General features: G+C 33.5%; 51 protein-coding genes (1 of these 51 running past the window's edge). 22 read left to right on the forward strand and 29 right to left on the reverse strand.

Annotated features, from left to right (window positions below; translation table 11 throughout):
- On the forward strand, positions 1 to 401 hold a 401-nt coding region (locus FC80_RS00515; protein WP_157055561.1), incomplete at its 5' end, for a LysM peptidoglycan-binding domain-containing protein.
- A gap of 178 nt (positions 402 to 579) precedes the next feature.
- On the opposite strand, the gene FC80_RS00520 is transcribed toward FC80_RS00515, so the two are convergent.
- Together FC80_RS00520 and glpK are read right to left on the reverse strand one after the other, a co-directional pair.
- The gene (locus FC80_RS00520; protein ID WP_057828198.1) at positions 580 to 2259 is read right to left on the reverse strand and encodes a glycerol-3-phosphate dehydrogenase/oxidase; all 1680 of its coding nucleotides are present in this window, start codon (positions 2257 to 2259) and stop codon (positions 580 to 582) included.
- 20 nt (positions 2260 to 2279) lie between these two features.
- On the reverse strand, positions 2280 to 3785 hold the full coding sequence (gene glpK / locus FC80_RS00525) for a glycerol kinase GlpK (RefSeq protein WP_057828199.1): 1506 nt from the start codon (positions 3783 to 3785) through the stop codon (positions 2280 to 2282).
- Between the two features lie 281 nt (positions 3786 to 4066).
- Here glpK and FC80_RS00530 point away from each other — a divergent pair, with 281 nt between their 5' ends.
- Positions 4067 to 4759 carry an aspartate/glutamate racemase family protein gene (locus FC80_RS00530; protein ID WP_057828200.1) on the forward strand — a complete coding sequence of 231 codons (693 nt, stop codon included), beginning with the start codon at positions 4067 to 4069 and terminating at the stop codon, positions 4757 to 4759.
- Between the two features lies 1 nt (position 4760).
- Here the strand turns inward: FC80_RS00530 and FC80_RS00535 are convergent, their stop codons facing one another.
- Positions 4761 to 5321 carry a TetR/AcrR family transcriptional regulator gene (locus tag FC80_RS00535; RefSeq protein ID WP_057828201.1) on the reverse strand — a complete coding sequence of 187 codons (561 nt, stop codon included), beginning with the start codon at positions 5319 to 5321 and terminating at the stop codon, positions 4761 to 4763.
- A 174-nt stretch (positions 5322 to 5495) separates the two neighbouring features.
- On the opposite strand from FC80_RS00535, the gene FC80_RS00540 reads away from it, so the two are divergent.
- Entirely contained in the window at positions 5496 to 6263 is a 768-nt protein-coding gene (locus FC80_RS00540) for a tyrosine-protein phosphatase (protein WP_235807212.1), read from the forward strand.
- A 90-nt stretch (positions 6264 to 6353) separates the two neighbouring features.
- Here the strand turns inward: FC80_RS00540 and FC80_RS00545 are convergent, their stop codons facing one another.
- On the reverse strand, positions 6354 to 6959 hold the full coding sequence (locus tag FC80_RS00545) for a nitroreductase family protein (protein ID WP_057828203.1): 606 nt from the start codon (positions 6957 to 6959) through the stop codon (positions 6354 to 6356).
- A gap of 176 nt (positions 6960 to 7135) precedes the next feature.
- On the opposite strand from FC80_RS00545, the gene FC80_RS00550 reads away from it, so the two are divergent.
- Positions 7136 to 7627: a PH domain-containing protein gene (locus FC80_RS00550; protein ID WP_057828204.1), complete on the forward strand. Its 492-nt coding sequence runs from the start codon at positions 7136 to 7138 to the stop codon at positions 7625 to 7627.
- Positions 7620 to 9113, forward strand: a complete 1494-nt coding sequence (locus tag FC80_RS00555; protein ID WP_057828205.1) for a PH domain-containing protein — start codon at positions 7620 to 7622, stop codon at positions 9111 to 9113. The genes FC80_RS00550 and FC80_RS00555 overlap by 8 nt, the downstream gene beginning before the upstream one ends.
- 26 nt (positions 9114 to 9139) lie before the next feature.
- Here FC80_RS00555 and FC80_RS00560 read toward each other — a convergent pair whose 3' ends face one another.
- The 3 genes from FC80_RS00560 to FC80_RS00570 form a co-directional block, all read right to left on the reverse strand.
- Entirely contained in the window at positions 9140 to 9826 is a 687-nt protein-coding gene (locus FC80_RS00560; RefSeq protein WP_057828206.1) for an NADPH-dependent F420 reductase, read from the reverse strand.
- 2 nt (positions 9827 to 9828) lie between these two features.
- A complete protein-coding gene (locus FC80_RS00565) occupies positions 9829 to 10872 on the reverse strand; it encodes an LLM class flavin-dependent oxidoreductase (RefSeq protein ID WP_057828207.1) in 1044 nt (347 codons plus the stop codon).
- A 310-nt stretch (positions 10873 to 11182) separates the two neighbouring features.
- Entirely contained in the window at positions 11183 to 12292 is a 1110-nt protein-coding gene (locus FC80_RS00570; RefSeq protein WP_057828208.1) for an SLC13 family permease, read from the reverse strand.
- A gap of 221 nt (positions 12293 to 12513) precedes the next feature.
- On the opposite strand from FC80_RS00570, the gene FC80_RS00575 reads away from it, so the two are divergent.
- From FC80_RS00575 to FC80_RS00605, 7 genes are all read left to right on the forward strand, one after another.
- Positions 12514 to 13068, forward strand: coding sequence for an NADPH-dependent FMN reductase (locus FC80_RS00575; RefSeq protein ID WP_057828209.1), 555 nt, complete (start codon positions 12514 to 12516; stop codon positions 13066 to 13068).
- Positions 13069 to 13305: 237 nt separating this feature from the next.
- Positions 13306 to 13782, forward strand: coding sequence for a Dps family protein (locus FC80_RS00580; RefSeq protein WP_057828210.1), 477 nt, complete (start codon positions 13306 to 13308; stop codon positions 13780 to 13782).
- Between the two features lie 261 nt (positions 13783 to 14043).
- A complete protein-coding gene (locus FC80_RS00585) occupies positions 14044 to 14811 on the forward strand; it encodes a (Fe-S)-binding protein (RefSeq protein ID WP_057828211.1) in 768 nt (255 codons plus the stop codon).
- A 13-nt stretch (positions 14812 to 14824) separates the two neighbouring features.
- Positions 14825 to 16303, forward strand: a complete 1479-nt coding sequence (locus tag FC80_RS00590; protein ID WP_057828212.1) for a LutB/LldF family L-lactate oxidation iron-sulfur protein — start codon at positions 14825 to 14827, stop codon at positions 16301 to 16303.
- On the forward strand, positions 16296 to 17000 hold the full coding sequence (locus tag FC80_RS00595; protein ID WP_057828213.1) for a LutC/YkgG family protein: 705 nt from the start codon (positions 16296 to 16298) through the stop codon (positions 16998 to 17000). The genes FC80_RS00590 and FC80_RS00595 overlap by 8 nt, the downstream gene beginning before the upstream one ends.
- Before the next feature lie 234 nt (positions 17001 to 17234).
- Complete coding sequence (locus FC80_RS00600) at positions 17235 to 18383, forward strand: cation:proton antiporter (RefSeq protein WP_057828214.1); 1149 nt, start codon at positions 17235 to 17237, stop codon at positions 18381 to 18383.
- A 267-nt stretch (positions 18384 to 18650) separates the two neighbouring features.
- Complete coding sequence (locus FC80_RS00605) at positions 18651 to 20057, forward strand: NAD-dependent succinate-semialdehyde dehydrogenase (protein WP_057828215.1); 1407 nt, start codon at positions 18651 to 18653, stop codon at positions 20055 to 20057.
- Positions 20058 to 20245: 188 nt separating this feature from the next.
- Here the strand turns inward: FC80_RS00605 and FC80_RS00610 are convergent, their stop codons facing one another.
- Positions 20246 to 22357 carry a putative ornithine decarboxylase gene (locus FC80_RS00610; RefSeq protein WP_057828216.1) on the reverse strand — a complete coding sequence of 704 codons (2112 nt, stop codon included), beginning with the start codon at positions 22355 to 22357 and terminating at the stop codon, positions 20246 to 20248.
- A gap of 190 nt (positions 22358 to 22547) precedes the next feature.
- Between FC80_RS00610 and FC80_RS00615 the strand changes: the two genes are divergently transcribed.
- The 7 genes from FC80_RS00615 to FC80_RS00645 all read left to right on the forward strand — a co-directional run bounded on the left by FC80_RS00615 (position 22548) and on the right by FC80_RS00645 (position 30698).
- Entirely contained in the window at positions 22548 to 23768 is a 1221-nt protein-coding gene (locus tag FC80_RS00615; protein ID WP_235807213.1) for an MFS transporter, read from the forward strand.
- Between the two features lie 99 nt (positions 23769 to 23867).
- The gene (locus FC80_RS00620; protein WP_057828218.1) at positions 23868 to 25175 is read left to right on the forward strand and encodes an isochorismate synthase; all 1308 of its coding nucleotides are present in this window, start codon (positions 23868 to 23870) and stop codon (positions 25173 to 25175) included.
- The gene (gene menD, locus FC80_RS00625) at positions 25165 to 26862 is read left to right on the forward strand and encodes a 2-succinyl-5-enolpyruvyl-6-hydroxy-3-cyclohexene-1-carboxylic-acid synthase (RefSeq protein ID WP_057828219.1); all 1698 of its coding nucleotides are present in this window, start codon (positions 25165 to 25167) and stop codon (positions 26860 to 26862) included. The genes FC80_RS00620 and menD overlap by 11 nt, the downstream gene beginning before the upstream one ends.
- Before the next feature lies 1 nt (position 26863).
- The gene (gene menH / locus FC80_RS00630) at positions 26864 to 27664 is read left to right on the forward strand and encodes a 2-succinyl-6-hydroxy-2,4-cyclohexadiene-1-carboxylate synthase (RefSeq protein ID WP_057828220.1); all 801 of its coding nucleotides are present in this window, start codon (positions 26864 to 26866) and stop codon (positions 27662 to 27664) included.
- 5 nt (positions 27665 to 27669) lie between these two features.
- Positions 27670 to 28788 (forward strand): o-succinylbenzoate synthase, encoded by a 1119-nt coding sequence (gene menC / locus FC80_RS00635; protein ID WP_057828221.1) that lies wholly within the window; start codon positions 27670 to 27672, stop codon positions 28786 to 28788.
- A gap of 368 nt (positions 28789 to 29156) precedes the next feature.
- A complete protein-coding gene (locus tag FC80_RS00640) occupies positions 29157 to 30011 on the forward strand; it encodes a DegV family protein (protein ID WP_057828222.1) in 855 nt (284 codons plus the stop codon).
- Between the two features lie 186 nt (positions 30012 to 30197).
- Positions 30198 to 30698, forward strand: coding sequence for a DoxX family membrane protein (locus FC80_RS00645; RefSeq protein WP_057828223.1), 501 nt, complete (start codon positions 30198 to 30200; stop codon positions 30696 to 30698).
- Between the two features lie 15 nt (positions 30699 to 30713).
- Here FC80_RS00645 and FC80_RS00650 read toward each other — a convergent pair whose 3' ends face one another.
- The 13 genes from FC80_RS00650 to FC80_RS00705 all read right to left on the reverse strand — a co-directional run bounded on the left by FC80_RS00650 (position 30714) and on the right by FC80_RS00705 (position 45931).
- Positions 30714 to 31208 (reverse strand): shikimate kinase, encoded by a 495-nt coding sequence (locus FC80_RS00650; protein WP_057828224.1) that lies wholly within the window; start codon positions 31206 to 31208, stop codon positions 30714 to 30716.
- Between the two features lie 134 nt (positions 31209 to 31342).
- Entirely contained in the window at positions 31343 to 32650 is a 1308-nt protein-coding gene (gene aroA / locus FC80_RS00655) for a 3-phosphoshikimate 1-carboxyvinyltransferase (protein WP_057828225.1), read from the reverse strand.
- Positions 32651 to 32730: 80 nt separating this feature from the next.
- A complete protein-coding gene (gene aroC, locus FC80_RS00660) occupies positions 32731 to 33897 on the reverse strand; it encodes a chorismate synthase (RefSeq protein ID WP_057828226.1) in 1167 nt (388 codons plus the stop codon).
- A gap of 65 nt (positions 33898 to 33962) precedes the next feature.
- Positions 33963 to 34073 carry a hypothetical protein gene (locus FC80_RS09720; RefSeq protein ID WP_162260500.1) on the reverse strand — a complete coding sequence of 37 codons (111 nt, stop codon included), beginning with the start codon at positions 34071 to 34073 and terminating at the stop codon, positions 33963 to 33965.
- A gap of 67 nt (positions 34074 to 34140) precedes the next feature.
- Complete coding sequence (locus tag FC80_RS00665) at positions 34141 to 35313, reverse strand: MFS transporter (protein ID WP_083486889.1); 1173 nt, start codon at positions 35311 to 35313, stop codon at positions 34141 to 34143.
- A gap of 295 nt (positions 35314 to 35608) precedes the next feature.
- The gene (locus FC80_RS00670; RefSeq protein ID WP_057828227.1) at positions 35609 to 37615 is read right to left on the reverse strand and encodes a KUP/HAK/KT family potassium transporter; all 2007 of its coding nucleotides are present in this window, start codon (positions 37613 to 37615) and stop codon (positions 35609 to 35611) included.
- Between the two features lie 344 nt (positions 37616 to 37959).
- Positions 37960 to 39135, reverse strand: coding sequence for a DUF2075 domain-containing protein (locus tag FC80_RS00675; protein WP_202813104.1), 1176 nt, complete (start codon positions 39133 to 39135; stop codon positions 37960 to 37962).
- 433 nt (positions 39136 to 39568) lie between these two features.
- Positions 39569 to 40756 carry a hypothetical protein gene (locus FC80_RS00680; RefSeq protein WP_057828229.1) on the reverse strand — a complete coding sequence of 396 codons (1188 nt, stop codon included), beginning with the start codon at positions 40754 to 40756 and terminating at the stop codon, positions 39569 to 39571.
- Between the two features lie 73 nt (positions 40757 to 40829).
- A complete protein-coding gene (glf, locus tag FC80_RS00685) occupies positions 40830 to 41945 on the reverse strand; it encodes a UDP-galactopyranose mutase (protein WP_057828230.1) in 1116 nt (371 codons plus the stop codon).
- A gap of 18 nt (positions 41946 to 41963) precedes the next feature.
- A complete protein-coding gene (locus tag FC80_RS00690) occupies positions 41964 to 42746 on the reverse strand; it encodes a DUF4422 domain-containing protein (RefSeq protein ID WP_057828231.1) in 783 nt (260 codons plus the stop codon).
- A 91-nt stretch (positions 42747 to 42837) separates the two neighbouring features.
- Positions 42838 to 43497 (reverse strand): sugar transferase, encoded by a 660-nt coding sequence (locus FC80_RS00695; RefSeq protein WP_157055562.1) that lies wholly within the window; start codon positions 43495 to 43497, stop codon positions 42838 to 42840.
- Between the two features lie 263 nt (positions 43498 to 43760).
- The gene (thrB, locus tag FC80_RS00700; protein WP_057828232.1) at positions 43761 to 44621 is read right to left on the reverse strand and encodes a homoserine kinase; all 861 of its coding nucleotides are present in this window, start codon (positions 44619 to 44621) and stop codon (positions 43761 to 43763) included.
- A 26-nt stretch (positions 44622 to 44647) separates the two neighbouring features.
- Positions 44648 to 45931, reverse strand: coding sequence for a homoserine dehydrogenase (locus tag FC80_RS00705; protein ID WP_057828233.1), 1284 nt, complete (start codon positions 45929 to 45931; stop codon positions 44648 to 44650).
- A gap of 210 nt (positions 45932 to 46141) precedes the next feature.
- Here FC80_RS00705 and thrC point away from each other — a divergent pair, with 210 nt between their 5' ends.
- Both thrC and FC80_RS00715 read left to right on the forward strand, forming a co-directional pair.
- Entirely contained in the window at positions 46142 to 47635 is a 1494-nt protein-coding gene (thrC, locus tag FC80_RS00710; protein WP_057828234.1) for a threonine synthase, read from the forward strand.
- 145 nt (positions 47636 to 47780) lie between these two features.
- A complete protein-coding gene (locus tag FC80_RS00715) occupies positions 47781 to 48233 on the forward strand; it encodes an Lrp/AsnC family transcriptional regulator (RefSeq protein WP_057828235.1) in 453 nt (150 codons plus the stop codon).
- Positions 48234 to 48300: 67 nt separating this feature from the next.
- Here FC80_RS00715 and FC80_RS00720 read toward each other — a convergent pair whose 3' ends face one another.
- The 5 genes from FC80_RS00720 to FC80_RS00740 form a co-directional block, all read right to left on the reverse strand.
- A complete protein-coding gene (locus FC80_RS00720; RefSeq protein WP_057828236.1) occupies positions 48301 to 50244 on the reverse strand; it encodes a PTS fructose transporter subunit IIABC in 1944 nt (647 codons plus the stop codon).
- A 17-nt stretch (positions 50245 to 50261) separates the two neighbouring features.
- Positions 50262 to 51179 carry a 1-phosphofructokinase gene (pfkB, locus tag FC80_RS00725; protein WP_057828237.1) on the reverse strand — a complete coding sequence of 306 codons (918 nt, stop codon included), beginning with the start codon at positions 51177 to 51179 and terminating at the stop codon, positions 50262 to 50264.
- Positions 51180 to 51181: 2 nt separating this feature from the next.
- A complete protein-coding gene (locus tag FC80_RS00730) occupies positions 51182 to 51931 on the reverse strand; it encodes a DeoR/GlpR family DNA-binding transcription regulator (RefSeq protein WP_057828238.1) in 750 nt (249 codons plus the stop codon).
- A gap of 220 nt (positions 51932 to 52151) precedes the next feature.
- Entirely contained in the window at positions 52152 to 53495 is a 1344-nt protein-coding gene (locus FC80_RS00735; protein WP_057828239.1) for a PFL family protein, read from the reverse strand.
- Between the two features lie 25 nt (positions 53496 to 53520).
- Complete coding sequence (locus tag FC80_RS00740) at positions 53521 to 53790, reverse strand: ACT domain-containing protein (protein WP_057828240.1); 270 nt, start codon at positions 53788 to 53790, stop codon at positions 53521 to 53523.
- A gap of 311 nt (positions 53791 to 54101) precedes the next feature.
- Here FC80_RS00740 and FC80_RS00745 point away from each other — a divergent pair, with 311 nt between their 5' ends.
- Positions 54102 to 55469 carry a DHA2 family efflux MFS transporter permease subunit gene (locus tag FC80_RS00745; RefSeq protein WP_057828241.1) on the forward strand — a complete coding sequence of 456 codons (1368 nt, stop codon included), beginning with the start codon at positions 54102 to 54104 and terminating at the stop codon, positions 55467 to 55469.
- On the opposite strand, the gene FC80_RS00750 is transcribed toward FC80_RS00745, so the two are convergent.
- The 3 genes from FC80_RS00750 to FC80_RS00760 all read right to left on the reverse strand — a co-directional run.
- Positions 55453 to 56433 (reverse strand): 2-hydroxyacid dehydrogenase, encoded by a 981-nt coding sequence (locus tag FC80_RS00750; protein ID WP_057828242.1) that lies wholly within the window; start codon positions 56431 to 56433, stop codon positions 55453 to 55455. The genes FC80_RS00745 and FC80_RS00750 overlap by 17 nt on opposite strands.
- A 183-nt stretch (positions 56434 to 56616) precedes the next feature.
- On the reverse strand, positions 56617 to 57381 hold the full coding sequence (locus FC80_RS00755) for an epoxyqueuosine reductase QueH (protein ID WP_057828243.1): 765 nt from the start codon (positions 57379 to 57381) through the stop codon (positions 56617 to 56619).
- Between the two features lie 96 nt (positions 57382 to 57477).
- Positions 57478 to 57671, reverse strand: the end of a protein-coding gene (locus FC80_RS00760) for an SGNH/GDSL hydrolase family protein (RefSeq protein ID WP_057828244.1). Its footprint extends 943 nt past the window's final position; 194 of the gene's 1137 nt are visible here — the last part of the coding sequence; its start codon lies off the right edge, out of view; its stop codon occupies positions 57478 to 57480.

Consider the following 57671-nt stretch of genomic DNA (forward strand, 5'->3'; position numbering starts at 1 on the left):
GTTCTAATAACAGTAGTTCTAGTTCTAATAACTCTTCTTCAACTAGTTCTAGTTCAGCTAGCAACACTTCTTCTAGCTATACTGTTAAATCCGGCGATTCTTTGTGGGTAATTGCTAATAAATATAACTTAACTATAACCAAACTTAAAGAATTAAATTCTTTAAATACGAACACAATTTATATCGGTCAAGTACTTAAAGTTTCCTCACAGTCTACTACTTCCAATAATGATACATCCAGCTCGATTAGTAGCTCTTCTGCAACCGTTTATACTGTTAAATCTGGCGATTCTTTGTGGAAATTAGCTGTGAAATATGGTACTACTGTTACGCAAATTAAATCTACAAATAATTTAACATCTGATATTATTTATGTTGGACAGTCCTTAACAATAAAGTAGTAAAAGATTTAGTAATCAATAACCTTTTGCTATACTATTAGAAACATATCATGTGTATTCATTATATGTTATGCGCAACTCATACTAAGCAAAATAATAAGGGACCAAGTCAAAATTTTTATTTTTTGATTTGGTCCCTTTTATTTATCAATTTTTTACTTATACTATATTAAAATATTTAACTCATAACTTCGTCCTTCTTGAAGGATTGTCTAATTTCGATTTGTCTTTTTACTTCGGTTAACATCTTTGCCTTTGTCTCATCTGTCCAATCAAAATAATTAGCCATTTCATCAACTATTTTTCCGTATACTTCGTCCATATGGTTAAAGTTAAATAACATTTGACTACTTCTACGTAATAAATAATCAATAGGATGAATTACCATTTCGTCTTCCAGCCCATAATGTAGTTGCGCATAATCAATTGCTTCCAATTCTGTATCTGCTTCCTTGGATTCTTCTAAGAATTTGTAAACTTCATCGACATTCAGACCATAACGATGTACCAATGCCTCTGCTTCATTTTCATCCAACCCGTAATCAATTCCGCGTTTAACTGCTTCTGGCAAAAATTCCTTAAAACCTTGACTTCCCCTATCATCAGCTCCTGACAACGCTAATTTTTCGGTCTGTGTATCCACATAATGATAGTCTCCATATTCCTGTGCAAAGTCCTTAGCCAACTCATTAATAATTTTTTCTGCCATTTTACGATATCCAGTTAATTTACCACCAGCAATAGAATAAAGCCCTGAATCCGAATGGAATATCTCATCTTTGCGTGAAATTTCTGAAGGGCTTTTTCCTTCTTCCTGAATCAATGGTCTAACCCCCGACCATGCCGACTCTACATCTGCGAAAGTAAGTGGTTCGATTGCAAACATCTGGTTAACAGCACTTAAAATATAGTGAACATCTTTACTTGTAATTGACGGTTCTTTTGCATCTTTATCCCAACTAGTATCTGTTGTCCCAAAATAAGTTTTACCTTCTCGAGGAATAACGAACATCATTCTTTTGTCATTGAAAGGAGTATCAAAAAATATCGCATTTTTTACAGGAAATTTCGCACTATCAACAACCAAATGTACCCCTTTTGTTAAATGTAAATGTTTACCTATATCTGATCCGTCCATTTGTCGGATTGTGTCTACCCATGGGCCTGCAGCATTAACAACACGTTTCGCATAAATTGTTCCTGTTTTTTGCGTAATTTGATCAATATATTTTACCCCATTAACCTTACCTTGCCCATTGTAAACTAGATCTGTAACTTTAACATAGTTTGCCAATAATGCTCCTTTTTCATTTGCTTTTTTTGCAACCTCTAGCACAAGTCGAGCATCATCTGTGCGGTATTCAACATAAACCCCTGTTCCCTTTAATCCATCGGCTTTTAAATACGGCTCTCTTTTCAGTGAATCCTCGGGATCTAGCATAAACTTTCTTTCACTTTTTTTAACTTTAGCTAATCTATCATAGACATCTAATGCGATTGCCGTTGTGAATTTTCCAAAAGTCCCACCAGCATAAAACGGAAGCATCATTTTCAAAGGTGTCGTTACATGTGGTGCATTTTCATATACAATTGCACGCTCGGAACCAACTTCTGCAACTTCATGAATTGCTAACTGCTTTAGATACCTCAAGCCTCCATGCACTAATTTGGTTGAACGACTTGACGTGCCAGAAGCAAAATCACGCATTTCAATCAATCCTGTATTTAGCCCTCTCGTCTGTGCGTCAAGAGCAATCCCAACTCCTGTAATTCCTCCTCCAATAACCAATACATCTAGCTCAGTATCTTGCATCTTTTGTAAATTATCCATACGTGTTTGTGAACTAAAAGCCATCATCAATATCTCCTCCAAACCTATTAATTTTTATTATATTTAAATTCCATCGTTGCTTTTACTGCATGTTGCCATCCTGTATACAAATCATTTCTTTTCTTCTCATCCATGTTAGGCTCAAATTTTTTGCCCACCGCGAAAATTTCCTTTAAATCATCCACGCTATCCCAAAAGCCAACTGCCAATCCTGCTAAAAATGCTGCCCCCATAGCTGTTGTCTCCACATTTTCCGCCCGTTCAACGGGTACATCCAAAATATCAGATTGAAATTGCATTAAATAATTATTATTTGACGCACCCCCGTCGACTCTCAACACTGGTATTTTAATTTTTGTATCTTCAAACATTGTGTCAACAACATCTTTTGATTGATATGCAAGTGATTGTAACACCGCTTTAATAAAATCTTTTCTAGTTGTCCCTCGAGTAATTCCAAAAACTGCACCTCGTGCATCTGAGTCCCAATATGGTGCACCCAATCCTGTAAATGCTGGAACAACATAAACTTCATCTTGACTTTGAGATTCCAGTGCAGCTTTTTCTGAATCTGGAGCACTATCCACCAACTGCATTGAGTCTCTTAACCATTGAATTGCTGAACCTGAAACAAACACAGAACCCTCCAACGCATAGTTAACCTTTCCGTCAATTCCGTACGCAATTGTTGTCAACAAATTATTGGCTGACATTATTGGCTTAGTTCCAGTATTCATTACAATAAATGAACCTGTTCCATACGTATTTTTCACCATTCCAGATTCTAAAGCTAATTGTCCAAACAATGCACTTTGTTGATCCCCAGCCATTCCTGCAATCGGAACAGCACTGCCATAAAAGTGATATTTAGCAGTCGTCCCATATATCTCTGAATTACTTTTGACTTCTGGTAACATAACTTCTGGAATATTCAATAATTTTAAAATGTCTTTATCCCACTCAAGCTTATGGATATTAAATAACATTGTACGACTTGCATTGCTATAATCCGTAACATGAATTTCACCACCTGATAATTTCCAAGCAATCCATGTATCAATGGTCCCAAAGAGAAGTTCTCCCTTTTTTGCTCGTTCTTGGGCACCCTCCACATGATCTAATATCCATCTTACTTTTGTCGCAGAAAAATAAGGATCAATCACCAAGCCAGTTTTATCATGTATCATCTTGGAATGATTTTTTTTCTTAAGATCTTGGGCAATATCATTGGTCTGCCTTGACTGCCAAACAATAGCATTATAGATAGGCAACCCTGTCTCCTTATCCCAAACAACAGTTGTCTCACGCTGATTAGTGATTCCTACTGCCTTAATTTGCTTTGGTTGAATACCTGAATTAATGAAGGCATTCGCAATTGTTGAAAGCACGGCGTTCCAAATTTCATTTGCATTATGCTCAACCCAACCTGGATGAGGAAAATATTGTGGAAATTCTCTTTGAGCATCAGCAATAATTTTTCCATCATGATCTATAATTAGTGCCCTTGTACTAGTAGTGCCTTCATCAATTGTTAAAATATAATTTGCTGTCATTATAAAATCATCCCCTATATAATTGTTAGCGCTTTCTTTGAATATAATGATAGACCATTTTGTTCATATTGCAAGAATTTTAGCCTTTGTTTATTAAAAAAATTGTTTTATCCTTACGGCTCCGACTATTCAAAAATGTCGTGTGAAATATCTTATTACTAAATTCACAAGGATTTATGCTATACCAATATTAATTCACCTCAAAAATTAATCAACACTATCAGTCAAAATAAATGTATAATGTAATATAATTACTAAACTAAATCAAAGGAAGTTTGTATATGAAAAAAATAGGTTTAGTTGGGGGTATGGGTCCTGTTTCCACTGTAGATTACTACCAACAATTGATTGTAGGAGTTCAAAAAATAAAACCTAATTCGTGCCCCGCAATAGTTATAGACAGCTTAGATGTTTTTGAGCTTCTGTCTCTGGAAGAAACCAGACAAAAAGAAAAACTTTTACAAATATTGTTGCATAGCATCACTAATCTTAAAAATGCTGGCGCTGAATTTGCAGTACTAACCGCAAATACTCCTCATATGATTTTTGATGACCTAAAACAGCTTTCTCCCTTACCATTAATAAGTATAGTTACAGCAACTTTGAATGCTATTCAAAAAAACAACCATACAAACATCGGTTTACTTGGCACAAAAATGACAATGGAACTTGACTTTTATCAAAAACAGGCACAACTTTTTGGTATAAATGTAGTAACACCTTCTTCACAACAGATTGATGTTATTCATAAAATAATATCCACTGAACTAGAACTGGGAATTGTTACTCAAAAAAGCAAACAACAACTACTCTCAATAATTGAAAAAATGAGCAAAAAAAATAACCTAGATGGTGTCATCCTAGGCTGTACTGAATTACCACTAATCTTGAATCAAAATGATACAACTCTAGCGGTCTATGATACTGTTTCAATTCATGTCGCCGAAATTTTAAAAATGGCTTTTGTTAACTAACTTAATACCCTATTCCAAATAAAATAAGTTTAAATAAGGACATAATTGTCTGCTTAAAATTTAAATTATTCTCTTCAAGAAAACTCTCTCCCAATAGTTGAGTGAGTGTCTGTTGTAATATCATTTGCAATATTTTTTTTTCAGTATCTGTCAATACACGCACATTTTCATTTTCAATAAAGGCTTCATAAATTAATTGACTTAATTCATCTAAGTTCTGCTGTATCCTAGCCCATTGTTTGGGATAGCCCGCACGTATTTGTATTGTAAACTTGATTAATTTGTCAATATCGTATGTAGTAGGGAAACTCTTTCCTTGCCCCTTTAATAACTCAGAAGGAGTAATCGTAGCCTCTAACTCTGCTTTTTTCCAATTATTTTTAAAATCATTAAAAACAAAGTCAATAGTCTCATTAATAATGGCATCTTTACTTGGAAACATATCGTATAATGTTCGCTTACTAATTCTCAATTCAGATGCCAATTCAGATGTGGTAAATCTATCTCCTTTTTGTTCAATAACATGGATGATAATTTCATATATTTTTTTATTCTTATTCATTCTATACCTCTATAACCAAAAGTTTCCATTAGCATATAATTAATCAATTTTTCACAATTATAACAGATTGTAAACAAATATGCTTTTTTATGTAATCATTATTTATAGTATCTATTTTTTATAACTTTCTTAGTATACAATAATAGCTAAACTGTAGTTTAATACAACATTGGAGTGATTAATTTGTCTATCAACTATGCTAAAGAAACATCAATTATAAATATTAGAGATATTGGCGATATTTCCACTGACCATGGACACTTTAAGAAAAACATTTTTTTTCGAAGTGGAGAATTATATGACCTTTCCTCTCAAGACATTTCCTTTCTTGAAAACAAATTGAAAATTAAAAAGATTTATGATTTCAGAAGACCTGAGGAAATTGAAAATCGTCCAGATTCGCAGATAAAAAATGCTGAATATAAAAATATTAATTTAATGTCTACAGCAGGCCAAGCTAATCCTAGTCTTAAAAATATGACGATATCAGATGACATTGAGTCACACATGTTCGATGCCTACACAGAATTGGTTTTAGGTGACTCTGCTCAAAAGGGCTATCATACTTTTTTTATGGCTCTATTATCCGCTTCTGATCCCATACTATTCCATTGTTTTGCTGGAAAAGATCGGACCGGTTTTGCTGCAGCGCTTATTTTAAAAATTGCTGGTGTAAGTGATGAAGAAATCTATAAAGATTATCTACAAACCAATATAGATCGTCAAGTTGCAAATAAGAAAATTTTACAAGCCTTTAAAAACAAGCTATCTCCTGACAAATTAGCTGGACTAGAAGTGTCATTGAATGTAAAAAAAGAATATCTTGATCATGCTTTTTCTTTAATAAACCAAAACTTTGAAAATTTTGAAAATTATCTTAGTGTTGGGCTTGATCTTCCTACCAACTATATTTCAACTTTCCGTAATCTTTATGTTGTATAAAATTTACTGAAATACAAAAAGGACTAAGCCAAAATAAATTTTGGCTTAGTCCTTTTCCACTTTATATACACATACTAATAACCCTTAAAATTAATCTTCTATGACAAGAACACGCTCTTCATCATTCATATATGCTTTTTCTTCTCGTGTTGCTTCAATTGAACCAAATGGCATTTCAGCACGTAAAACCCAGCCTTCAGGAATGTTGAACGCATCTTTAAACATATCATCTACGATTGGGTTGTAATGTTGCAAACTAGCTCCTATACCGTTTTCAGTAAATGCAGCCCATACACTTTGTTGAGCCCCACCTAAGCCTTGTTCTGACCAATCTTGAAAGTTATCTGCATATAGTGCAAATTGAGCTTTGTTATCATCAATTGTTGGTTGATGAGTAAAGAATAAAACTGTTCCAAAACCAGCTTTAAAGGAATTGATTTTTTCTTTAGTTTTTGCGTATGCTTCTTCTGTTGGTACTTCAGACTTCAATCTTTCAGCTACCAAATCCCAAGCCTTATCTGATGCATTTCCAAAAAGTACGATTGCACGTGTTGATTGATTATTGAAAGCTGTAGGTGACTCCCTAATTGCTTTTTTCACCAAACTAACAATCTCTTCTTTTGATTCTGTAACATTTTTACCAAGTGCATAAATTGAACGTCTCTTTGCTAATAATTCAACAAGTTTTTGATTCATTGAAAACTCTCCCGACATGAATAATATTTGTTATCTTTTCTATAACAGTTCTAATTTTATTGAATACTTTCCAGACTGTCAATACTTACTTTTTAAAAGTCTATATTATTGTATTTGCATGTTTCATCATTATTTGATACATTTAAAAAATAATACTTTGAAAGTTGGAAATATTAATGAGCAAATATAGTTTATTGAAAAATAAAATGCCTTCTGCAATCAAAAAAGCCTGGATAATATCAGACTTATTAACTTTTTTTATATTAATTATCATTGTTTCGTTAGCCCGATTTTTCACTAATATTTTCATAACGTCTTCTTGGATTAATAAATCTGCAATAATTTTTTTTATTGTTGCAGTATTGGCAACAATAGCTTCACTTCTTTTGATTCCTTACAGATACTACTTTCATCGTTACAAAATCAACCAAACAGAAGTTGCCATTCAAACGGGATTCTTCTTCCGTAAAACAACATATATACCTCTAATTAGAATACAACACATAGAAACCTCCCAGGGACCAATTCTTCGCTTTGTACATCTGACTGAACTATCAATCCATACTGCTGCAAATGTTCATTTGTTAAGTGGCTTGGATATTAAAACAGCAGCTAATCTAAGAACACAAATACTTGATTTAGTCGAGGTAATTCGTGAAGATGTATAATTACAAGAGGCTCCATCCCTTTGTAATATTAAAAAGGAGTACCTCTTGGGTATTTTCTTTTTCACTCTTAATAGCGTTCGATGTTTTTCGTAATATCGAAAGCAAATCTAGTTGGTTTTATAGCATTGCTATTTTGGGTTCTTTATTTTTTTTAGCATTTATATTCAATTTATATCGCTGGTTTACATTTAAATATGCTATTACCTCTACAAACTTATCAATTAAATCTGGTATTTTCTTCAAACGTGAAAAAACTATCCCTTTTTCTAGAATCCAGTCAATTCATCAAAAAACCTGGTTTTTATTTCGTCCATTTAACCTTGTTAGTATTACTATTGAAACTGCTAGTTCAAGTAGTAAGATTGAAGATATTGTATTAGAAGTTGTAACTAGATCTACATATAATCTCCTTGAAAATTTACGGCTTGGAAAGGAAAATACTATTGATTCAGGTAAAACACAAATTTATATGCCCCAATATTCTGTTTCTTTAAATAATATTATTATTTTTTCACTAATCGATCTTGATGTTATTTCTGTTATTCTAGGATTAATCACGATAGTTTACCCGTTCAGTCATTTTGCTTACAAATATTTGAATTCATTTTTAAGTAAACTATTTACTAGTGGGATACTTATTCTAACTTTCGTCCTAATCACTGTTGTTACACTTACAATTTTGGGGACTATTATTAAAAATATTTTTAAATACTATAAGTTCACAGTTTATCGAGAATTAAATCATATAATTATCAAACGCGGATTTTTTACACGAACGACTTTAAGTATTCCAATTGAAAGAATTCAGGCCATTCGAATAAATAGTTCCTTATTACAAATGCTCTTAAATATCAAAACAGTTGAATTATTGTTAGCATCAGGTACAACAAGTGAAGCTAAAGAAGATGCTAGTGACACTAACTTCTTTCTTTTCCCAATAATAAACGGACACTTATTAACCAAAAAGCTCATGCAAATTCTACCTGAGTTCACTAATACGAAAATTATTCAAAAAAAACCACATACTGTTTCATGCCCCCCACATTATTTCTTATCTAGTAGGTTTAGATTTCTAAATTTACTATTACTAGTTCCACTATTTTTTTGGAGTGGCAACTGGTATATCCTTTTTAGTGTTATAATTTTATTTTTTACCTTATTATCTTTTATTAATTCTATTTGGCAAACAAAAAGTCAAGCTGTCACTTATTACGAAAAAGAATTACTCATGATTAGAACTGTTCTCTTTTTTACACGTACTGAGTATCTCTGCCCTTTAAATAAAATTCAAACAATTTCAATATCTACCACGCCTTTTCTCTACTATCAAAAACTTGGACACATATCTTTCGTTTTTAAAACAGGAGAATCTGCCTCAACAATAAAATTAAAATATTTATCATGGAAGACTTGTGAGACTATTAGATTTCACTGTGCTCCTAGAATCAAAAATTATACTTTAATAAAAAAAGAAGTTCAGCCTTAAGTTTCACTTTTGACCGAACCTCTTTTTTATTTCATAGCTTGATTACCTGCTTTTATTGCTGCAACTCCACGTTTTGTTGTCTCAAAAGAAGCTAATGCCCTTTTCAGATCATGATATTTCAAATTCGCTCCAAAAACCGGACTCCCTGGTTCCATTCGAATACCCTGACTTAAAGAACCATAAACAAGTGGATCAAACCCAAAATCATCAACCACTTGAGCCACTTGAGCTACTGCTTCACTAGCATCGCCCACAACTGCAATTGCCTTGCGTCCTTCATGCCCTTTTTCCTTTGCTTCATCATATAAATCATGATATCCCATATGATTAAAAGCTTTGACTACCTTACTATTTTTTAAATAATTTTGTACTAACACACTAGAAGACGAACTAACATCTGTTAATTCAGGATTCTCCCCATCAACTTCCCACCAATAATTCATTGCATCAATTATTACTTTATTTGATAATTCTTCAATTGATAACGATTTATACTTTCCAAGTGGTAGTGCCAGAATAATTAAATTTGTTTTTTTAGCCACTTCCTTTGCCGTAAGTACTTTTGCCCCAGGCAACAACACTTCGACTGTCAGGGCAATTTTACTAGGATTACCTGAACCACCAATATACACTTCATACCCAGCTTTTAAAGCTAGTTGTCCCAACACCGTTCCTAGTTTCCCTGCTCCCAAAATTCCAATTTTTTTACCCATTTTTAGGCCTCACTTAATAATTCTCGTACTCTTGGAATAACTTTTGTAGCATACAATTCAATCATATGTTCCCGCGCACTGGCTGATAATCCACCCGCACCATATACTAATTCAAATCTTCCAATTCCTAATGTTTTAATCATTCTTGCTAACCTTTTAGCAACGGTCTCAGGAGATCCAACATAAAACGAACCATTTTGTACTTCACTTTCGAATTGTTCACGTGACATAGGTGCCCAACCTCGATCATTTCCTATTTTCACAAAACTCTTTCTAATATGGTTCCACGCAAGTTCAATAGCCTCTTCATCCGTGTCTGCAATCATCCCATGAGAATGCACAGCAATTGGAAATGCAGGGTTTTCAAACTTGTCAGCTGCTCTTTTATATAACTCAATATATGGCTTAAATCGTTCTGGAGATCCTCCAATAATCGCTAGTGTCAATGGAAAGCCATACCTTGCTGTCCTGACAACCGATTCAGGTGACCCACCCACTGCTATTCTCGTGGCTATATTGCCATTTTCAGTCTTTGGAAAAACATTTGCATCTTTTAAAGAGGCTCTTGTTTTTCCTTCCCATGTTACTGGCTTTTCTTCTAATAACTTAGAATATAAGTTAAGCTTCTCCTCAAAAAGAAGGTCATAATCTTGTAAATCATATCCAAATAATGGGAAAGACTCCGTAAATGATCCTCTACCTAATACAGCTTCAGCACGTCCATTAGATATCGCTTCAAGTGTCGCAAAACGTTCATAAACTCTAACAGGATCGTCGGAACTTAAAACTGTCACACCTGTAGCCAACTTTATTTTTTTAGTAATTGTTGCAATTGCTGCTAAGACCATATCTGGACTAGATATTGCATATTCTTCACGGTGGTGCTCACCTAGTGCAATAACGTCAATTCCAAGATCATCTGCCAGTTTTGCTTCTCTTATCACCTGTCGAATTGCATGCGCCTGTGTATAAACATTACCCTCATCATCTGTAGGAATATCTCCAAAAGAATCAAGTCCGAATATCATTTTTTTTGTATTTATCATTTTTTTCATCCTTTAAAATTATATTCTTATTTTTCGTAAGTATATTAATATGATAGTGTTTCTTCATTATACTGTCAAGAAATATAGATAATCGTACAATATTGTACTTCTTCTTAAAACTAGCTTAACAAAAATCACTATTATTCATTAACTATTATTCATAGTTTTTTCAAAATTTGAATCTATACTATAACCATAGTCTTGATAAAAAACATCCCGCTTCCCCAAAACGGAGATGATGCAGGCTACTAAAATTCGTTTTTTCTCTACTCCCTTTCTCCGTGGTTAACCCCAAGACCACGGAGTTTTTTTATGTTACTAAAACAAATAAATAGCCCACTGTTCCCAAAACCAAAAGTAATATAACATTAACTTTTGTGAACGTATTAAAAAAATAAGTACGTTTTTCTGGATAGTACAATACAAATTGCTTGAATGCTAGAAGATTTGCTAATGAAGCAATCATCGTCCCTAGTCCTCCAATATTCACTCCTATAAAAACAGCACTTGCTAACCCAGTAAATTTTGCTAATAAAATTGATGCTGGAACATTGCTAATAATTTGACTAGTTACTATAGCTGATAAATAAACCATTAATTTAGATGTCAACATGCTCTCAAAAAAAATACTTATTAAATGACCACGACTGAGAGTTCCTACTATGATAAAGAAGCATATAAAAATTAGCAAAAGGTTATAATCAATTTTTTTCAAAATATTTTTCTGTAGAAACAAGCAGCCAATAATTGTGAGAACTAACGAGATATAACTTGGAATCAATCCAAAAACACTGCATAGTACGGAGAAAAACAATACCAAACCAATAATCAACTTAAACTTAGCAATTTTCTCCTCAAAGACTTCTTTTGAAACAGTAAGTTCCTTTTTCTTAAACTTCACATGAGTAATCAGGTACAAAACTAGCAAATTAGTAATGGTAAGTAAAATTGAGATTTCAAAAAAATATGATAATGATAAATTATAGTAACTAACCAAAAAAATATTCTGCGGATTTCCAAAAGGTGTAGAAATACTTCCAAGATTAGCAGCCACAGTTATCAGAATGCTTGGCAAAATCACTGGTAAATTTTGTGCTTTTGCAATTTTAAAATATATTGGTAACAAAGTAATAATTGCCACATCATTCGTTAAAAGCATCGCCCCAAAAAATCCTAAAAAAACAACAGTTTGCATTAACCCCTGTTCATTTTTAGCTTTTCTCACAAGGATGTTGCTACAATAGGTTAAAAATTTAACTTCATTTAGTATCTGAATGCAAATCATCAATGATGCAAGTATAAAAATTGTTTTCCAATCAATATCTTCTACATGTGGTAACCCCTTTAAAAAACTTAACAATGTGAACATCAAGGTTACCATAAGCATTCGATCATTCCACATTTTTTTCAAAAATCCCATAAAAGTTTCTCTCCCTACATTTTCTCTCCCTATTATATACTTTTAAATATTGTTTATTATCACAAAGTATCTTGTTACAGATTAATTAACGAAAAAATTTATTAACTCATATAAAAAAGAATAATACGACATTATTTTTAATAAAATTGTTGCTTTTTTTGTTACAAGTTGATATAGTTGAGTTGTTAAATAATACTTACAAAAAATAAGGAGTGCTTTTAATGACTAAAACAATCGGATTACTTGTTGGTAGCTTAAGAAAAGGTTCATTTACACGTGCTGTTGCTGAACAAATGGCTTCACAATTGCCTGCAGGATTTGAAGTAAAGAATATTGATATTAGCAAATTAGCTATGTACAACCAAGACTTAGACGACGAAGGTATGGTCCCTGAAAGTTGGACTACCTTCCGCGAAGAAATGAAAACTGTCGATGCAGTAATCTTTGCAACTCCTGAATTTAATCGATCTGTACCGGGGGTTTTAAAAAATGCTCTTGACGTTGGCTCACGTCCTTATGGCGCAAGTGTTTGGGATAAGAAACCTGCTATTATTTTAACTGTTTCTCCTGGTGCTATTAGTGGCTTTGGTGCAAATCACCATCTTCGTCAATCTTTAGTATTCTTAAACATGCCTACTATTCAACAACCTGAATTATATATCGGCAATGTAACAGAATTATTAGATGATGATTTAAAAATTAAAAACGAAGGTACTGTTAAATTTTTAGGCGGGGCAATGGTCACTTTTGCTGACTTTATCAATCGCTTAGCATAATTTTTACTAAATCAAACATTTATATGCGATAATTTGGGACCAAATCAACGACTTTGATTTGGTCCTTTTTATGCACTGTTAGGAGCAGAAAAAAGATAAAACTTAAACTATCCACTTAAGATTAGTAAAAGTACATATTACATTATATTTTTAAATATAAGCAAGAGCATTTAAATTGATTGTGAATAAAGTTCAATATAAAATGAGAGTATCCATTAAAAGAAGGGTGGTCCTATGATGTCTAAACAAGTTAACAATTCCAAAACCTTAGTACAATTGAATCAACTCCTTGCAGATTTAACTCAACTTCAAAATAATATTCAACAAATCCATTGGTATATGCGTGGAAAGAATTTCTTTCATCTTCATCCTTTGATGGATGAATACAAAGAAATCTTGGGTAATCAACTTGATGAATTAGCAGAGCGATTAATTGCGTTAGGAGGTAGCCCATTTGCAACTATTGCTGAATTTAGTGCGCACACTAAACTACCAGATGAAAAAATAGCTTTTAATCAATTTACCTTAGCAGAACTAATGGATAAATTATTGTCTGAATTCAAATATCTAAAGGAACAATACCAAATTGGAATAGATGTTACTGATCAAGAAAAAGACTTTCCAACTCAAGACATTTTGAATGGCTATAAACGAGAAACTGAAAAAGTCATCTGGATGGTAAGTGCATACTTAAATAAGGGCCCTCTTGAGTGATATTTTAAAAATGTTTGTGCATAGAACCTAAGTCATATCTTCTTTGACTTGGTTTTTTTTATTTCAAATAACATATTTATAAAAATATAAATCATTTTTTTAATACCTTTTTGTTCACTTTTTTACTTTTTTCTTTATAATCATTCTAATTTAAAATAATTTGAGCTATAATAGCAGTGACTTAAATAGTACCTCTCTTTCGCCCCTTTAGTTGGCCCGCAAGTCATCGATACTATTCAAATTTATTCTTGGAGGTGTCTTATGAAAGTTGCAATTTTCTCTACATGTGTTGTTGATCTACTTTTCCCAAATGTAGGCCAAGCAATGGTAGAAGTCTTAGAAAGATTTGGTTGCGAAACTGCTTTACCCACTGATCAAATTTGTTGTGGGCAGCCTACATATAATAGTGGTTATCGTAAAGAAAGTAACAAAGTATTCTACAATGAAATTGATGCATTGTTATCCGCAAATGCGGATTATATTGTTGGACCAGCAGGATCATGTGTTGCTATGCTTCGTGAATATCCACACATTTTAAAGGATGATCCTGAATACTCACAAAAAGCACAAGAATTAGCAGACAAAAGCTATGAATTTTCACAATTTCTTTATAATGTTTTAGGTGTAATTGATGCTGGAGCTCAGTTAGATGCAACAGCAACCTACCACCGTTCTTGCCACATGACACGTCTACTAGGTGAAAAAACTGCGCCTTTTAAACTATTAGAACAAGTTAAAGATTTAAAAATGGTTCCATTGCCTCACTTGGAAAATTGTTGTGGATTTGGTGGAACATTTTCTGTCAAAGAACCTGAAATTTCAAAACAGATGGTCGACGAGAAAGTTGACAGTGTCATTAGTACAGGAGCAAAAATATTAATTAGTGCAGATGCTTCTTGTTTAATGAATATTGGTGGCCGTTTTAGCCGTCGAAATGAAAGTATTAAGATTATGCACATTGCTGAAGTCCTAAATCATAATGTTGATACTAGCCGTATTCGCTACAAAGACCAACCAACCACTGTATAGAAGGAGGCCAATTATGACAATATCAACTAGTGATAAACCTTTTTTAACACGCGTTAAAGAATCAGAAAATGATCATTTCATGCAACAGTCTGTTGCAAAAGCACAAGACGCACAGTGGGATAAAAGAACAGCTGCTCGTGAAGAACTTGGCAATTGGGAACAGTGGCGTGATCTGGGTGAACAAATTCGGCAACACGTCATCAAGTATCTTCCTGATTATTTGGAACAATTTAGTGATAATGTCACAAAAAAAGGTGGTCATGTTTTTTTTGCGCAAACCGATGAGGAAGCTGCAAATTATATAAAGGAAATTGCAAAAAAGAAAAATGCCCACAAAATTGTAAAATCCAAATCAATGGTCACAACCGAAATTGACTTAGACAAAGTATTGTTGTCTCTTCCTGATACATCGTTGATGGAAACAGATCTTGCTGAATTTATTCTACAAGAAGATGACTGGGACGAGCCAACGCATATTGTTTTTCCTACTCTTCACAAAAACCGCAATCAAATTCAAAAGGTGTTCAAAAAACTTGGATATTCTGGTACAAATGATCCAGAAGAAATGGCTAAGTTCGCCCGTAAATATTTGCGCGAATATTTTATGCAAGCTGATTTAGGTATCACCGGTTGCAACTTTGCAATTGCAGACAGTGGACTAATCAATCTTGTTACAAATGAAGGTAATGCCGACTTAACAATGGCTATTCCGGAAACACAAATTGTCGTAATGGGTATGGAAAGAATTGTGCCAAGTCTAAAAGAAGCAGAAGTTTTAGACAATATGTTGTGCAGAAGTGCAGTTGGGCAAAAACTGACTAGTTACTGTTCGTTCAGCGGAAAACAAGTTGTTGGCGAAAGTGATGGCCCAAGTGACTTTTACGTTGTTATTTTAGATAATGGGCGCTCAAATGCTTTGGGAACAGACTTTGAGCCAGTTTTACAATGTATTCGTTGTGGTGCCTGTTTAAATGTATGCCCCATCTATCGTCACATTGGTGGTCATGGATATGGTTCCATTTATCCTGGTCCAATTGGTGCGGTTTTGTCTCCTGTTTTAGATGGATATGAAAAATTTGGTGACCTACCTTTTGCTTCAAGCCTTTGTGCAGCTTGTACCGAAACTTGTCCTGTAAAAATCCCACTACACAATTTATTAATTAAGCATCGCGAAGTCATGATGGATAAATTGAAAATGGACCATAGTTTTAATAATGTTTTAATGAAGGGTGCCGGTGTTGCCACAAGTTCTCCAATACTTTTCAAAATGGCACTCGAAGGAGATCATCTAGGCTCCGCACCACTATCTAAAAGTAAAAAGACCACAGTGGATAATCTTTTTAACTATGGCCATATTGAAAAAGCTCCTTCATTGGGTGCTGGTTGGACAAACGTTCGAGATTTAGCAAGGCCTCCTAAGCATTCTGAAAACTTCAGAAGTTGGTATAAAAAACACAAAAAAGAACAGCAAGAAGGTGTTTCACATGACTAATCAAAATAAAGAAACCTTTCTTGATAGAATTGCAACTAAATCTGGCAGAGCTAGACATCAGTTAAGCAAACATCCATTTATACCAGTAAATGACTTACCTGAAACTACTCTTTCAGGTAAGTCTCAAGATGAATTATTTGAAATTGCAAAAAAAAATAGTGAAGCTGTTCATGTTACTTTTGAAAGAACAGACACTACCTCGCTAGCTTCCTTATTGAATAGTTTTTTGTCTAAAAAAGATATTCAAAATTTAATATTGCCCACGACCGATAAATGGTCTACTTATGGGTTATCAGAATGGGAAAAAGAACGTAGTGATTCTGCTGAATTTTGGTTACCTGAAAGTTCTAGAAAAGAAAATTTAGAAAAGGCCAATAGTGCTGATGGTGCAATTGGCTTTGCTGATTATTTGTTAGCAGAATCTGGCACAATAACTGTTGCTACAACTCCCGGTCAAGGTCGTGGTTTTCATTTCTTGCCAACTCATTATTTAAGTATCATTCCTAAAAGTTGTATTCTTTCTCGAAGCCGTCAGGCTATGCATAAATATGAAGATGCTATTTCTTCAGGAAAATTAGTAACTTCAAATATTAACTTTATCACTGGACCATCAAACTCTGGTGATATCGAGATGGTACTCGTTGTTGGTGTTCATGGTCCATTAGATATGACATACGTAGTTGTGGAAGATTTGTAGTCCAATATCGCTATTTAATAAATATTAACTTAATTTGAATTTTAACTAAAAAAACGTAAAAAATGTCGGGTATTCTCCATTTATTTTGGTTTTGGATATGACCTTGAAAGACATCTTTTGCGTTTTTTTCACTTTTCCTAATCAGTCTAGTCATTTTATAGTTGTTACTACTTTTTGTGATACAATTCCTAATATATTATTGTTTTCGGTGGAGTCTGTCAGATTGGAGTTTTTATGTCTTTTATCGGGATACTCATTATTATTTTATTGGCTACAACCGTCTTTGGCCATATTTCAGCTAGGTTAGGAATGCCTACAGTTATTGGGCAACTTCTAATTGGAATTGTCATTGGACCTGCACTATTAAATATTGTTCAACCCAGTGAATTGATTTCAAATTTTGCTGAAATTGGTGTTATTCTCCTAATGTTTATTGCTGGAATTGAAAGCGACATGAAACAACTTAGAAGATTTCTGAAACCTGCAATTTCTGTAGCATTATGTGGGGTACTTCTTCCAATTTTTACAATGGGTATTGCAAGTATTTTATTTGGCTATAGTATACTAGAGGCAACTTTTATAGGTGCAGTTTTTGCTGCAACTTCTGTTAGCATTTCTGTTGTTGTCTTACGAGAGTTCAAAACACTTGATAGTAAGGAAGGGGCTACAATTTTAGGGGCAGCAGTTGCAGATGACATCATTGGTGTTTTAATTTTAAGTCTCTTAATTGCACTAGATGGATCAACTTCCACAACAAGCATGCATAGTGGAAATACCCTTTTTACAAAATTTGTTTTTCAAGGAATTTTCTTTATTAGTGTTTTCGTCCTTGTTCGTTGGATTGCACCTTTAATTATGCATCTTAGTAACAAGTTATTAGTTCCTGCTAGTAGGACTATCTGCGCTCTGATTATTTGTCTTTCAATGGCCTATATTGCTGAAATTGTTGGTTTATCTGGTGCAATTGGTGCTTTTTTTGCAGGTATAGCTGTTGGCCAAACAAATACTAGAGAAATTGTAGATAAGTATATTGAGTCAATTGGTGATGCTATCTTCATCCCCGTTTTTTTCGTGAATATCGGGCTAAGTATCTCATTCGATAACTTTCTAAAATCATCACTTTTTGTTGTTGTAATGACTATTCTTGCTATCTTAACTAAATGGCTTGGTGGATTTTTAGGTTCTAAATTAACCGGATTTAGTAATAAAAGTAGTAATATTGTTGGTGCAGGTATGATTGCACGTGGAGAAATGGCATTGATTACCGCACAAATTGGTTTCAGTGCTCATCTATTGCAAAAAAATCTATACGTTGATATTATTTTTGTTATTGTTTTAGCGACAGTCGTAGCACCACTAATGCTTCGAAATACACTAAGGTAATAAATTACGATTTCCCCAAACAATTACAAGACCTAAAGGCTAAGTTAGAATTTCAATTCTAGTTTGGTCTTTTTTTTATTAATTGAAATTCACTTCTATCTTAATGTTACAATCCGAGCGAAAATCAATTATATAATTGGTGCTACCCAATTATATAATTGACCACACCAATTCTTTAGAGTACACTCTAATTGTAAGTATTTACTTTCTACCTTTTAGTAAGTTAATTATTAACATCTTTAAAATTCAATTTTGGAGGAATAAAAAATGGCATACAAAACAATAAATCCTTTTACAAACGAAATCGTCAAAGAATTTCCAAATGCAACTGATTCTCAAATAGCGGAAGCTCTTACAACAACACATAATCTTTACCGTGTGTGGAAGAAAGAAAAAGTTGCAGATCGCGCACAAAAACTACATGATGTTGCACAAACATTTCGTGATAATTCCGAAGAACTTGCAAAAATATTAGTTGTTGAAATGGGTAAATTGATTGGTGAAGCACGTGGAGAAGTTGAATTATGTGCAATGATTGCTGATTATTTTGCTGATAACAGCTCTGATATGCTCTCTCCTATTCCTTTAAAAACAACAGCTGGCAAAAATGCACGAATTGAAAAAGAGTCTGTTGGTGTATTGCTAATGGTCGAACCGTGGAACTTTCCTTATTATCAAATAATGCGTGTTTACGCTCCAAATTATATGGTTGGTAATCCTATGATTTTGAAGCATTCATCAAATACCCCTTGGGCAGGAGCTATTTTCCAAGAAATGATTGAAAAAGCTGGTGCTCCAAAAGGAAGTTTAATTAATCTATTCTTAACCCATGATCAAGTTGATTCAGTGATTGCAGATGACCGTATTCAAGGTGTTGCTTTGACTGGTTCTGAACGCGGAGGTAGTTCTGTTGCTCAATCAGCTGGTAAATATTTGAAAAAATCTTCGATGGAACTTGGTGGAAATGATGCATTTATAGTTCTTGAAGATGCTAATATTGATGAAGTAATTTCAGTTGCAAGTCGCTCACGTACTTACAATGCTGGACAGGTATGTACTTCTTCCAAGCGTTTCATTGTTGCTGATAATTTATATGATGAATTTATTAAACGTCTAGGTGAAAGCTACAAAAATTTTGTGCCTGGCGACCCTATGGATGAAAAAACAACACTCGCACCTTTATCATCTGCTAAAGCAAAACAAACTTTGCAAAAACAATTAGATGATGCACTTGCTGCAGGTGCTAAATTGTACTTTGGTAACACACCAATCGACCTACCAGGTCAATTCTTCCAGCCTTCAATCATTACAGATGTTACTCCTGACAATCCAGCTTATTATCAAGAAATGTTCGGCCCAATTGCACAAGTTTATCGTGCATCTAGTGAACAAGAAGCCATCGATATTGCAAACGATTCACATTATGGATTAGGTGGAATTGTTTTTGCTGGAAATCGTAAGCATGGAGAAGAAGTTGCACAACAAATTGAAACAGGTATGGTATTTGTAAATACATTCTTGTACACCTTACCAGAAATTCCATTCGGTGGTGTCAAACGTTCTGGTTACGGTCGTGAAATGAGTAGTTTAGGACTTAATGCTTTTGTCAATGATAAATTAATAGTATCTGTTGACGATCCCGATTTAGAAAATCTCGGAGGAGCACTTTTTTAGAAAAACTAACAAATTTCAGTTATCTAGTAACTAAATTTGTCGTGTAATATTTAAACTTTGGATACATTTATCTGAAAAAATTAGGAGCTAAGCCAGATTAATTTCTGACCTAGCTCCTTTTGTTTATAAAAAATACCATTCTATCCAATAACAAATATAATAAAGTGGACATAATCTTATAAAGTTCTTTAATCCCTCAATTTTTCCACATAACCATAAGCAACATATTTACCGTCTACTTGTCTTAAATATACCCCTTGGATTTCAGGATCAAAACCCGGAAATCTTGTCATTGCACCAAGTAATGTTTGAAAATAATCAATATCAACCTGCTCCCATTTTTCTCCAGGAGCAACAATAAAGACCCCTGGAGGATATGGCAGTGCCCCTTCAAGCGCTACCCTACCCTTTAACTTGGACAGTTCAATTAGCTCACCATTATTACGCATAAAGTCAAGATCAGCTTCGTACGGAGACTTTTGATAATTTTGGAAAGTCTTTTTTTTAAATAATTTTTTCTGCAATTCAAAGGTCTGATGTTCCTTGTAATATTCATGCATTTCCAAGCACAATTCTTTTAATGTGTAATCTTGATATCTTTCCTTATACTTCTCAACCAGTTTTGGTAATATTTCAACTAGCCTGACATCTTGCTCATAATCTTGTTCAAATTCCAATAACTTTTGTAATAATATATCTAATTCAACGCTCTCATCCCCTGGAGTCAATAGGAAAAGCAAAGAGTTTAAATCTGCTTTTGCTGACATAACACGTTCTTTTGTCAAAAAAGCATTAACAATTACTGCTGGAATTCCAACTTTGTCGTAAACCCCGTCTTTAACATCAACTCCTGGAGTTGTAATAATTAATTTAAACGGATCTTGAACAACTTGATTATCTTTTACATCTTTAAAACCATGCCACAAGTCTTTTGTTTTCAGCATCCATTTAGCTTTTTCCAACATTAATTCATCAGAAATATCTTCCCACAATATTCCATCAATCGTTGTTGGTACAAAAGGCTTAAAAAGTTTTGAATTTCTCAACAACTTTTTGCGTATATCAATACCTCTATAGAAGGTTTGCGTCCATTGGGTTGTCGCAAATTTACCTTCTGCCATATATGCGTTCACTGCAAGTGACGCGTATACCGGATAAGAATAACTAGTTGTTACGTATTTTAAATAAGTATGATTAAAATGTTTATGGTCAATATACCTTTTTTGTCCTTTTATATGTCTATCCTTTTTTAATATCTGAGAAGATTGTGCTACTCCTGCTTGTTGTTTGTGAATTGATTGAGTTACCAAAATCCCAGGATCCTCTGGAGTTAGCTCCATTGTGAATGGTGAAAGTTCCTTTAAAATTGGTATAAATTGCTCATATCCACCCCAAGCACAGTCAAATAAGATGTAATCACATAATTTACCTATTTTACGGATAATTCGATGTGCATCGTACAATATTCCATCATATGTTTCAACTTGGATAACAGCCATTCTAAATGGTCTTGCCTCTTTTGCTTTATTAGGTGCAACCTTAGCAATCTCATTTCTTAGACATTCTTCATCAAGAAAATCTTCATCCATAGCTCCTATTGCCCCTAAAGGATTACGGTCAGTTGGTATATATATAGGTATAGCTCCACTCATAATTAATGCACTATTATAAAGCGATTTATGATTATTACGATCAAATAAAACTAAATCTCCCGGTGTAAGTGCTGACATCGCACAAATTGTATTTGCTGATGTAGTACCATTGGTTACAAAATAAACTTTATCTGCATTATAGACCTTTGCTGCCTGTTTTTGAGCTTCTAAGGGAGTACCTGCATGTGTCAGTGTATCTCCTAGTTCTGTAACCGTATCACTTACATCTGTTTGAAAAAAATTATCACCCATAAAGTTTTTGAAAGTTATTCCCGCTGGATGATGTTCATAAAATCGCCCTCCATGATGTCCAGGTGTGGTAAAACTAATCGGCCGTTTCTTTGCATAATTTAGCAAATCTACAACGAATTTTGGCGTATTTTCCTCTTCATATTTTTTTGCCAATTTGACTATTTCATCAAATTGCTTTTTTTTATCTTTATTAGCACTATTTAGCTCAAATATTGGTATCTCTAAACCACTATTTTCCAATTTTGCTTTTATCTTATCATCAATCTGTTCATCTTTTAACTTCACAATCACTGCAATCTCTGATACATTTAACGTTGCATTTAGTATCGTTATCTTTTGTGTAATATCTAGAAAATCATATACTTGCTTAGTTGCCGCAATTTTTAGAAAACCCATTCTATCCTCTCCTTGACCTATACTACTTTAATTCAACTACATAAGTCTTCAATAGACAAGTTTTGTTTTCGTACTATTACTATTCTAAAAAATCTTAAAGTTTAAACCACAATTATCCATTTTTTTGCTAAGTAATCATAATTAAGTTTATAATATACTTACATTTTATAATTCATTGGAGATGACACAATTGCTTGTAAAACTAGAAAAATGGCAGCGTAATCTAATTGTCCTATGGATTGGCTGCTTTATCGCAGGCATAGGATTTAGTGAGATTGCTCCTTTCCTTTCCCTTTACGTTGGTGAACTAGGCAACTTTAGTAAAGGTCAACTTACTATTTATAGTGGTTTAACTTACGCAATTACTTTCCTTGTTGTCGCGGTTGTTTCACCTATTTGGGGGCGTTTAGCAGATCGTCGTGGCCGTAAACTCATGTTACTTCGTTCATCACTTGGAATGGCTATTATAATTGCTGCCTGTGGATTTGTCCACAATATCTGGTCGTTATTGATTTTACGCTTTTTACAAGGTCTTTGCGCTGGTTATATCCCAAATGCTTCCGCGTTAATTGCCACTGAATCCCCCAAAGAAAAAAGTGGAACTGTTTTAGGAATCCTTACAACTAGTTACGTTTCCGGTAACCTGATTGGACCTGTCTTAGGTGGATTATTAGCCCAAATATTCTCCATCAGAATTACATTTGTTTTAACTGGGATTTTATTATTAATCGTTTTCTTCTTAAGTTTATTTTTTGTTCACGAAAATTTTAAACCCACTACAACTACTAACCAGAAAGTAAACCATGTTTCCACCCTTTCACAACTTAAAAATCCTAAGACCATCATTGTACTTCTTTTTTCAACCATGATTATTCAAATGGGAAATAATTCAATCACACCGATTATAAGTCTCTATGTTAAGGAGCTCATGCATGGTATTGGTCCAATTACTATTGCAGCAGGTATAATTGCTGCTTTACCAGGTCTATCAACGCTAATTGCTGCCCCACGACTTGGTCAACTTGGTGATCGCAAAGGGAATGGTAAAGTTCTAATATTTGGCTTCTTATTTGCAATCATTATGTATTTTCCGCAAGGATTAGTTACAAGTGTCTGGATGCTTGGAATTTTACGTTTCATGATTGGTATTTCCGATGGAGCGCTCTTTCCAACAATCCAGACCATATTGTCAAAAGAATCGCCACCAACCTTAACAGGTACTGTTTTCAGTTGGAACCAATCATTTCAAGCACTTGGCAGTATGTTTGGCTCTCTTTTTGGTGGAATCATTCCTAATTTTTTTGATTACAATGGTGTCTTTGTTTTCACGGCAATATCATTGTTAATTAATTTCATTATTGTGCTATTATTTTTACCTGAATTACGCTTTCATGCAAAAAAGAAAAGCTAAACAACGGTTGATTCAAACATAATTGCAATCCACCCTTTAATTTTATTAGTAATCACAATTTTCTAAAAAACTTCAAATTCTTGTAAGGACTGTTTTTAATTGACAAAAAAAATTTATTACCTTAATACCGCTTTTGAATCAGTATCTGAATATAATTTAGCCTTGCTTGTTCAAAAGTACAGTATTGCTTTTTTATTTCACTCACCTACTGGTCAAAACATCTATGCATTTGATTCCATCTCACAATTAAAGCCCGGTGAGCAAAATGAAAATCAATTTACAGCTGTAGCTAAGTGGCAAAATTATCTTTTTTCCAAACTTGAACCTTTAAATGCACAGATATTACCCCAAATTGTTGGTAGTTTTAGTTTCACCTCTGGGCAGCAAAACTCTGAAATCTGGGAGTCTCTAACCAACGGGTTTTTTTTCTTGCCAAAATTTCTTGTAATTGTTGAGAAAAAAAACTTTACACTAGTTACCTGCAGTTTTACAAAAAATACTATTATTCAAGAATCAACAGCTTTTTTGAGACTACTAGGTACTGTTGACACGAAAAAAAAGCCATATAGTAATCTAATAACAAAAACCGAAGAGTTAGCTGTTACTAAATGGAAAGATGCTGTTGCTGAAACAACCAAACTTATCAAAGAAACAAATTTAAAAAAAGTTGTGCTTGCGCGTAGCCTAAAAGTTGAGTTCATTCATGAATTTAAGGTTCATACACTGTGGAAAAAGTTAAAAGACACTCAGCCAAACACATATCGTATTCTTTTAAAACAAAACACTTCACTTTTTATTAGCGCAACTCCAGAAAGGCTCGCTAAATTTAGTGCAAATCAATTTGAAACAGTTGCTCTGGCAGGAACAATAAAAAGAGGAGATACACTTTCAGAAGATGCAGAGCTAGGCAAAAAATTAATTACAGACCCTAAGAATCGCGGCGAACAACAATTTGTAGTCAATACTATTAGCGAAATTTTAAAAAAAACAGGGCTCATTGTAAATCATCCTCAAAATCCAATCTTGCTTAAAAATAAAAATGTACAACATCTTTACACACCTATCACAGGAATGGGATTTTATAATTTATTTTCTCTATTAGGAGAACTTCATCCTACTCCAGCACTTGGTGGGCTCCCAAAAGCAGATGCACTCAAACAAATAAACAAGGTTGAGCCATTTATTCGTGGTTTATTTGGAGCACCTGTTGGTCATATTTCATTCGACAATTCTGGAGAACTCGCAGTTGGTATCCGTTCTGGAATTCTAAAAGCAAACAAGGCTTTTTTATTTGCTGGAGCTGGGATTGTAGCTGGTTCTATCCCAGAAAATGAAGTTAAGGAAACTCGTATGAAGTTCCAACCTATTCTACAAGTTCTAGAAGGAGTTAGTCATAGTGAAAAATAAAATGCTAACAGATCACATCTCAATCATTTTAAACGGGCTCTTACTGCAAGGACTAAAAAATGCTGTAATTGCCCCTGGTTCTCGTTCAACACCTCTAGCTTTAGGCTTGGCACAATTGGCTGATGAACAAAAAATTAATTTATTTGTTGACGTTGACGAACGTTCTGCTGCTTTCTTTGCGTTAGGGATTGCCAAAAAAACTAACATTCCAGTCTTGCTAGTCTGTACATCTGGCACAGCAGCCGCCAATTTTTATCCTGCAATTTGCGAAGCAAAAATTTCACATATTCCACTTATTGTGTTAACAACGGACCGTCCGCCAGAATTAACAAATATTGCAGCGCCTCAAGCAATTGACCAGAATCGTTTTTTTGGTAACCAAGTTAAGGATTTTATAGAACTCCCATTGCCTGAAACAAATCAAGACTCAAAAGACTATACAAATTATATTATTCAACAAAGCTTCCAAGCCGCAATGACTAACCCAGCTGGTCCAATACATCTAAATCAACCATTTCGTAAACCCTTGATGCCTGACTTGCCCCTTGTATTTGATCTTAACCAAAGAAAGTACAATTTTCTTCCGTTCATTTCTTCTTTTAACGATAAGTTAAGTGAAAAGCTTCATAATTCATTTGAAAATAAAAGAGGTATAATCTTGGCAGGACCACAACAAACTCCTCTAGGTAATCTAAAAATGTTAGAATGGGCTAAAAAAAGTGGTTGGCCTATTTTAGCTGATCCTTTAAGCGAACTACGTGGAATGAATAGCACTAATTTAATTACTTGCTATGATTCTCTCTTGAAAATTGGCCTTAAAAATCTAGATATTTTGAAACCAGATATTGTCATTCGAACAGGTCAAACATTTGTAGCTGCCTCACTCGTAAATTTTTTGAAGAATAGTCATGCACAAATATATTTTTTAGACGAAAACAACAATCACAGTGACTACACAAAAACTTCAGATTTCTCTTTAAATCTATCCTCGGAAGATTTTTTCGAAAAGTTAAGGCCAGTGGCCACCTCTAATACATGGCTAAAAAAATGGATTGATGTAGAACGGATTTTTACTTCTATCAATAAAAATTCTTCAGTGAACTTATTAAATGAACTCGATGTTGTAAGAGCAATTGCTCAAACCTGCAATTCTAATAGTAATTTGTTCGTTAGCAATTCTATGCCCATTCGTGATGTCGACAGTGTTTTACAACCAACAAGTCCACTTAATATTTTCTGCAATCGTGGAGCAAATGGAATTGACGGTATTATTTCTACTGCTTTAGGAATCAGTATCAATTCAACTAATACGCTTTTATTAACTGGTGATTTAGCTTTCTTTCATGATATGAATGGATTAATGATGGCTAAAAAATACCATTTAAAGATAAAGATAATTGTTATTAATAATAACGGTGGTGGAATTTTCTCCTTCCTCCCTCAAGCTGGCAGTGACAATTTTGAAACAGTCTTTGGAACACCATTAGACATTGATATTGCTCAAATAGCTACACTTTATAACGCAAAATATTCATTAGCGACTACTGACAAGAAACTAAAAAGCCTTCTAAAATCACCTACACTAGGACTTGAAATCATTGAAGTTCCAACTAATAGAAATGAAAACGTTGCTCTTCGTCAGTCATTGATAGAAAACTTTAAACAACAAATAACTAAGGAGCTTTGATATGTTCTTTAACACTAAACAGCTAAGTTATTATTACATTATTGTTAAAAACCAAAAAGGGCCATTTTGGCTACTTTTACATGGTTTCATGGGCTCTCACAATGATTTTTTAACAATTGCCAAACAACTTCCAGGAACTGTGATTATTCCTGACTTATTGGGACATGGACAGTCTTCGCACAGTGGTACCCTAGCTGACTTTTCTATTGAACATCAAGCTGACGATTTGGTTGAACTTATCACTTCAATTACTTTTCAAAAAGTTAATGTTTTAGGGTATTCAATGGGTGGTAGACTGGCACTTTCTCTAGCATTAAGACATCCTCAAATTGTACAAAAACTTTTTCTTGAAAGCAGCACAGCTGGAATAGCTGACAATCATGAAAGAAAGGCTAGACTACTCAATGACCAAAAGCTAGCCAGACGTCTGCAAGAAGATAGTCTAAAAAACTTTGTAAATTTTTGGGAAAATCTTTCTCTATTTAGTAGCCAAAAAAAACTCCCCATTCACTTACAATCATTTGTACGATCACAACGGCTAAAGCAATCCAATCAAGGGCTTGTAAATAGTCTTTTAGGTATGGGAACTGGCACAATGCCTAATTATTGGGATAAACTAAAAACATTAAATACAGAAACCATTTTATTTGCTGGCGAACTTGACCCTAAATTCAAAAAAATCACTACGCAAATGCAGCACCTTCTCCCACATTCTGATCATTTTATTGTTAACAATGCTGGGCACAACATCCATTTAGAGCAACCTAAGCAATTCACTAAATTGATACTGAAAAGAGGATAATTTTAATGAAAATTATAGAAATGCATCTGCTTCCAGTAACTTTGAAACTTAAAAGTCCATTTATTAGTAGCCACGAATCCGTCTCAGAACGTGAAATTACGATTATAGGCATTAAAGATACCAATGGGCTTTGGGGGTATGGTGAACTTGAAACATTTTCATTCCCTTATTACACAGCCGAAACTCAAAAAACGGCTCGGGTAATCATACAAACCATCCTTGCACCTCTTTTAAAAAATGTTGATATTAAGCAACCAGAGGACATCACAAAAATCTTCAATTTAGTTGCTGGAAATCAAATGGCTAAAGCTGCTATTGAAACTGCTTACTGGGATCTCTTTGCAAAAACGCTAAATCTCTCTTTAGCTTCATTACTAGCAAAAAAAATGAATACAACTTATCGTGCAAAAGTTGCTGTTGGTATCAGCATTGGTATGCAATCTTCTTTGCATGATTTGCAAAGGGAAGTTATCTCAGCAAAAAAACAAGGATATACTCGTATTAAAATTAAAGTTAAGTCCTATTCTGATTTAACAAGCGCTCTAAAAATCATACATAGTTTTAGTGACTTAGCATTCATGATTGATGCAAATTCCAGTTTTAATCTAAATGTTGTCTCTTACCTCAAAAATCTTGATTTACCAAATCTTGTAATGATTGAACAACCATTAAGAACAACTGATTTTGTTGATCATGCTAATTTACAAAGTAAAATTAACCTTCCTATTTGTTTAGATGAAAATATTTTCTCTTTAGATGATGTAAAAACCGCCTTTGCTCTAGGAAGTGCCAGAGCCATCAATTTAAAAATTTCACGAGTTGGAGGCATTGCAAATGCACTTGAAATAATCAGATTTTGTTGGCAAAACAATTTAATAATATGGTGCGGTGGGATGCTCGAAGGAGGAATTGGAAGAGCGACTAACTTAGCAGTTGCTAGCCTAGCAGGTTTAGATTTCCCCGGAGATATTTCCGCATCTTCTCGATATTATTTCAAAGATATTATCAAATCTAATTTTATATTATGCAAAGGTCAGCTCGAACTGCCTAGTTCTACAGGAATTGGTGTTTCCCTATTCCTTGAGTATGAGAATCAATTGCAAGAAACTACTAATATTTTGTAATTAATTGTGCATTAAAAAATTATAATGTCCCTATATACATTATAATTTTTCGTATTCTGATATAATATCTTACCCTTACACTGTGTAACTTTTTCATGCAGAAATATCAAGTAAGAAATACCCCCAAACATTAATTCCCCTTTTTGGTTAAAAAAAAATCAGTCTTTAGACAGCGCAATATAAAATTTGATGTCCTTTATAGTTATTTATAGATAACTTGATTATCTATTTCTGTTATAATTCACTTAGTGTAGCAAATGTCTACCTAGACTTGAAGTTTATATGATATTGAGTTGAAAACTATTTGGTGTATAATAAATATTGACCATAAATAAAAAATAGATTACAAAATCTAAGGAGCATACAGCATGACTAAATCCATTAAAATCCTAACTGATTCTTCAATTCAGCTTACAGCTGAAGAAATAAAGAAATATTCGATTCATATTATTCCTTTATCTATTGAAATTGAAGGTACGACATTTATAGATGGTGTAGATATTTCTCGACAAGAACTCATTGATAACTTACGAGCTGGTCGATTCCCTAAAACAAGTCAACCAGCTCTTGGAAAATTCGTGGAAATGTACGATAAACTTGGTGCAGATGGTAGTTCAGTTCTTGCCATAATGATTTCTGATGTTTTAAGTGGTACTTATGAAACCGCACAAACTGCTGCAACCATGACCGAAACCAATGTCACAGTGATTAACAGTAAATCAACAGATCGTGGCCTAGCTTATCAAGTCATTGCCGCTGCAAAAGACTTAGCTGATGGGAAGAGCATTGCAGAAATCAAAGAACATTGTTTGCAAATTTATAAACGCACCAGAATAAATGTTTTAATTGATAATTTAGATTGCCTAGTAAAAGGTGGACGTGTAAGTCGTTTGGCAGGTACCTTAACAAAATTAATTAACCTCAAAGTTATCGTCGAACTAGGCGACAGTAGTCTTGATCCAGTTGTTAAGGGGCGTAGCAAAAAAACTTTTGTTAGATTCTGTGAAGAACTTGCCCAAAGACATGTTGACAACCCTATTATCGATTTGGCTCTTTCTCATGTCGATCCAGAACCAGAGTTTATAGAACGATTAAAAACCACAATAATAGGTGATAAAACCAACATTCCTTACTTGTCCGAACTAACCAGTCCTATCATTATGACCCATACAGGTTTGAATGCTATTGGTGTAATTACCTTATCTGAGAAAGAAGACAATTAATCACAACGAAATCCCCTAGGGTAAAAGTAAGTTAGACATAATTGCATCGCATTTTTTAAAAGAAAATTTTAATTTATTGAAAGTGAATTTCTTTGTTCAGAAATTCACTTTCTTTGCATTTTAATCTCACAATGTATATACTTACCTTGTGAAAGCGAATTCTTTTATTTCATGGAGGGATGTATAATGGTTAAGTGGTTACGTAGTTCAAATGTAAGTAGTATTGTTTTAGCAATCATCAGAGTTTATTTAGGCGTGCTTTGGTTAATGACAGGTATTGAAAAAGTTAGCGGTTTTACTGCTGAAAAGTTCATCTCAGCAGCGATTAAAAATCCAGTACTTGATCCTACTGGTCAGGCTGCATATGGTTGGTTTTCAGTAATATTAAAAAACTTTGTTGCTCCAAACATTGGAATTTTTAATTTCCTAGTTGTTTGGGGAGAAATATTTATTGGTTTAGGATTAATTTTTGGTGCATTTACAACAACTGCTACATTTTTTGCACTCATGATGAACTTTAGTTACTTACTAGCCGGAAGCATCTCCGTTAATCCTAAGTACATTTTTCTTGAATTTATTATTCTAGTCGCGGGATATAATGCAGGAAAAATAGGCTTTGACCGTTTTATAATTCCATTTATTAGAACCAAATCTCCATTCTTAAGTAATTCTGTAGAAACTTACTGACTCTTTACTCCATTTTTATAGATTATTCTTTATCCATTCGACAATTTCTAACGGGGAACGATTATCTGTAGTTACTCTCAAATCAGCACATCTTTGATAAAATGGTGCTCTTTGGTTGTATAACTCCAACAATTCATTCCTGGATAATTGATTAATAATTGGCCTATCTTGACTTTGGGCTACTCTTTTTAAAACTGTGTTCAGTGATGTTTCCAAAAGAATCACAGGTGTTTTAACTGCTTGTAAAATTTTTAGATTTTGTTCTGATATTGGAGTACCTCCACCTGTTGAGAGTACTCCTTTTTTGTCGAGCTGTTCCACAAGTGTTTTTTGTTCCAATTCACGAAATTTCTTTTCCCCATATTGAGAAAAAATTTCTTTAATTTCTTTTCCCGTATATTCAACGATTTTTTTATCTAAATCTACATGTGGTAGTGTCAAATGTGCTGCTAGCAGTTTACCTACTGTGGTTTTTCCACTTCCCATAAATCCTATTAAAATTGCTTTCATCATTTCACCTTTTCTAAGAATCTAACTTGTTCCTAATTTTTTTGATTCTGCAATAATATGTTAATATGTGCTAAATAATTTAATTGATCCACCACCCTAGTCCTTTAATAAAAATCTTCATCTCATCCATAAAATTAAACTTTTTCATTTAATACTGTTTTTAAATCCGAAAAAAAAGAAGGGTATGAAATTGCAATTGCATTAGCATTTTTTAAATACAGATTGTTCGTTGTTCGCAAAGCAGCAATTGCTAACATCATCCCGATTCGATGATCTCCATGACTATTTAATTGGTTATTCTTTATCTCCCACTCTCTCATACCTTTAATTATCATACCATCTGATAATTCCTTAATATCTACACCTAATTTACTTAATTCTTCAGTAACAGTTGCAATTCTATCAGTTTCCTTTACTCGTAATTCCGCCGCTCCTTTTATCACACTTGTACCTTTTGCACATGCTGCAAGTAAAGCAACCAATGGTAATTCATCAATTAGTGAGGGAATATCTTCTTCTTTTACTTCGATTGCATTTAATTTACTAGATTTCACCTCAATGTCACCGTAACTTTCACCTTGGTTTTCTTTATACCTTACTTTAATATCCGCATTCATTTTTTTTAAGATATTTAAAATACCTGTTCTTGTTGGATTCAAACTAACATCGCGCAATGTAATCTTAGAATTTGGTATAATTGTGGCTGCAACTATAAAAAAAGCTGCCGATGAAATATCACCTGGAATATTAACTACTTGCCCACTTAACTTACTCGTCGGTTCAACATGAATTGTTTTTTGATTCTTTTCTGTTACAATTTTTGCGCCAAACTGTTGCAACATTAATTCAGTATGATTCCTAGTTGGTAACTTTTCAACAATTGTAGTTTCTGTATTGGCTTGTAAAGCAGCGAAAATAACAGCACTTTTGACTTGTGCACTTGCTATTTGCAAATTAATTGTTGTTCCTTTCACTTTTCCTCCCTTTACAACTGCTGGAAGTGTTCCTTCTTTAGTAACTTCGATCTTTATTCCCATTTTGGAAAGAGGTTTAGCCACTCTGTCCATTGGCCTTTTAGACAAAGAACTATCTCCTTTCAATATACTAGAAAAATTTGTTCCACCCAGAAGGCCCATTAACAATCTTGTCGTTGTTCCGGAATTACCCATTTCAAGTGGTTTTACGGGATTCTTTAGTCCTTCAAAACCTACTCCGTGTACTATCAACTCACTGTCATTTTTTTCAAAAAAAACACCCAATTGCTGAAGTACATTCATCGTTGTTTTACAATCTTCTGACCATAAAAAGTGATTAATTCGAGTCTTACCTTCGCTTATTGCACCAATCATCAAAGCTCGATGGGATATACTTTTATCACCAGGAATAATTAACGTCCCATGTATCCCTTTTGGGGGAAAAGAATCTAATTTGGTATTCTCCATCACAATTACTCCTCAAACTATAATTTTTTATTATTCAAATCTAGAAATATCTTCAAATAAAATTTTTCTAAACTGCTGAATCAAAATTCAGAAATTTCTTTTCGATAATCTTCAATTTGCTTTTTTAATCTTGTTATGTTGCTTCCTTCAAAGGTATTCAAAATCTCTTTAACTAGCTCAATAGCTATCACACTTTCAATAACAATCGAAGCAGGTACAATAGCAGTAGTATCAGATCTCTCAACATTTGCTTTTTGTTGCAAATGATTATCAATATTAACGGATTGTAATGCCTTATATAGTGTCGGTATAGGCTTCATGGCAGCGAAGACAACTACAGGCATTCCATTGGTCATTCCACCTTCGAATCCGCCAAGATTATCGCTTGTGCGTGACCAACCGTCTTCTTTATTCCAATCGATTGAGTCCATCACTTGACTACCATATTGTTTTGCAATCTCAAATCCATCTCCAATGGATACTCCCTTCATTGCATTTACTCCCATAACAGCAGCAGCCAATTTTGCGTCTAGCTTAGTATTCCAACTAGTATAACTACCCAACCCTGCCGGTAAATTAGTGACAACCACTCTAATAATTCCACCTAATGTGTTCCCATTTATTTTTGTTTCATCAATTAGTTTATGAATTTCATCTATCTTCTCATTATCAATAATTCGCAAATCATTTTGAACGATTTTATCCTCAATATCTTTTACATTTAATGGCCTATCACCTAGAGCTTTGACCGACCCAATTTGTTCGACATATCCAATAATATTTATATCTAACTGACTTAACAATTGCTTGCATATTGATCCTATCGCTACTCTCATTGCCGTTTCTCGTGCGGAAGAACGTTCTAAAACATTTCGTAAATCACGATGACCATATTTCATTCCTCCAACTAAGTCAGCATGTCCTGGACGTGGCCTTGTCACTTTACGTAACGTGTTTTGAGGAGTTTCAGCAGATAATGGATCCATAATTTTTGCCCAATGTGAATTATCAATGTTCTTGATTGTCAAAGCTATTGGTGAGCCTAATGTTTTTTGGTGTCTGATTCCTCCGACAATTTGAATCATATCATGCTCTATCTTTTGTCTATTTCCCCTCCCATAACCACCTTGACGAGCTTTTAATTGTTGATTTATTTTTTCAATATCGAGAACCACACCTGCTGGAAATCCTTCTAATATCCCTGTTAATTGTGATCCATGTGACTCGCCTGCTGTTAGAAAATTCATAACAAACTCCCCCCTTAGTCTTTTACATTCTTCATTATTTTTATAAATATCTTGTGAATACGGTACTAATTCTTTATCTGCGCTTTATAAATAATTTTTTTGAATATTTTTTGTTCACGTGCTTGGTCAAATATTTCCAGACCTTTTGTTCTTATCTCTCCAATTGCCCTAACCACCTTAAATCGGTGTTCTAGCAGCTACCCAAGACAATAATCTATCAATGCAACTTTTCCTTAGCTTGAGTTATACTTTTTTCTCAGATATTATTTTTATACCCAATGAGATTAATACTCCTATAAGAGTAAGTATTAATTCAAATTTTAACACTTTTTCAATACTAATTTTGGATAAAATACCAGTAATTATTGGAATAGAAAATGAAGCTATACTTCCAAAAGTGAAAAAAATGCCAGTAACCTTGCCTTTGTGTTTTGGATAAATTTTTAAAAATAAATTCAGTCCCGTCTGCATAACTCCCCCTGCAGCACTAAATCCAAAAGTAAAAGATACCAAATAAACTAACATTCTATTACTTGAAAAGTTTACAACAATCAAGCTTATCATACTAACAATGTTTAATGCCATCAAGAGCCTTATCTCAGTAATATTCCTTCGTAGTAATATGAACAAAATGAGCACACCTATTATTGATCCAATGCTGTACAATGACACTAGCAAATGTGCTTGAAAATTATTAAAATTCAATTGTTTTCCAGCATATAAACTAATCCATTGCGTATATAAAATCATCGTTGCCATTGAAACATATCCATATAAAGATAACAAAACTCCTAACGCTAGATGGCGGGTGATCGATAAAGAAATAAAAGGGTTTAATTTTGTCTCGACTCTATTATTTTTAGCAGGAAATTTGACAGGAATTAAAACAAATACATTCAATATTAAGACAATTGAAGCAAAAACAAACGACCATCCAAACCACAAATTATGAATTTCCAAGAATGAAACCACTAATGGTAAAAAAAATTCTCCTAGTGACATAAAAGACTTAATCAAAATATTGGAAGCTCCGTTATTAGTTCCAATCTCAAGGAAAACTGGATATGTCCCTGAATCAAGAGCAGAATTTGCGATGCCTGCTAAAATCGCTAACAAGTACACCCCCGTTAAATTATGAACAATTAGTACACCTAAGAAAAAAACAAAGTAACTAAACATTCCAAAATAAACAAAAAGCTTTCTATCATACTTATCTGCTAAGTTTCCAAGTATCAAGTAAGCAAGGAGCCTACCAATTCCAATCCCAGAAATTACATAAGAGACATTTGCTAAGGGTTGCCCCCATAATCTACCTAATTCTTGCATATTCTGAGCCAAGATTATTAATCCTACTCCATGGACAAAGTAATTCAAATATAACCCGATTGTTAAATGTCGATATTCTTTTTTCTGCATTTGATACCCACTCTCTTTTTTTAATAAAAAAGCCAACTAGAAAAAAATCTAGCTGGCTAAATTTGATTGTTAAGTAAAGAACCAATCAATCTAAATACCTGATAAACCAATAGGTACATAATCGATTTTGCACACCTTAACACGGATACACAGCCGTGTCTCATGAAAAATACAGACCTTACTGCAGACAAAGCCATAACAATATAATACTGATTCTTTCATTTGGTTATGCAATTTATTAACATCTCTTATAATTATTACCTTGCATTGAAACATCTTAGAAAGCAAAAGTCAATTATTTGTTTTTCTTAGGATTAAAAATCGTTTCCTGTACTAAAATTGGTGTCCTTCTCTTCTTTAAAAATAATGGTACTTTTTCAATTCTAACATCACTAAACTCTAGCCCAAACCATTGAAGTGGTGTTGTACTGTGATTCTGCAAAAAAATCCTACCCGCAATCAACAATCTTCTCCAGGACTCAATTTGTGTATTAGGAGATAGTAGCTCTTGAATTAACACAAAACAAAAATCTCCAACAACTCTTTTTTTCATTGTCGTGTACTTTTGTGGTTGTTCATCTATAATATCTTCATCCATTAATTCCTGAACGACCTGCCTCAGATATAAATTAACATTATGATTGGCTTTAAAGCCCAAAAACAACTGCAAGTTTACAATGTTACGAGTCCCCATCATATCAACATTATAGTAACTAGTATATGGCTCATTTGTCGTATTCACTGTAACAAACCAATAAACTTTCGCTCTTTTGGGTTGTTTATCCAATATTGAATACAATACTTCACGTTTAATTGAATAGTCCTTTGAAACTTTTGCAAGTATCACAACGTTGCTCATAAAAAAAGGAATACTTTCATCATTTGCTAGTTGCTTCAGTTGATCTCGATAATCCAATAATGAAACTGTTTCAGATTCATCCAAAATGTTATTTTGCACTCTGTTACCATAAAACCAGATAACCATTACCAACAAAATTAACAAAGTTATTATCACAGAAACAAATCCACCATGCATAAACTTAACTATACTTGCAAAAAAGAAAATTGATTCAATAATTAAAAAAACACCCGTCGCCAAAATAGCCATAACTGGAGATATTTTGGATTTAATAAAATGATAAAGTAGAATTGTTGTCATTAGCATTGTAACAGTAATAGCCAATCCATATGCAGCTTCCATACGATCTGAGCTTCTGAAATACAAAACAATTCCCGTTGTAAAAGCAGCCAGAATCCAATTAACTGGTGCAATATATATCTGGCCTCTAGACAAACTTGGATGAATTACTCGCAATCTAGGCAATATTTTTAATCCTATAGCTTCTTCGACCAACGTAAACGACCCCGTAATTAGTGCTTGGGAAGCAATTATTGCAGCAAATGTTGAGAGCACAACCGCACTTATTTTGAAAGTTGAAGGTAACATTTCAAAAAACGGATTCATATTTGTATTTGTTAAATGTCCCAATCGGTTTTGATTAATTAACCAAGCACCCTGTCCAAAATAATTTAGAATCAAGGCAATATAAACAAAGGGCCATGTCACATAAATATTTTTGCGTCCAACATGCCCCATGTCTGAATACAAGGCTTCGGCCCCTGTAGTAGCAAGAAATACACTGCCAAGAATGAATATTCCAACCGGATTGGCCTTTGAAAATAGAAATGTTAAGCCATAAATTGGTGAAAGAGCTCTTAAAACACTCCAATCACTTGTCATATTCATTATTCCAAAAATTGCTAGAAATGAAAACCAGATAACCATGACTGGTCCAAAGGCTTTTCCAATAAAACCAGTTCCAAAACGCTGAATTAAAAATAAAATCAATAAAATAGTTAGTGTCCAAAAAATAACCTGATCTTGATTTGCAACTAATACTTTATTTCCTACTTTCAAACCTTTTAAGCCCTCTATTGCACTTGTCACAGTCACAGCAGGCGTTAAAGTCCCATCTGCTAAAATTGCAGCACCGCCTATCAATGCCGGTATTATTAACCATTTGGCCTGTTTTTTTACTAATGCAAATAGTGCAAAAATGCCTCCTTCACCCTTATTAGATGCTCTTAAAGCAAAAAGTACATATTTTACTGTTGTTACCATCATTAGCGTCCAAAAAATCAAGGATAGACTTCCGATAATAAATTTTGGTGTTAATTTATTAAGACTACCTGCATCACCAATTAAGGCATTCATTACATATAAGGGGGAAGTTCCAATATCTCCATATACTATTCCCAATGTGATTAAGGAGCCTAGAAACAAATTCTCTTTTCTTTTCATATACCTAATTATCTCTTTTCTAACAAGCATGATTATTAATAAATACTCAACAAAAGCTAATCTAAAAAATAACTTATTTAGGATAGTAATGATAACAATTATTGGCTTAATAGTAAACCCTTAATCGTTTTCCTTCATAATTTTATTAATATTGGTAAAGTTGTACCTAACCTATGAGTACTACCATTATAATAAGATTTTTCGACAATTCATACCACCATAAAAACTACATTTTTTGGCAACACTCCAAACACAGTCACAATCGCCATAATCAAAAATGCCAAAAGTCCACCATTATTAAGTAAACATACGTAGCTAACTTAGATACTATTAAAAAATTATTGTCAGCGTAACAGTCTCTTTCGCAAGTCATCATTTACCGCATATATATACAGGCCTTTTTTAGGACGGGTCAGCAAAACATTCATTGCATTCAACATCAGCCTTTCCTTAACATTCATTTGATTTATTCCCAATAGTTTTACACCATTAAAAGCCGCTTGATCCTCATAAAACTCAGAATATAAAATTAATTCTTCTTTAACTTTATCGTAACCTACACTTGGGCCAAGAATTATCCCAGCATAATTTAAATCAAATCCTTGAATCGTATATACAGAACCTACTTCATCAATAGTATCTTCTCTCTCAGCCCATGCAAGCTTTTCTTGGGGCTTACTTCTATCCCATCTCAATTGTAAATTCCCAGCATTTACAAAATAATCCTTACCATCTAAACGATAGGGAAAATCATAGGTAGCTAAAACTCTACTAGTTCCTACATTTTCATTATGCATTCTTATTAACTGATACATTTCATTGGCATCATCCATTATACGAAAATCAAAATTTTGACTGCTTGGCAGTTTAAGAATTTCTTTTTCGCAAAAAGCAGTAATCCATTCTTTCACAGCGGAATTTGCCTCAATTCGAAACTGTTGCCGCAAATGTTTAATCTTAATATCTGTTTCTTTCAACAGAGACATTAGTTTTTCCGTTGACCAATAACTTTTTGCCTTTAAAACCTGTTTATTATCAAATATTAATATGACTACTTTGGCATACTTTAAAATTTCCTCAAGTTGATTTTCCTGATCAAAATGATTATAAGAATCCCTTTTTGTAAGTAAAAGATGTGCTTCATCAACAATTACAACATCAGCATATTTAACTTCCTTCTTGCATCTATTAATAAAAGTTGTAGGCCTTTCAAAATTTTTTTTTAATAAATTGTCAGATTTACCTGCTACTCTCTTATAGAATTTTAGCATCTCTGGATGATTTACTAGTACAAAATTTTTAGTTCCATATATTTTTGATTTTTTCTCTTTACTAGATTCCTGTATTTTTTCAAATAAAGCAGTGACTAATACACTTTTTCCTGTTCCAGCCTGACCTTCAATTATAAAAACTCCCTTTTGAGAATTATTTATCTTCTCCTCGATAAAGTAAATTGCTTCCTTTTTAATTGCTTTTTGTTCTGTGCTTAGATTATCAACCATGTGCCAGCTATTTTCCATTGAACTAGACTCCTCATTCATAAATCATTCACTACTATTTACAAAATATAAGTGAATAAAATTCATTAAGATTTTATTTGGATGTTTGCCTTAAACCTTTTTAAATCTTTTCTTCACATTTTCTTCACATTTTGGGCATAATATAGTACTCGTAACCTGATATAAAAACAACTTTTCATTTACTCCCCCTATTAAGTAAATGAAGTGATCTTTGTAGGTCACACAACCTTTTCTCCGCGTGCTTATGCATGCGGAGTTTTTTTATTAATTTCCATGCTATTTAATTGAATTTCTACAAATAGTCCCCCTAAAAAATTGAAAATTAAAATTAAAAAACTCGGTATATTTCATCCGAGTTTCCACATAATAAATTTGTAAACTTTTTAAGTTCATAGCATACTATATATATTTTTGATTATATACTTAAAATCCATCACTCATATTTACCCTTGTCATCATACCAATAACTCAAATCAGCAAATAATCCTAAGAAAATAATATTAAAAGATAACTCGTACAGATGTTGATCAATTAAGGAACTAACTATAGCTAGCAACAACCAAATAAGCAAAGAATAATTTTTTCCATTGTAAAACTTTTTATACAAAAAATAAATTACAACTAGTAAAACAAAAAATGCTACTATACCTTCCATCATTAATACCCTAATAAATGATACATCTATATAAAAATAAGCAAAAGGTTGATTATGGACACCACCATTACCATTTTGATAAACAAATTGTCCTAACAATGGTACATTATAATTTTTAAAAGCTTCATGCCCATATGTTAATCTTCCAGATAAAAGTTTATTAATTATCTGAAAAACATAAACATCCGGATTAAATAGATAAGCTAGTACTATGTTTAACAAAATAATTATAAATATAACAGATGTTGCAATTCCTGTTTTCAAAGTCTTAATTACTTTAAACAAAGTATTTCTAAAAATAACTATTAAAACAACTGCAATCATCAGTAGAAAATCTAACCGTGTATCTGTAACCACATAAATTAAAACTGTAAAAGCCAACGCAGCTATATATTCTGGAATAGTAAACTTAAATTTCCTTAAGGCTGTATATGATAACAATAAATAGAAACACCTTGAAGCTAAATCAGTCGGATACACTGCACCAAGAGAATATCTAACTGTTGGTTCTAAGGTTCGCCCTTGCTCCACGTTTACAATAAAACCAGAAAGTGCTGCTATCACTGCTATTAAAAAAACAATAGTAACAGAAAACAAAAAAACTTTTATTATTTTTTTAAAATCTACATTCTTGGCACCAACTATGTACACAAAATAATAAAATAATAATGATTCATTAGACGTAGAACAAATTTGCCAAAGGGTTACCCCCGATAATATAATTACCGCTACGCTTTTTAAGTCCCAACCGTCAAAAACTATAACCTTAATCAAAACCCCTACTATAGACAACTCACTTACTAGATACGTATAGTCGCCTACAGAACTATTCCAAACAAACATTGTCCCATTAATCGCGCTCGCCACAATATAGACTGTAAGCATCGATAAATATAATAGCTCCGATATCGGAGTTTTTTTATTATTCAAAAATTTTCTTGAAGGATTCCAAACATTATCAACCATTTTTTAACCTCAACACTGGTATTTTTTACTTAAAATAGCACATAATATATTAACATTCATTTTAGTTTCTAAATTATATACCCAATTCAACCTTCACAACATTCAAAGCAGCACTGATTACTTGGTCCATATCATAATAACGATATTGTCCTAATCGTCCACCAAATAATACATTCGTCGCTTCCTTATCAGCCAATTCCTTATACTTTTTATACAAAGTATTATTTTGTGTATTATTAACAGGATAGTAAGGTTCGTCACCACGACTCCAATTCTTAGGATATTCGCGTGTAATCACTGTCTTATTCTTGTCACCCTTACCAAATTCAAAATGTTTATGCTCAATAATTCTTGTATAAGGAGTCTTCTCATCAGTGTAGTTTACTACTGCATTTCCTTGATAATTATCTACATCTAATTCTTCAGTTTCAAATTTTAAGCTACGATACTCGAGCTCACCTAATGAATATTCAAAGTACTCATCAATCATCCCAGTAAAAATCACCTTGTCAAATTTTTTCAAATATTCATCTTTTCGATCAAAGAAATCTACACCTGTTTCTACACTAATTAAATCACTTGCCAACATTTTCTCAACAATTTGAGTATATCCTCCAACTGGAATACCTTGATAATCATCATTGAAATAATTATTATCATAAGTGAATCTAACCGGTAATCTACGAATGATAAACGCAGGTAAATCCTTCGTTGAGTGCCCCCATTGTTTTTCCGTATACCCTTTAATCAACTTTTCGTAAATATCCGTACCAACAAGCGAAATTGCCTGTTCTTCAAGATTTTCTGGCTTCTTACCATTCAATATTGATTTTTGTTCATTAATTTTATTCTGTGCTTCTTCAGGAGTCACCACCCCCCAAAGTTTGTTAAACGTATTCATATTAAAAGGTAGGTTATATATTTCACCATGATAATTAGCAACAGGGCTATTTGTGTAGCGATTAAAAGTCGCAAATTGATTTACATAATCCCAAACTTTTTTATTAGAAGTATGGAAAATATGTGCCCCATATTGATGAACTTGAATGCCGTCAACTTCCTTAGTAAAGATATTACCAGCAATATGATTACGCCTTTCAATAACCTTAACCTCATGACCTTTTTTTGCCGCCTCGTATGCAAATGTGGCTCCAAATAACCCTGCCCCAACAATTAAATATTTTGTCATTTTTCCCTCCAAAATTTCCTATATTACCTTTCTACTTAAGCCGACCTTCCTTAATAAAAACAAACCAATCTTTTTTGTCCAATTTTGCTTGCCAATAAAAAGTAAGGGCAATTCAGTATAATTAATTTCATTTTTTTCGACCCATACGTCCATTAATAGTTCGCTAATAAATCCAAATATTCTTTTATCAAAATCCGAATAATCACTTATATCAACTTTTTTTTCGACCTCTGCAAGAATTTTAAACAACCACTCACTATAATTACTGAATATTTCGTCCTTTGCAATCAACATATTAAACATGTGAGCTGAACTTCTCTTCATAACTTCATCAAACTTATCTAAATAGTCAGGATATAGATTAGAAATCACATCTCGTGTTATCATTAAGTCTTTTATATGATGTGAATGTTCATAATGTGACCATGTCGTTTCAATATAGTAATTTCTTTTACTTGGTAAAATCATATCATATTTTTCTAATAATTTATTTAATTTGTCAATCCGTAAAATGTTTTGCATTTTTTTCTGGGGGTTCCTCATATAACATTTCTTACCATTAGAAAAGAAACGGCGATAATGAACTAATCCCTTTATCTCCGCCTTCTTATTCTTCCATGCCCAATATTGCACCGTTAGTTCACAATAATTTTCATTCTTTCTCGCAATATTAATTCCTGTATTATCTCTCTCAAAACCAACGAAGTTTTCTGTGCTCAACCCAACTTGCACTGGTTTATATAAGTCATCTGAGGGTAAGTTAATATCTTTATGACTTACTATATAAATCTCACTCTTCATCAAATCCCACTTTCTGAAATAGTTTCATCTTCAATCTACAAGTATTCATCATTTTAAAAACACAATTAAAATCTTACCCTCACTTAGTACATTAATACGCACCATTAGGAATAATCATAATTTTTAGTGTTTTTATGACTAAAAAAAAGTCAAACAATAAATTGCTTTTTTCTATATACTCTAAATCCAATTCAACCATTTCGCTGAATCCCACATCATTTCTTCCACTAACTTGCCACAAACCAGTACAACCTGGAATTACTAGTAAACGTTGTTTGTCGTATTCACTATATTGTTTAACTTCAGTAACCAACGGTGGTCTTGGCCCAACCAAGCTCATTTGGCCGCGTAAAACATTAACAAGCTGTGGTAATTCATCAATACTAGTTTTCCTAATAAATTTACCGATTTTAGTTATCCTTGGATCGTCCTTAATCTTAAACATAGGCCCTTCAACCTGATTATATTTGAGCAATTCAGCAATATGCTTATCAGCATCCATTCGCATTGATCTAAACTTGTAAATTGAAAATAAGCTACCATTTCTACCAACTCTAGTTTGCTTATAAATTATCTTCCCATGATCTTCTATTTTTATTAATCCAGCTACCACTAAAAATAAAGGGAGTAATAATATAATTCCAACAAGACTAGTTATAAAATCAAAAATCCTTTTTAAAAGTCGATACAAATGCCTATCTTCTATCGCTTTCTTGTCCAAATATATCTTATGTTTACCACTATAACTCACATTAACTCTCCTTAAAATATAACCTGAAAACACAGCTATAAAAGTTCATCATCTCATTATATCTCAAATAAAATAATATTCAAATTCTACATTGAAATTCCTGTAAATTTATTCTTTCCTTTGATAAATCTTATACTTCAAATATAATGAAATTTACTATGTGTACTTCTTAACTAAGATGCAACTCTTATTTTTAATTGATTTTCATATAAACTAAATATGCCAAATCAAAATTAATTTTTGATTCAGCACTCTTACGTCAATTAATTTATCCCCATTATATCAACATCTAAACTAATTATTTTCCCTTTTGAAAAACTTTTTTCTATTATCTCTTTTACAATTGAGCTTTTTTCTTTTGTAGTTATTGTCATAATAGTTGGCCCTGCACCGCTCAGATAAGTTCCATATATTCCTTTAGCATGTGCTAATTCCCTAATCTCTTTCAAATATGGCACTAAGTTAGCTCGATAAGTTTCATGAAACTTATCAGCTTCAATCATTTTTCCTGCCTTTTCAAGGTTGCCAGTTAGTAATGCTGCAACCAAAGTATTACCAACACTACTACCTTCAATTGCTGTTTTAAATGGTAACATATCAGGCAACACTTTCCTACTTTCCTTTGTTAGTAAGACCTCTTCTGGTATATATGCAACAAGGGACAAGTCCGGGAGCTTAGCAACGACACTTGTTACAATATTATCAACATAAGATGACACAACCAAATTACCAAAAATGGCTGGAGCCACATTATCTGGATGACCTTCTAGCTTAGTTGCAATTTCTAGTTTTTGTTGCTTTGTCAATTCTAATTTTCCTAATCTATTAGCAATCTCAATTCCAGCCACTATTGCTGAGGAACTACTTCCGAGTCCCCTTGCTAAAGGTATATCCGATTCAACGACTACCCTATGTGGAGTAATTGTAGGATCAACCGCCAATGCAGTACTAATAATCAAATTACGTTCATCATGATAAACCTTACCCATGTTGTGCTCTACAATCCATGTCTGACTCTCTTCCAAAACTTCTACTTTAAGGTAAAGATTAAGCGCAACTCCTATTGAATCAAACCCCGGTCCAAGATTTGCACTTGTTGCCGGTACCTTAAGTGTAAACTGCATTATTTTCCCCAACCTTTGCTAAATTATTATTCTGGCAATATTTTATAAGATGCAATGACATTAATATTTTCCAAATCTTCAATTCCTATAATAATTTCTTTAATTTGTTTCTGTGACATTTCATGAGTTGTCATAACAACACGGGCATAAGTATCATCGTACTCACTTTGAATAATCAAATGAAAACTAGCATTAAGCTTCGTCATAACCTCAGTAATCTTGAGCATTTGACCAGGTTGATCTTTAACTTTTAATGAAATGTAATAAGGATACCTAACCTCTTCTGGTAATGCTTGCTTACCTTCGCGCGAGAAATCATTGAACCTGTTTCCTGCAGTTTCCAAAACAATATCTTTTGTAACCGCAATTATATCACTCAAAACACTATTCGCAGTTGGCAATTCACCCGCTCCTGGGCCATAGAACATCGTTTCACCAACAGCAGCTCCTGTAACCAAAACGGCATTATTTTCATTCTGAACCGCAGATAATGGCTGCGTTTCTGGAACAAGCACTGGTCCAACGTTGACACTAATCCTATCATTAACCAACTTTGCAATTCCAAGCAATTTGATATTATATCCTAAATTTTTAGCTTCTTTTATGTCTGCTAAATCAATACCATTAATACCTTCTACCTCAATATCATCTAGAGTAACATTTATTCCAAATGCAAATTGTGTCAAAATTATCATTTTATAGGCAGCGTCTATTCCCTCAATATCATTCGTAGGATTAGGTTCCGCAAAGCCTAACTCTTGAGCCGATTTTAATGCCTCTGAAAATGGCATATTATTTTGGCTCATCTTTGTTAAAATATAATTTGTTGTTCCATTTACTATTCCTTTAACTTCAATAATACGATCAGCTGCAAATGAATTTACTATTGTCCTTAAAATTGGAATACCACCTGCAACACTCGCTTCATAGAATAAATCACAATTATTTTTATCTGCTAATTCCGCCAGCTCTGAACCATATGTAGCAATTAAATCTTTGTTAGCTGTAATTATATGTTTCCCTGCGCTCAATAGCAGTTCAATATATCTCTTTGCAGTTGCAACTGTACCCATGACTTCTACAACAATATTGATTTCTTCATCATTAATTATTTCTTCAATATCGTTCGTCACCTTGATACCAGTCAAATCTATATCTCTTTTTTTATCAAGATTATGAACGACTATAGTCTTAACTACAAGCTTTCTCCCAGTAATATTAGAAATTTTTGACGCATGGTCTTTCAATAGTCTGACAACACCACTTCCAACCGTTCCCAACCCTAAAACACCTACGTTAACAACTTGCATACTTGTATCCTCCAGTTTATTTATTGCAACTATTCTATCATAAAAATCTAATATTTAGCGTAAATAATGGAAATTAAGTTTTGTTTAAATGTTTTTTTCATAATTCTACTTTTTTATAAGCTTAATAAATTAACTGTTATCGTTCAAGCATTTATGGTATTCTTCATATATAAATTAGAGTTTTCTAACAAGAAAAAGGAGCGAAAAAACATGGCTTTACTATACCGTAGTACTAGGGGCTCTTCTTCAAATGCCATTCCAGCCTCTGAAGCAATTTTAAAAGGTTTAAGTCCTGATGGTGGCTTATACGTTCCAACAGAGATTCCTAAAATTGACTTTAATCTAGCAGAACTAACTACATTTTCATATCAAGAACTAGCTTTTAGAATTTTAAAACTTTTCTACACTGATTTTTCTGAAATTGAACTTCGTAATTGTATTGAAAAAGCCTATGGCTCTAATTTTGACATTTCTACAATTGCTCCTTTATCCTTTCACGATAATACAGGATATCTTGAACTCTTTCACGGACCCACGATTGCCTTTAAAGATATCGCACTTCAACTTCTCCCCCATCTAATGACTGTTGCGGCTAAAAAAAATAACTCTCAAAAGGATATTGTAATCCTAACTGCAACTTCTGGTGACACTGGAAAAGCTGCTATGGAAGGTTTTGCAGATGTTGATGGAACAAAAATCATCGTTTTTTACCCCCAAAATGGTGTGAGTTTTATTCAGGAACAACAAATGTTGACTCAAAAAGGAAAAAATACTTTTGTATTTGCCGTTGATGGCAATTTTGATATTGCTCAAACAAATGTTAAAAAGCTTTTAAATGATCCTGAACTTGCTAGTGAGCTATCTAGTCATGGTTACCAATTTTCATCTGCTAATTCTATCAATATTGGGCGTCTTTTTCCTCAAGTTGTTTATTATTTCTATGCTTATGCACAAATGATTCAACAAAAAAGAATTTCTACAGGAACTGCAATTAATTTTAGTGTGCCTACTGGAAATTTTGGGAATATTCTTGCTGGATATTACGCCAAAAAAATGGGGCTTCCAATAAATAAACTCCTCTGTGCATCAAATAAAAATAATGTTTTAACCGACTTTTTCAATGAAGGTGTTTACGATAAAAATCGACCTTTCTATGTCACATCATCACCATCAATGGATATTCTTGTTTCAAGCAATCTGGAGCGTCTGCTTTTCTATATTAATAATGAAAGTTCAAAAGATACTCTCCAATTAATGACCCAATTAAACGAAAAGGGAAAATATATTATTTCCGAGGAAATAAGAACTTCTTTAAATGATTTCTTTGCTGCTTATGCTGATGAAAATCAAACTGCAGCAGAAATTTTTAGAATATACAATCTTGATGGAACAGTAATTGATCCACATACTGCTGTAGCATCATACGTTGCTAAGCTTTACAGCGAAGAACAAGCCGATTCAACTCCAACAATAGTAGTATCGACAGCTAGCCCTTACAAATTTCCTCAATCAGTATTAATTGGGTTACATGATTCTTCTGCTTTTGAACCTGGTTTTCCTGCACTACAAGCTCTTAAAAAAATAAGTAATCTTGCTTTTCCTAATGCTATAACACAACTTTTAAATACAAAATATATTCGTACAAAAAAAATTATTTCTCCTGTTGAAATGAAAAAAAATGTAAAGAATCTTCTTATGAAGTGATTTTTTATTCGCATTGATTTTAACTACTTTTTTGTTTTTTATTCGTTTTTTGCTGTTTTTTTGTTACTTTTATATCTTTTAATACGTGTTTAAATTAAGATAGTATGCTATATTAAGCTAATAGGATTGTTTGGAGGGATTTTTAATGGATGAAATTGATTTAAAAATTGTGTCAACTTTACAAAAAGATGCTCGAATTTCCTTAAAAAAACTAGCTGATATTTGCTTTATCTCTGCCCCTGCGGTATCAACTCGTTTAACACATCTTGAAGAACGTGGAATCATCACAAATTATCAAACTTCTATCGACTATAAAGTACTCGGATACCCAATTAAAGCTTACGTAAGTTTACGTCTTTCACCTAAAGATAAAGATGACTTTTATCCTTATATTGAATCTGTTGGAAATGTAATTTCTTGCGATTGTGTAACAGGTAGTTATTCTCAAATAATCACTTGCTATTTCAAATCAACAAAATCATTAGATAACTTTATCAATGATATTCAACGCTTTGGCGAAACTAAAACACAGATTGTTTTCTCGACAAGCGTTATACAAAGACCATTAGAACTTAATCCAGGAGAAATTTATTTTTAATTTACCTTACTAAAAAAGCTGCGACAATGTTGTAATCAGAACATTGTCGCAGCTTTTCTTATTTAAATTAGTTGTTTCTTTCTTTTTTCCAAATTCCTAGTATAACTCCTGCAATAATAGCACCAATCACAACTGCTGCAATATATCCAAAAGCATTTGTAGCTAATGGAGTTACCCATAAACCACCATGAGGAGCAGGAACACTTACATGCCAAAATTGTGTTAACCCACCCGCAATTGCTGCACCAACTACACTTGATCCAATAACATGCAACGGATCGGCTGTTGCAAAAGGAATTGCTCCTTCAGTAATGAAAGAAAATCCTAATACCCAGTTCGTAATCCCTGCTTTTCTTTCATCATCAGTAAATTTCTTTGGCCAAAATGCTGTTGCAATCGCTGTTGCAAATGGTGGAACCATCCCACCAGCCATAACAGCTGCCATTAAGTCACCATTTTTAGTTGCAGTGAATGCACCAACTGCAAATACATATGCGGCTTTGTTGAATGGGCCACCCATATCAATTGCCATCATACCACCCAAAATTAATCCTAGTAACACTGCATTTCCTGTACCCATATGGTTCAAGAAAGTTGTAACCCAAGTATTAATAACTGCAAAAATTGGATTGACAATGAAAAACATTAATAAAGCTACAAGTAATAACCCAAAAATTGGATAAAGTAACATAGGTTTCATACCATCTAATGACTTAGGTAATTTAGAAAATAGATGTTTCAAGAAAATTGTTAAGTATCCTGCAATAAAACCTGCAGCAATTCCTCCCAAAAAGCCACCAGCACTCTTAGCATTTGCCATCACATTAGCCGTATACACACCGCCAAATGTTCCACTATATACCGTAGCCATAAAACCACCAACAAACCCAGGCATAAGAGCTGGACGATCCCCAATTGATTCAGCAATATATCCTGACAAAACAGGTATCATAAAAGCAAATGCCAAACTACCAGCATTATTTAAGAAAATAAATCCTGTTGACTTCGCTCCACCCAGATACTGTTCAATAACAAAAGATAACGCCATTAAGATACCGCCACCAACAACAAACGGTAACATATGAGAAACACCATTCATTAAATCTTTGTAAATTTTACTTCCAATTGTACCAGTTGCATCATCTTCTTGACTAGCATCAGAATCAGCATGGAAGATTGGTGCATCTTGTGCTATTGCCTTATTGATTAGTTCTTCAGATTTTTTAATTCCATCAACAACTGGGCGATTGACCAAATGCTTGCCGTCAAAACGAGCCATTTCTACCTTCTTATCCGCCGCAACGATTACACCTACTGCACGCGAAATTTCATCAGCTGTTAAAAGATGTTTTACACCTTCAGAACCATTTGTTTCAACTTTAATGTCAACACCCATTGCCTCAGCTTGCTTCTTCAAAGCTTCTTCAGCCATGTAAGTATGTGCGATACCAGTTGGGCATGCTGTTACAGCTACAACATAGGGTCTATCTGATGAAACGGATGTCTCTGCTATTGCTTTTTCCTTTTCTTCCTCAGCCTTTTCTTTTTCTTCTTTAGCGGCTTGCGCATCTGCAAACAATTGATGAACTTCTTCAGGTGTCTGTGCCTTCTTTAAACTTGCAACCAAATCAGGATTTATTAATAAACCCGACAATGCAGCAAGTGCTTGTAAATGCGTATTGTTTGCCCCTTCAGGTGCTGCAATCATAAAGAACAAATGTACTGGATTGCCATCAAGTGCATCATAATCGACACCCTTTTCGCTTTTTGCGAACATCACAGTCGCTCTTTTTACAGCCTTATCTTTGGCATGGGGCATTGCAATTCCGTCACCAATTCCGGTTGTCGACTGAGCTTCACGAGCCACTATATCCTTCTTGTAAACTTCTTCATCATCAATTACACCACTAACAAAATACTGGTGCACCATCTCATCAATTGCTTCTTGTTTTGTAGATGCTTTCAAATCCATAATCATTGCATCTTTTAATAACAATTCGCGAATATCCATCATTGCACTTCCTTTTCTTAATTTTTATAGTCTTCTATTTTTATTTGTGGCAAAATTTCATCAATTTTTGCACGATTTGCTAAATCTTCCGAAAAAGCAGTTGCACTTCCGCATGCTAAACCGTAACGGAAACTTTCAAGTGCATTTTTTGTAGCAGAAAAAGTTCCCACAAAACCACCAATCATTGAATCACCTGCGCCCACAGAATTAATAACTACTCCTTTAGGTGCTTTGCTATAGTAAACCTCATCGGGAGTTATTAACAATCCCCCATCTCCAGCCATTGAAATCAATACATGTTTTGCGCCTAAGTCCAGTAACTTTTTACCGTACTTAACAACATCCGAAATACCATCTAACTCAACATCAAACATTTCTGCTAATTCATGGTGATTTGGCTTTACAACTAATGGATTCTCTTTCAAAGTTCTTAACAAACTTTCACCAGTTGTATCAATAACAAAATCGGCCCCTTTACTTCTAATTATTTCGATTAATTCAAAATAAAAATCCTTTGGTAAACTTGGTGCTAAACTACCTGACAAAATAACCACATCATCTTCTGTCAATTTATCAAATTGTTTTTTAAATACTTCAACTTCTTTTTCAGAAATTTCTGGCCCTTTACCGTTTATTTCTGTCTCATCTTGAGCTTTTACCTTCACATTAATCCTAGTATCAGCAGCAATATGCGTAAATTTTGTCTTTAAATTTTTTTCCTTCAAAGCCTCTTCAACAAAATTACCAGTGAATCCGCCTAAAAAGCCAAGCGCAACATTATCTTGCCCTAATTCACGAAGAATACGGGAAACATTAATTCCTTTCCCACCGGGAAGCTTTGCATCGTAGTCCATTCGATTAACTTCACCCAACGTCAATTCTTCAAGTTGAACAATATAATCAATTGATGGATTAACTGTAACTGTATAAATCATAATTAAACCTCCTGAATTTCTGTTTGATTATTATACTGGTCAAAAACCACTTTTGATAGCTTGTTAGTAATGATTTTAGCTTCTGTAATTTCAGCAACTTTAACAAAAGAAAATTCATCAAATTTTGAATCATCTGCCAAAACAAAAGCCTCTGCTCCTTGCCTTATTGCAGCATGCTTTACCGCAGCTTCGTCTGGATCTGGCGTAGTATAACCATACTCCAGATGAACACCATTCATTCCAAGAAAAACTTTGTTAAAACGATATCTTTGTAGCTCCTTAACAGTTTCAACACCGACAATTGCTTTTGTAGTGTTTTTTAGCTCTCCGCCGACAAGAATCGTTCTAATATTCTGATCAGCAAGGGCTGTTGCATGTATTATGCCATTTGTAACAACGGTTAACTGCTCTTTTTGATCTAAAAACGGTACCATGGCTAATGTTGAAGTCCCCGCATCAAGATATATAACATCTTCATCTTGAATAAGACTTACTGCTTTTTCTGCAATCCTATTCTTCTGCTCTATATTTTGGGAAAATTTACCACTCATATCTAGCTCTCTTTGCAATGACTGTCTAATCTTAGCACCGCCATGAACCCGAATTAATAATCCTGCTTCTTCAAGTTCTTGCAAATCTCTACGAACTGAGGATTCTGAACATTCAACTTTCCTACAAACATCATGCAATTTTATAATTCCGTTCTCATGAAGCATACCTAGAATTACCTGTTGTCGTTCTTCTGCAAGCACTTACATTACCTCCTAAAATATATTACCATTGAAATTCTGAAAAATCAATCAAAAAAAAGCACTTTCAATCATATTTGTAAGTGTTTATGATTGTTTTTGACTGAAAATATTATTTCTACTCATTATTTATACTTAAAAGTAATATAAATTTCTACTTTTAAGCAAAAAAACAGATATCTAACTGAAAGCTAGAATATCTGCCAATAAATAATACTATTATCTAATTTTTAAAACTATGAATCGGCGCAGGTATTAGCCCACCTCTAGCTATCATTTTAGCCGAAGATGCACTGTTCACACCCATTACTGGCGCATATCCAAGTAATCCACCAAATTCAACCATTTCGCCGACCTTCTTATTTTGAATTGGTAAAATTCTTACAGCTGTCGTCTTATTATTAATCATTCCAATTGCAGCTTCATCAGCTATCATCGCAGAGATAGTCTCTGCTGGTGTATCACCCGGAATGGCAATCATATCTAAACCAACCGAACAGACTGCTGTCATAGCTTCTAATTTTTCAATATTTAAAGTCCCTGCATTTACTGCAGCAATCATCCCTGCATCTTCAGAAACCGGAATAAAAGCCCCTGAAAGACCACCGACATGACTGCAAGCCATAATGCCACCTTTCTTTACTGCATCATTCAATAAAGCTAATGCGGCTGTGGTACCATGTGTTCCGACGCTTTCCAACCCAATTTCTTCAAGAATCTGTGCAACCGAGTCGCCTACTGCAGGCGTTGGTGCTAATGATAAATCAACAATTCCAAATGGGACCCCTAAACGTTCAGCAGCAATTGTTCCAACTAGCTGGCCCATCCGGGTAACCTTAAATGACGTCTGCTTGATTGTTTCTGCAACAACGTCCATTGATTTACCTTTTACTTTTTCTAAAGCATGTTTTACAACTCCGGGGCCGCTAACACCAACATTAATAACAGTGTCTTGTTCACCAACACCATGAAATGCACCTGCCATAAATGGATTATCTTCAACAGCATTACAAAAGACAACCATTTTAGTATTTGTCATAAATGAACGACTAGATGCATCTTTAATGACTTTACCCATTTCTGCAACAGCATCCATGTTAATTCCGCTACGTGTTGAACCGACATTGACAGAGGCACACACTAAATCAGTTTCATCTAAAACTTGTGGTAAAGATTTAATTAATTTTAAATCACCTGTTTGATACCCTTTTTGTACAAGTGCAGAAAATCCACCAATAAAATTAACACCTAATTCTTTAGCTGCACGATCTAGTGTCTGCGCATATTTTAAATAGTTTTGATCAGAACTTGCTGCAGCAATAATTGCAATCGGTGTTACAGAAATTCTCTTATTAATAATTGGGATACCATATTCTGCTTCAATTTGTTCGCCAACTTTAACAAGATTTTTAGCCTTAGTCATTATTTTATTATATATTCGTTCACATGCTTTTGTACTATCGCTATCAATACAATCAAGTAAAGAAATTCCCATCGTAATTGTGCGAACATCAAGATTTTCATCTGAAATCATGTGAATTGTTTCAATAATCTTCTCAGTTTCCATCTCTATCTAACAGTCCTCCCGTATACTATAATTGATGCATTGCATGATATATTTCTTCACGTCTAATTTTAATTTCAACACCCAATTTGGAACCTAGCACATTAAGTTCATCAGAGAGAACTGCAAAATCAGTTTTTTCATCTTTTATCTCCACCATCATCATCATAGTGAAGTACCCATCCATAATTGTTTGGGAAACATCGAGGATATTAATCTTTTTTTCAGCTAAAAATTGGCTTACTCCTGCGATAATTCCTACCTGATCTTTGCCAATTGTAGTCAAAATTGCTTTCATTTTGCACCTCATTCATTTTATTAGTTAATATTATTTCTCCAAGTATAGCCTTTTACGCTATATTCTGCAACGTTCTCTAAAAGTATTATTCGGTTTTTAAACATATTCTTATAATTATTTGCATATATTACCCCAATTATTTTCCTTTGGTTTTTTAAAAACGAACATTATCAACTAAAAATTTGCTTCTCTTAAATTTAAAAAGTTTCTTGATATTCTCAAAAATAAAATATAACATTAGATGTTAATATGACGCTTTTTAACGTTATAATCTCAAAAAATTATATTTATTCAGAAAGGAATAATCCTGTATGTATACTCCTATTCCAAAACAAAAAAGAATCATTGTTACTACACTTTTATTGCTTATAACTTTTCTTACATTAGCTAGTCAAACTATGATGATTACAGCCTTACCAGTGATTCAAAAAACTATGCATGTCTCTTTAAATAATGTTCAATGGCTAACAACTGGTTATATCCTTATTATTGGAATTGTTACACCACTATCTTCTAATTTATATGACAAATACTCAAATAGACAGTTATTTTTAGCGTCAACTGGTATTTTCATTGCTAGCACAATCTTGGGCTTTTTAGCGCCTAATTTTATTATTTTACTGACTGCACGGATTTTTCAAGCCTGTGCCGGTGGAATCCTTATGTCTTTTCAAATGACTACTATGATTGTCATTTATCCTCCCGAGAAAAGTGGTACCGTTTTAGGCCTTTCTGGTTTGGTAATTGCTTTTGGACCCGCAATTGGTCCAACACTTTCAGGTATTATTCTTAATTTTTTTAATTGGCGTTTTCTTTTTTTGCTAGTACTTCCACTAATTATTTTAGTTTGGATAATTGCATTTTTTTATTTTCCTAATTATTCGCAAAAAAAAGAAGTCAAAATTGACATTCTTTCCGTAATACTATCACTTATCGGTTCCGCCTTAACATTAGTTAGTCTTACCGTCATCCAACAAAACTTGCTTGTTGCTAGTGCAATGTTACTACTAGGAATATTTTTACTAGCTATTTTTTATAAACGACAGTTAATCTTAAAACAGCCAATGCTAAATGTTGGTGTTCTAAAAGTATACTCATTCAATAGACTTACTATCATCGGTATGCTTGCGTTTATGGTTTTAATTGGAACAGAACAAATTATTCCCATATTCGTCGAGAACGTCCAAGGACTAGATAGTATGCAAGCAGGCCTGATTTTATTACCTGGTGCTATTTTAAATGCTGTTTTTGCAGCTTTTGCCGGTCGCTACTATGACAACCATGGTCCTAAACTTCTTTTGTATGCAGGATTTTTCTTGATGATTCTTGCCACAATTCCCTTACTCTTGTTGACAAAAGATACCCCTACTTGGCTAATTACTTTTGCATACCTTATTCGAATGATTGGTAACTCATTAGTCTTCTCACCTGCAATGTCTGAAGCTTTTAAAGATATCAATCCCAATGATATTAGCCATGCATCTGCGTTAAATAATACATTCCGGCAGGTTGCAGCTTCTGCATCAATAACAATCATGATTGTTATCGCAGATATTCCTGAATCATTTACTTTAGGAACACAGCTATCTATCGGTTTCACAGTTATCTTATTATTACTCATGTTTTCAACATTCCATAGGTATTTTAAAAAACATACACATACTAGTCAACAAAGTTAAAAACCTTCTCTTCTTGACCTTCAAAAAATGAGATTACATTTTGACACGATATTCTTTGTAAAGTAGCCATTGAATCTTGTGAATAAAAAGCTGCATGAGGAGAAATTAGGACATTGTTCTTCTGAAGTAATGGATTATCAATTAGGTTTGGCGTCTCACTTTCTAAAACATCAAGAGCAGCACCTCGAATCATACCACTATTAAGTGCAAACAAAAGGGCCTTCTCATCTACGGTTTCACCTCTTGAAACATTGATGAAATAGGGCTTTTTTTGTTTCATTTTATTGAATGTTACGGCATCAAAAAAATGGTAATTATCTGCCGTAGCTCTCATATGATTAGACACTACATCTGACTTAGCAAAAACTTCATCTTCTGTAACAAAATCTACACCCTCACAATTAGTTCCAACCAAAGCATGTCGACTATATGCAATAACCCTCATCCCAAAAGCGTTAGCCATTTTTGCCACTTGGGACCCAATTCGACCATACCCTAAAATTCCAAGAGTCATTTTTGAAAGTCTTGGTTGTGCCATAAAAGCATCGTACTCCCAACGATGTTCTTCATTTACTAATCTATCGTACTGCTTTAATCTCTTTACCAATGCAAAAATCAATGACATCGTAAATTCAGCCACATCTTGCGTGCAATATTCTCCGATAGCACAAACCCTAACTCCTTTTTTTTGAACTAATTGCAAGTTAACTTTTTCATAACCGACTGCACTAATCGATATCAATTTTAATTTTGGAGCTTCATCAAGTAACCTTTGATCAATCGGTAAAAAAGCTGTAATCAATGCATCAGCATCTTTTAGCTCATCATAAAAAGGTTTAGGATTCTTCAAATCATAGGATTGTACCGCAATTCTCCAATCTGGATGATTTCTTTTTAACAATTTCATCTCAACATTATTGTTTTTTTGCATTATCTCTTTGAAATCAGAAATTAGTACTTTCATTTGAGTCCCCCCTCTATTCTTGTACATAATATACATTTCTAAAACATTTTATCATCACGTTTATGCATTTAAAAGCCAAAATATACATAAATGAAAAAAGGTTATAAAAAAAAGAATCTGTTCAGATTTTCAACAGATTCCATAGCCTGACTAGCGAGATAATATTCAAAAGACAGTTCTAACTCAAATTTTTTTATGATATGAAAAAATTATATCTGGAAATTCTTTATTTCCATCTTTCCCTTTCATGAAATCCAATGCTTCTTTCCTAGTTTGTGCTAAATCTACGCCTTGTACTTTTGCGGCAAAAATACAACCACAATAGCATTGACGATATACATCATATTCTTGACACATTTCAACAGAGCGATGATATCCATTGTTTTTTTTAAAATCACTTGGTAAATATTTAGTATCATAAAAGTTTTGGACATCAATCCCAACACTATTAACCACCTGTGAATCCTTATGCGGACTAATGGTTAATGCACTTCCAAAATAATCAAATCCCAATTCAACAGCTTTAGCAGCAACTAAGTCGAGCCGATAGCTAAAACAAGCACGACATCTATTGCCTCCTTCAGGTTCCTTTTCGAGACCTCTTACTGCTATAAAATATTCTTGTGGTTCATACTTTGCAGCAATGAACTTAACATTGTTTCCGGTTTTTTTATTGAAATCGTAAATAAACTTTCTTTGAACATACTCTCGTCGTTGATATTCTGCACGTGGATGAATATTTGAATTGGCATAATAAACTGTGACATCTGCATATTTTGTCAAATATTCCAAAGTATACGTGCTACATGGAGCACAACAACTATGGAGCAAAATAGTTGGCCGTCTGCCTTCTTGCTCCCAATTACTAATCATTTTTTGAAGAATTCTGTCATAATTAATTTTTTGATTTGGATTCATTTTGTCCAGAATCTCATGTAAGTCAATCATTTGATAACCTCACAAATTTTCGCTAACTTCAGTATACCCTAGTAATATTATTTTTACTAAAAATTAAAATATATTCATCATTCAAAATATCAGTTGCTAAAAATCTAGCCAAATCTGAGCTTTATTAAATATTTCTTGTGCAACCATTGCCCCACCTTCCTTATTAATGTGTAAATGATCTCCTAAATCATACTTTTTTTGTAAACGTAATTGATCAATATCCCCCATTAAGGAAGCACTATCTATTAAAGTGTTCGTACAATATTTTCTTAGTAACTTATTAAATTTCA

This window comes from Liquorilactobacillus cacaonum DSM 21116 (genome assembly GCF_001436735.1).
Classification (GTDB): Bacteria; Bacillota; Bacilli; order Lactobacillales; family Lactobacillaceae; genus Liquorilactobacillus; species Liquorilactobacillus cacaonum.

Coding starts and splice junctions, on each gene's coding strand:
- FC80_RS00520 (WP_057828198.1), bottom strand. CDS start 2,259: ATGATGGCTTTTAGTTCACAAACACGTATGGATAATTTACAAAAGATG.
- glpK (WP_057828199.1), bottom strand. CDS start 3,785: ATGACAGCAAATTATATTTTAACAATTGATGAAGGCACTACTAGTACA.
- FC80_RS00530 (WP_057828200.1), top strand. CDS start 4,067: ATGAAAAAAATAGGTTTAGTTGGGGGTATGGGTCCTGTTTCCACTGTA.
- FC80_RS00535 (WP_057828201.1), bottom strand. CDS start 5,321: ATGAATAAGAATAAAAAAATATATGAAATTATCATCCATGTTATTGAA.
- FC80_RS00545 (WP_057828203.1), bottom strand. CDS start 6,959: ATGAATCAAAAACTTGTTGAATTATTAGCAAAGAGACGTTCAATTTAT.
- FC80_RS00550 (WP_057828204.1), top strand. CDS start 7,136: ATGAGCAAATATAGTTTATTGAAAAATAAAATGCCTTCTGCAATCAAA.
- FC80_RS00555 (WP_057828205.1), top strand. CDS start 7,620: ATGTATAATTACAAGAGGCTCCATCCCTTTGTAATATTAAAAAGGAGT.
- FC80_RS00560 (WP_057828206.1), bottom strand. CDS start 9,826: ATGGGTAAAAAAATTGGAATTTTGGGAGCAGGGAAACTAGGAACGGTG.
- FC80_RS00565 (WP_057828207.1), bottom strand. CDS start 10,872: ATGATAAATACAAAAAAAATGATATTCGGACTTGATTCTTTTGGAGAT.
- FC80_RS00570 (WP_057828208.1), bottom strand. CDS start 12,292: ATGGGATTTTTGAAAAAAATGTGGAATGATCGAATGCTTATGGTAACC.
- FC80_RS00575 (WP_057828209.1), top strand. CDS start 12,514: ATGACTAAAACAATCGGATTACTTGTTGGTAGCTTAAGAAAAGGTTCA.
- FC80_RS00580 (WP_057828210.1), top strand. CDS start 13,306: ATGTCTAAACAAGTTAACAATTCCAAAACCTTAGTACAATTGAATCAA.
- FC80_RS00585 (WP_057828211.1), top strand. CDS start 14,044: ATGAAAGTTGCAATTTTCTCTACATGTGTTGTTGATCTACTTTTCCCA.
- FC80_RS00590 (WP_057828212.1), top strand. CDS start 14,825: ATGACAATATCAACTAGTGATAAACCTTTTTTAACACGCGTTAAAGAA.
- FC80_RS00595 (WP_057828213.1), top strand. CDS start 16,296: ATGACTAATCAAAATAAAGAAACCTTTCTTGATAGAATTGCAACTAAA.
- FC80_RS00600 (WP_057828214.1), top strand. CDS start 17,235: ATGTCTTTTATCGGGATACTCATTATTATTTTATTGGCTACAACCGTC.
- FC80_RS00605 (WP_057828215.1), top strand. CDS start 18,651: ATGGCATACAAAACAATAAATCCTTTTACAAACGAAATCGTCAAAGAA.
- FC80_RS00610 (WP_057828216.1), bottom strand. CDS start 22,357: ATGGGTTTTCTAAAAATTGCGGCAACTAAGCAAGTATATGATTTTCTA.
- menH (WP_057828220.1), top strand. CDS start 26,864: ATGTTCTTTAACACTAAACAGCTAAGTTATTATTACATTATTGTTAAA.
- menC (WP_057828221.1), top strand. CDS start 27,670: ATGAAAATTATAGAAATGCATCTGCTTCCAGTAACTTTGAAACTTAAA.
- FC80_RS00640 (WP_057828222.1), top strand. CDS start 29,157: ATGACTAAATCCATTAAAATCCTAACTGATTCTTCAATTCAGCTTACA.
- FC80_RS00645 (WP_057828223.1), top strand. CDS start 30,198: ATGGTTAAGTGGTTACGTAGTTCAAATGTAAGTAGTATTGTTTTAGCA.
- FC80_RS00650 (WP_057828224.1), bottom strand. CDS start 31,208: ATGAAAGCAATTTTAATAGGATTTATGGGAAGTGGAAAAACCACAGTA.
- aroA (WP_057828225.1), bottom strand. CDS start 32,650: ATGGAGAATACCAAATTAGATTCTTTTCCCCCAAAAGGGATACATGGG.
- aroC (WP_057828226.1), bottom strand. CDS start 33,897: ATGAATTTTCTAACAGCAGGCGAGTCACATGGATCACAATTAACAGGG.
- FC80_RS00665 (WP_083486889.1), bottom strand. CDS start 35,313: ATGCAGAAAAAAGAATATCGACATTTAACAATCGGGTTATATTTGAAT.
- FC80_RS00670 (WP_057828227.1), bottom strand. CDS start 37,615: ATGAAAAGAAAAGAGAATTTGTTTCTAGGCTCCTTAATCACATTGGGA.
- FC80_RS00675 (WP_202813104.1), bottom strand. CDS start 39,135: ATGGAAAATAGCTGGCACATGGTTGATAATCTAAGCACAGAACAAAAA.
- FC80_RS00680 (WP_057828229.1), bottom strand. CDS start 40,756: ATGGTTGATAATGTTTGGAATCCTTCAAGAAAATTTTTGAATAATAAA.
- glf (WP_057828230.1), bottom strand. CDS start 41,945: ATGACAAAATATTTAATTGTTGGGGCAGGGTTATTTGGAGCCACATTT.
- FC80_RS00690 (WP_057828231.1), bottom strand. CDS start 42,746: ATGAAGAGTGAGATTTATATAGTAAGTCATAAAGATATTAACTTACCC.
- thrB (WP_057828232.1), bottom strand. CDS start 44,621: ATGCAGTTTACACTTAAGGTACCGGCAACAAGTGCAAATCTTGGACCG.
- FC80_RS00705 (WP_057828233.1), bottom strand. CDS start 45,931: ATGCAAGTTGTTAACGTAGGTGTTTTAGGGTTGGGAACGGTTGGAAGT.
- thrC (WP_057828234.1), top strand. CDS start 46,142: ATGGCTTTACTATACCGTAGTACTAGGGGCTCTTCTTCAAATGCCATT.
- FC80_RS00715 (WP_057828235.1), top strand. CDS start 47,781: ATGGATGAAATTGATTTAAAAATTGTGTCAACTTTACAAAAAGATGCT.
- FC80_RS00720 (WP_057828236.1), bottom strand. CDS start 50,244: ATGGATATTCGCGAATTGTTATTAAAAGATGCAATGATTATGGATTTG.
- pfkB (WP_057828237.1), bottom strand. CDS start 51,179: ATGATTTATACAGTTACAGTTAATCCATCAATTGATTATATTGTTCAA.
- FC80_RS00735 (WP_057828239.1), bottom strand. CDS start 53,495: ATGGAAACTGAGAAGATTATTGAAACAATTCACATGATTTCAGATGAA.
- FC80_RS00740 (WP_057828240.1), bottom strand. CDS start 53,790: ATGAAAGCAATTTTGACTACAATTGGCAAAGATCAGGTAGGAATTATC.
- FC80_RS00745 (WP_057828241.1), top strand. CDS start 54,102: ATGTATACTCCTATTCCAAAACAAAAAAGAATCATTGTTACTACACTT.
- FC80_RS00750 (WP_057828242.1), bottom strand. CDS start 56,433: ATGAAAGTACTAATTTCTGATTTCAAAGAGATAATGCAAAAAAACAAT.
- FC80_RS00755 (WP_057828243.1), bottom strand. CDS start 57,381: ATGATTGACTTACATGAGATTCTGGACAAAATGAATCCAAATCAAAAA.